Raw genomic sequence first — 57,671 nt, 5'->3', positions numbered from 1 at the left:
CGGCGTGGGACCACGGGCCGCTCTGGCGGTTTTATCTCATCTAACGCCCCAGGGGTTGGCCCGGGCTGTGACGCTGGGTGATTTAACCGCTCTCACTAAAGTGCCGGGGGTGGGCAAAAAAATTGCCCAGCGCATTGTGCTGGAGTTAAAGGATAAATTTAAAAAGTTAGCTGTTAAAGACGCTGCAGTTCCACCGCAGCCCGGTGAAACAGCGGTGACCGGTGCAGCCGGTGATGCCCTGGCCGGTCTTATGGCACTGGGCTACGGGGCGGGCGAGGCCAGGGCTGCCGTGCACCGGGCAATGAATCTGGCGGTGGGTAACAATCCTGGTGTGGCGGAGCTAATCAAGCTGTCCCTGCGTTTTTTGGATAAATCCAAATAAACCGGTTTGTATGGCATTACTTATGAGGGTCTAGCTGTGTTCAGCGAAAAAATACATTTAACGGCCGGGGTGTGTAATGGAGAATTTGAATCGAGAAAGAATAATAACTGCTGCCCTGAGGGAAGAAGATACAGATACCGAAGTTAGCTTGCGGCCTCGCAAGCTGAGTGAATATATCGGGCAGGATAAAGTGAAGGAAACTATTGGCATATTTATTCAGGCTGCACTGCAGCGGGGAGAAACGCTGGATCATGTGCTTCTGTTCGGGCCGCCCGGTTTGGGTAAAACTACACTGGCCAATATTATTTCCAATGAACTGGGGGTCAACATTCGCACAACTTCAGGACCGGCCATTGAAAGGGCCGGAGATTTGGCGGCTATTTTAACCAACCTGCAGCAAGGCGATGTCCTATTTATCGACGAAGTGCACCGCCTTAGCCGCACGGTTGAGGAGATATTGTATCCGGCCATGGAGGACTTCTCTCTGGATATTATTATTGGCAAGGGGCCCGGGGCCCGTTCCATAAGAATTGATTTACCACGTTTTACTCTGATCGGCGCCACCACCAGGGCAGGTTTGATGACTTCCCCCCTGCGAGACCGGTTTGGTGTCATCAGCAGGCTGGATTATTATCACCCTGCTGATTTGGTTACCATAATCACCAGGGCGGCCAAAATTTTAGGCGTGGTTATTGATGAAGAGGGTGCGGGAGAAATCGCCCGCCGTTCCCGGGGCACTCCCCGCATAGCCAATCGTTTACTGAAAAGGGTGCGTGATTATGCCCAGGTCAAAGCGGACGGGATTATTAACCGGGGGGTGGCTACCGAAGCGCTGGAATTTTTTGAGGTGGACCCCCTGGGGTTGGACCAGGCCGACCGTCGCGTATTATCCGCTGTCATAACCAAATTTGCCGGCGGACCCGTGGGGGTGGAAACCATTGCGGCGGCTACAGGTGAGGAAGCCGGGACTATAGAGGACGTGTATGAACCATACCTGCTACAGTTGGGGCTGTTAGCCCGCACCCCGCGCGGTAGGGTGGCCACGCCTGCTGCTTATCAACACCTTGGCCTGGAAATGCCCGGAGCAAAACAGCCCACATTGTGGTAAACGGGAAGGAGAAAGTAATGAAAATTTTATTGCATACCTGTTGCGGTCCCTGTACTATATACCCGCTGAAACAATTAAGGTCCGAAAATCATGAGGTGTATGGTTATTTCTGTAATCCCAACATCCATCCCTATACCGAGTGGCAGAGAAGGAAAGAAACCCTGCTGGATTATGCCCGGAGCAACAATTTGCAGGTAATTGTAAACGACGACTACGATTTGGAAGGTTATTTAAGGGAGGTGGTGCACAGGGAAAGCGTGCGCTGCCGGTACTGTTATATCATGCGCCTGCGTCAGACGGCCCAGGTAGCACGGCATGGCAAGTTTGATGCTTTCAGCACCACTTTACTGGTCAGCCCTTTTCAAAAACATGATTTAATTGCCGAAATTGGCCGGGCAGTGGGTGAGGAAGCAGGGGTACCTTTTTATTATCATGATTTCAGGTCGGGGTTCCGGGAGGCCACGGAGTTGTCCCGCTCCCTTAACATGTACAGGCAGCAGTATTGCGGCTGCATTTACAGCGAAAGGGAACGTTATGACAAACAGTATAGAAGTAAAAAAGGTTCAGGGGGGAAAAGCTGATGAATTCCCTGGCAGGTATGGGTAAAATTATAATAATGATAGGCATATTTATGGTGATAACAGGTGGTCTTTTACTGCTGGCGGGCAAAATTCCCGGTTTAGGCCGGCTGCCCGGCGATATATTTGTACAAAGAGGTAATTTTACCTTTTATTTTCCCGTGGTTACCATGATCATTGTCAGTATTGTCTTAACGCTACTGGTAAACCTGTTATTCAGAAGGTAGCGGTTTACTATAGATTTGTCCTATTAACACCCGGTACCTACGCGCGCACCGCAAAAGCCGGCTAATGCAGTATAAATAGGACTGGCACGGGCTATTCAAGCAGGCTCTTAAAATATGCCTGCTGATGTATGTTTGCCGGCAGGAATAATTTACTTTTTGTCGAACTTTCCACGATATGGTTTTGCGGGGGAGGTTCTTTTTTTATGACTTCAGGTGTTGTTATTAAACACTGTCGCCCGGGTTTGTTGGTGGGGATGGCGATATTGCTGCTGGTTGTGTTTTGGCCCGGGGGTACGGCCCGGGGGGATGTGCAGGTGGTTCCCCATACCGTGCGGGTTGGACTGGCGCAAAATATGCCGCAGGTATCCTTTGTGCTGCAAGGTGATTACAAGTTGGTCAATATTCATACCGGTCAGGTAATTGCAGGGGATGGGGAAGGACGCTGGACGGTGGAGTATGCCGGTGGCCTGTGCCGGGTGCTCAGGAATGGGGAACATGTGGGACTATACAACGGCCCCATTAAAGCCGAAAGCCTGGATGCCGCCACAAGAGCTGTATTATCCGGTGATGGTACTTTAATATATAAGGATTCCCTGGCGGGCCTGGTTGTACAGGGTTACGGTGCTAGCGCAGCAAACCTGTATGACGGCAAGGCAGGCCTGTATGCCCTTGACGCAAGCGGTCAGGCCAAACAACTTTCCCGGGGTGGATTGAATATTGCTGCTGTAGAAAAGGGCGGGCAATTAAAACATTACCGGGGCAATATAGAAATCAGGCCGTCTGAAAGCGGCCTGACCGTAATCAATGAGTTGCCCATTGAACAGTACCTGTATGGTGTGCTGCCGGGGGAAATGCCCGTGTCCTTCCCCGCGGAAGCGCTTAAAGCTCAAGCGGTGGCGGCACGCAGTTATTTAATTACCCAGCTGGGCAGTTACACCAGTTATGGCTTTGATGTGCTGGACAACCAGTCCAACCAGGTATACCTGGGATATGACGGGGAAAACCCGGCCACTAACCTAGCTGTTGATGCCACCAGTGGCATGGTGCTGGTTCATCGCGGCCGGCCGGTGGCGGCATTTTTCCATGCTTCCAGCGGCGGTTGTACAGAAAACAGCGAAGATGTCTGGTTTGATTCTTTAAGTTATATCAGGGGTCAGGATGATCCCCTGGATTACAATATTAAACATTATGACTGGTCACTTAGTTATTCGGGTGATGAACTGGTTGCGCTGGTCAACCGGCAATTGAAGAAATATATCAATGAATTTACAGAGCTTAGTGCTATAACGGATTTAAGGGCAGTGGAATATACGGCTTCCGGGCAAAGGGTTAAAAAGCTGTTAATTGAGGGTTTGGATGCTGGTGGCGGGCTGCAGGTGTATACTGTTGCCAATGCCGACCGGGTGCGCAGCGTGCTGGGTTTGAACAGTGCACTATTTACTATGCAAAAGGAAACGGGTGCCGGTGATATAATCAGCAGGGTAACCTTTACCGGCAACGGCCTGGGGCACGGACTCGGTATGTCGCAATACGGTGCAGCTGGTTGGGCGTCTCAAGGTTATAGTTTCCAGGATATTTTGCAATACTATTATACAAATGTTAAATTGGTAGAAAATTACGGGGCGTAAATTAAAAAGAGGTAATACATGAAGGTAACCGATTTTGAATATTATTTGCCCGATGAATTAATAGCCCAGGAGCCTGCCCCTGTGCGGGATGAATCCAGGCTCATGGTGCTGCGTAAAAACGGTGGGGAGCCGGAGCACAGGCTGTTTAAGGATATTGTTGAGTATATTAAACCGCAGGATGTGCTGGTGATCAATGATACCAGGGTAATTCCGGCACGACTTTGGGGTAAAAAAGAAGGTACGGGAACAACCATAGAAGTGCTGCTGTTGACCCGCCGGGATGAGCACACATGGGAGACACTGGTACGTCCCGGGAGGCGTGTTCCTCCCGGCACCAATATTATATTTGACGCTGAACTCACCGGTACCGTGGAAGCTGTGGTGGGTGAGGGCTGCCGCCTGATCAAGTTTCAATATCAGGGCGTATTCGAGCAGCTGCTGGACAAATTGGGGGTTATGCCCCTGCCGCCGTATATCAGGAAGCAGCCTGCCGACCCTAAGCGTTATCAGACGGTCTATGCCCGTGAGCCCGGCTCAGCCGCCGCACCCACCGCCGGCCTGCATTTTACACCTGAGCTGCTGCAGAGGATCAGAGATCAGGGTACATCCATTGTACCCGTGCTGCTGCATGTGGGACTGGGCACCTTTAGGCCGGTTAAAGTGGACGAGGTAGCCAGGCACAGAATGCATGCCGAGTATTATTCTGTGTCCGTAGAAACCGCCCGGGTGATTAATGAAGCCAGAGCCCGGGGCGGCCGGGTAATTGCGGTGGGCACCACCACCACCCGGTGCCTGGAAACTGCCGCCCGGGAAAAAGGTGCAGTCAAACCGGGGGCGGGGTGGACCGAAATATTTATTTATCCCGGCTATCATTTTCAAGCGGTGGATGGATTGGTAACAAATTTTCATTTACCCCGCAGCACGTTGCTCATGATGGTAAGTGCACTGGTGGGGCGGGAGAGATTGCTGGACGCCTATGCCCGGGCGGTGCAGTTGCGCTACCGGTTTTTCAGCTTTGGCGATGCTATGCTTATCATATGATTGGGCTAAGGAGTATTATATGGCTATCAGTTTTACGATTACCAAAGAGGATCAACAGTCAAGGGCCAGGTTGGGTTTACTCGCTACTCCCCACGGTACGGTGCAGACGCCTATTTTTATGCCGGTGGGCACCCAGGCCACTGTAAAAACCATGACCCCCGATGAAGTACGTGCTTGTGGCGGGGCATTGGTACTGAGCAACACCTATCACCTGTATTTACGGCCGGGCCATGATTTGGTGGCCAAGGCCGGTGGATTGCATAAATTTATGCGCTGGGACGGTCCCATTTTAACGGACAGCGGTGGTTTTCAGGTATTTAGCCTGGGACCGTTACGTAAAGTCACCGATCAGGGCGTAAACTTCCGCAGTCATATTGATGGCTCGGAACATTCCTTTACCCCGGAGAAATCCATGGAGATCCAAATGGCCCTTGGTGCGGATGTGGCCATGGCCTTTGACGAGTGTGCCCCCTACCCCAGCAGCTATGAACAAACGCGGGCAGCCATGGAACGTACCACCCGATGGGCCGAGCGTTGCCGCTTGCGCCATGACCGGGATGACCAGGCGCTGTTCGGCATTATTCAAGGGGGCATGTACCGCGATTTGCGTTTACAAAGCGCAGCTGAGCTTGCTGCATTGGATTTTCCCGGTTACGGTATCGGCGGGTTGAGCGTGGGGGAACCGAAACCGCTGATGTATGAGGTGCTGGACTACCTGGTGCCCGCCATGCCCCGGGAAAAACCCCGGTATTTAATGGGGGTGGGTTCACCGGATTGCCTGCTGGAAGGAGTTCACCGGGGTGTGGATATGTTTGACTGTGTACTGCCCACCCGGATTGCCCGCAATGGTACGGTTTTTACCCGGGATGGTAAACTGGTGGTGCGCAATGCCGAGTATGCCCGGGATTTTGAGCCGCTGGATCCCGAGTGCGATTGTTATGCCTGCCGCAATTTTTCACGGGCGTATATAAGGCACTTGATCAAAGCCAATGAGGTGCTGGGTATAAGGTTAACCACTTTACATAATTTGCGCTTTGTGTTGCGGCTGATGGAAGATATCCGGGCTGCCATAGCCGGAGATTACTTTGTTGCTTACAAGGATGATTTTCTAAAACGGTTTAAAATGGATTAGATAAACTGTTTTACATTAAATTACAACATGAAATTAAAAAAAGGGAAATGAATAATAATAAAGAATTAGTATATGTTTTGATTTATATGGGGAAAGGGGGGGTAACAAAGTGAATGAAACCACCATCGGTATTTTATATATTGTCGGTTTATTTGCATTGCTATGGTTTTTAATGATCAGGCCCCAACAGCAGCGCCAAAAAAAGCATATGCAAATGGTGGCCAATATCAAAGTAAATGATCGTATTGTCACAGTGGGTGGCATTTATGGAACTGTGATCAAGGTTAAAGAAGACACCTTCATTATAAAAATAGCCGAAAACGTGCGCATTGAAATATTGAGAAACGCTGTGGCACAAGTCCTTTCAAGCAGCAGTGAAAGTGTTGATCTGAAGAAAGATTAAAATTGGGAGTAGACCCGGTCTACTCTTTTTATTGATTATTTTTGGCGGCATAGGGAGGCATTTGTATTTGGTTACCATCGATGATGTTAAAAATAATCCCGTGTTGGACAGTTTTATCCGCAAAGGTAACGAATTTTTGGGAGCCATGGGTTATACGGAACACAGCTACCGGCACATCAACCTGGTATCAAGCATAGCCAAAAATATACTGGACAAGCTGGGTTATGGTAAGCGGGAGGCTGAACTGGCGGCCATTGCCGGTTATTTGCATGACATAGGTAATGTGGTCAGCCGTAACGATCATGGTATATCGGGTGCTACCATTTGCGCGCCCATATTGCTGCAAATGGGCATGGATCCCGATGAAGTGGCCACCGTTATATCGGCCATTGCCAACCACGAGGAGCAGTACGGCCAGCCCGTTAATACCGTGGCGGCGGCGTTGATACTGGCGGATAAGTCGGACGTGCACCGCTCCCGGGTGCGCAACCGGGAATTCGCTACCTTTGACATTCATGACCGGGTTAACTATGCCGTGGAAAATTCCCTGGTTTGGGTGGACGAGAAGAAACGAACTATTACTATGGAGTTGACCATTAATATTGAAATAACACCTGTAATGGAGTATTTTGAAATTTTTCTGACCAGAATGATATTGTGCAGAAGGGCGGCGTTATTTTTAAACTGTGTTTTTGAGTTGGTGGTCAACGGAGCCAAGTTACTGTAATTGAACGAAAGGGGAGAGGTAAAATGAGATGGAGTAAGCTATTGACCATGGCCGCCATTATACTGGTCATTGCAGCCCTGGGCATAACAGCGGCGGTGCCGCTGCCGGTCTTCAAAGATATAGCGTGGCTGCCCTGGGGTAAAGAAATTATCCTTGGCCTGGATTTGCAGGGCGGTGTGCATGTGGTGCTGGAGGCCAGGGATACGCCTGAAAACAAAGTAAACGATGAAACCATGAAAAGAGCCCAGGCCGTGCTGGAAAGAAGGATTAATGAAACCGGGGTGGCCGAACCCGTTGTCCAGCGCCAGGGCGAGCGGCGAATTATTGTAGAGTTGGCGGGTATAGATGATCCCGAGCAGGCCGTTATTGATTTGATCCAGCCTGCTTACCTGGAGTTTAAAAATGAGCTGGGCCAGACCATTATAACGGGCGCCGACTTAAAGGACGCTATGGAGGCCCGGGACCCCAACACCGGACAGGTGGAGGTGGATCTTACCTTTACACCGGAAGGCACCAAAAAGTTTGCCCAGGCCACCACAGCTAATGTGGGCAAACCCATCGGTATTTACCTGGACGGCCAGTTATTGCAAAACCCGGTGGTGCAGGAACCCATCACCAACGGCCAGGCCAGAATCACGGGTTATGAAAACCTGGATGAGGCCCATACCATTGCCATACTGTTGCGTTCCGGCGCGTTGCCCGTGCAGCTTGAGGTAATGGAAAAACGAACCGTGGGGCCGCAATTGGGCCAGGATTCCCTGGACAGGTCCATTAATGCCGGCATTGTCGGCCTGGTGGCCATATTGGTGTTTATGGTGGTTTATTACCGTATCCCCGGGCTGATTGCCGATTTGGCGTTGGCTTTTTACGCGCTGATTGTACTGGCCATTTTTATCGGCATCCATGCCACCATGACGTTGCCCGGTATCGCCGGTTTTCTGCTGTCCCTGGGCATTGCCGTGGACGCCAACGTAATTATATTCGAGCGGGTCAAAGAGGAATTGCGTACCGGTAAGAGTATTCGTTCCGCCATTGACGCCGGTTTTAAACGGGGGTTTGTGGCCGTGTTCGACGCCAACGTCACCACGCTGATTGGTGCTGCTGTGCTGTATTTTTTCGGTACCAGTGTAATTCGCGGGTTTGCCGTGACGCTCAGCATAGGTATTCTGGTCAGCATGTTTACAGCCATCACCTTGACCAGGTGGTTTCTGCACCTGACCGCGGCCACCAATGCGGTTAAAGATCCGCGCTATTATGGCGCTTAAGGGGGCGGAGCACATGTTTAACTTTATGAAAAACAGAAAAATTTGGTATATCATTTCACTGCTGGTTATATTGCCGGGCCTGTTTTCCATGGTAACCAGGGGTTTTAACCTGGGTATAGACTTCACCGGCGGCAATCTTGTGGAGGTTCGGCTGGATCGGGACGTCAAGATTGAACAGGTGCGCACAGTGGTGGAAGAGTTGGGGTATGCGGCCGCCCGTAACATCCAAAAAAGCGGCACCAGCGATTATATGATCAGAACACGGGAGCTCACCGAGGAAGAAAGCGCAACATTAATTTCCACCCTGGAGCAAAAGGTGGGCGAGGTCAACCTGTTGCGCAATGAACGGGTGGGGCCGGTGATCGGCAGGGAATTAACCATGAATGCCATTTGGGCTTTGCTGATTGCAGCGGCGCTTATGATTGTATATATGACTTTCCGCTTTGAGTTTAAGCAGGGCGTGGCGGCGGTTACCGGGCTGCTCCATGATGTACTGGTTGTCATGGGTATATTCTCCATATTGCAAATTGAAATTGACAGCGCCTTTGTGGCGGCGGTATTAACCATCGTCGGTTATTCCATTAATAACACCATCGTTATATTTGACCGGGTCAGGGAAAATCTGCGGACGCGCAAAAAGGGAGAGGCTCTGGAGGATTTGGTTAATGTCAGCTTATGGCAAACCATGGCCCGTTCCATCAATACCGTGCTGGCGGTGTTATTCGTGTTGTTGGCTTTGTATTTACTGGGCGGCACCACCATTAAGAATTTTGTTTTAGCCCTGATCATCGGTGTAACCAGCGGCTTCTATTCGTCCATGCTTACCGCCAGCCCGCTGTGGGTTGATTTAAAACTGATGGAAAAAAAGGATAATAAACACCGCGAAGCTTATTCAGCCAAGTAAGCACTCCATGGTTATCGGCAATTTATGCTATTTGGATAATGAGGTAAATTGAATATTAAATGAGAAAACGCCTGGAACGGTTATAAATTTTTCCAAGGCGTTTTTTTATTTCTATTGCTGGTGTGTGTTGGCGGTATGAGTGTTTGTCAAGCGCTACCATTAATTTTTTTGTTTTGGCCGGGGCAAATTAAAACAAGATTTGGAGGGTCGCTGTCTATGGATAAACAAAGAATTAAATCACGTAAATATTTTTTGGGTCCGGGGGAAACCGGTCACTGGGAAACAAGCCGGCAGAATAAGGTTTTGCTGGCTCTGGAAAACAAGGTCAGGGAACTGGCTATAAACATGGAAAAGATGAAGCTGGCCGAGTATGTGGACCTGCTGGGAAAACCCTATAAACTTATGTACATTAATTTCATCAGCGGCATTGCCCGGGGCCTGGGTATTGCCATCGGATTTGCTATTCTGGGGGCGATAATAGTTTTAATTTTGCAAAGGTTGGTGTCTTTAAACCTGCCCGTCATTGGTGATTTCATTGCCGATTTGGTTAGAATAGTGCAACTGCAGCTAGGCAGAAAATAACAGGGGGTACACGATGGAACAGGGATTATTAAATGATTTCAAGCGACAATTGGAACAGGAAAAAAACAATTTAATGCAAACCATAAACCATATTGATGACGGGGGGCTTGGCGTTTCATTATCCGACTCGGTGGAAGAGTTGTCCACCTATGATCAACACCCGGCTGACGTGGGCACCGAAGTTTTTGAGCGCAGTAAAGACTTTGCTCTGCGCGAGGATGCCATGATTAAAGTACAGGCCATTGATCACGCCAGGCAAAGAATGGAAAATGGCACCTATGGTATTTGTGAAGTATGTGGAAAAGAAATACCGCTGGAACGCCTGCGGGCGGTTCCCTATACTACCCAGTGCGTTCATTGCCGGTCCCGGATGGAGGAACCTGCATATAGGAAAAATATTCGTCCGGTGGAAGAGGATGTGTTGGAGCCGCCCTTTGCCCGTACTTTTAACGATACCACGGATGTAAATGAGTACGACGGCGAGGATGCCTGGCAAGATGTGGCCAGGTGGCAGGAGCATTCTCCGCTTTCCGGAGCCGGTGCTTACTATGGTAGCGGTGAGCCGAGCGGGGAGCCAATTGATGATACGGACCTGATCGATCACATACCCTATGTGGTGGGCAGTGACGGTAATTTCTATGAAAGTACCCGGGATATGGATGATGAAAGCGCCCCCGTGGAAACAATTGATGTCGGCCTGGACTATAAAGAATAATTTCAACTTTTTCCCATGATCATTGAATTGAAGCTTTGCATATGATATATTAAGATAACCATAAAGTCAGGCTGTGAAGATTTTTACAGACCGGGCCTTAAGGCAGCGGATATACCCGCGGGACTTCATCTTGGCTCTTAAGATGAGGGGCCCCGGGTATTATTTTTTGCGGGTGCATAAAGCGGGGGTGCCGGGATGTCCATAGAGGGGAAGGATAATATGTATACAAAAGAGAAATTAAAGGTAGCTCGCCTTTCCATTATATCCAATTCCATATTGACAGCCGGCAAATTAGGCGTTGGATTTTCCATGCATTCCATCAGTATTATTTCCGAGGCTATCCATTCGGGTTTAGATTTAGTTGCAGCTTTAATTGCATTCGTATCAGTGCGGGAATCCAATAAACCGGCTGACGACCGGCACAGGTACGGGCATGGTAAATTTGAAAACCTGGCGGCCATAATTGAAGCGATTTTGATATTGCTGGCTGCGGGCCTGATTATTAAAGAAGCCATACCCAAATTATATGAAGTCACTGAAGTTAAATCGCTGGGGTTGGGGGCAATGGTGATGGTTCTATCAGCTGCTGTGAACTTATTTGTTTCTACAAAGCTGATGAAAGTGGCCAAAAAGACTGACTCCCCGGCTCTGGCCGCTGACGCCTGGCACTTGCGCACTGATGTTCTAACGTCCCTTGGCGTTCTGGCTGGCATTGTGATTATTAAATTTACCGGTTGGTATATAGTAGACCCCCTTATTGCCATAGGCGTAGCGCTATTAATCATAAAAGCTGCTTATGACTTGTTGAAGGAATCACTGGGTAATATGCTGGACGTTCGACTGCCAGACGGTGAAGAACAGGCGATTAAGGAAATTCTACATTCTTATGCTGATCGATTTGTTGATTACCGAAATTTACGTACCCGCAAAGCCGGGCCACAGCGCTACATGGATTTTAATTTAATTGTGCCCCGGGGGAAAAAAATCAGCACTACCCATGCTTTGTGTGACAATATTGAACGGGATTTGCGTCGGCGCTTGCCTGAGGTGGAGGTAATCATTCATGTTGAGCCTTGTGAGCCCGAGGCGGGGGACTGTGCTGTTTGCAAGGCCAGCACAAAATTTAAAAGGGGAGATAACCACTGTACCTGTGTAGTATGTGAAAATTGTCGGAATAAGCATGATTGACCCGGGTTACCCCGTAAAAAACTGTGGTGATTTCCGTATAGTAAAGAAAGATTTACTATGGGAAGGAGCGATGGAGTAGCACCAGAGGGAGTGTGGCAGTGTGCTATTTGGGGATGAAGTGGAAGTATGTCTGCAAAAAATCAGGGAAGGTGACGAATCATCCAGGGAAAAGTTGATTGCGGAAGCAAAGCCCTTTATCGCCGGGGTGGTGGGTCGCCTGTGCGGTCGCAGTTTGAGCTGGGACCATGATGACGAGCTGAGCATCGGCCTGATAGCTTTTAATGAAGCCATAGAGCGATTTAAAGAAAAAATGGGAGTACCTTTTACCGCCTTTGCCCGCATGGTGATCAGGAGTCGGGTGACCGACTATTTGCGCAAAGAATCAAGATGGAACCGGGTGGATCTGCATATGTCCAATACTCCCCTCGAAGGTGCCGCCAACCAGGCGGAAAATGATGCTTCCTGGGAGCAGTATATTGAACAAACTGCCCAAAGAGAAAGGATAGAGGAAATTAACAATTATAATGAAAAAATAAGCAATCTGGGTATCACATTTAAAGATCTTGTAAAATCCTCGCCCAAGCACCGGGACACCAGGCAAACATTAATTCGGGCGGCTTACTATATTGTTGAGCATGGCTCCTTATATGAAACTTTGCGGGCCAGCAAAAGGTTGCCCCTGCGGGAATTGGAGATGGGTACAGGGATAAGCCGCAAGGTACTGGAACGGGGGCGTAAATATATAATAGGAATAGCCACATTATTATATTACCGTGAAGAGTTTATTTATTTGAATTCATATGTTAGGTTACCGCAAGGGGAGTGTTGATTGATGGGACCGAACCGGGGATTGGTGATGGAAGTTAAAAAAAGAAGCTGTATTGTGTTAACCGGTGACGGTCAGTTTCTCGAGGTGTCCAAGCCTCGTAAAGGTGCTGAGGTGGGGCAGGAAATATCAATATCCCGACCGGTTTTTTACCGGTTTAAGGCTTCCTATTGGGCGGTGGCTTCTTTTTTAGTGGTGGCGTTGGCCTGGTTGGCCTTTAATTCCATGCTACCTCGAGCAGTGGCTTATGTGGCCTTGGATATTAACCCCAGCGTGGAACTGGGGATTAACGGTGATAATATAATTGTTTCCGCCCGGGGCGTGGATGATGATGGCAAAGAACTGTTACAACGGGTAAATGTTATGCATGACCCGCTGGCCGATGGAGTGCAGAAGATCATAGCCGGCTGTATTGAATATCAATACTTGAACCCGGAAAAAGAAAATCTTGTGCTGGCCACGGTCACTAAAACCAAAGGGAAAGCAGCAAATAAAAATAGTGATAAAGTCAAGGACGTTAAAGAGCAAAAAGACACAAAAGATGTCCATGATTACATATATAATTCCATCAGCAACTCCATAAACAAGTCCGGTATTAAGGCCGAAATAATCATGGCTGATACTGATTTGGACACTATGAAAAAAGCCCGTGAGCACGGCGTTAGCCCTGGTCGTTACCTGTTACAGCAGGAAGCGCAAAAAAAAGGTGTGCAAATAACCAACCAGGAATTGAAGGAAGGAAACATTCGTGTACTGGAAGCGAATAAAAACATTCGGGTTGGCGATTTGATCACAAAACAATCCCGGGCCGGCTCTGCTTTTGGATCCGGTGATATGGATGAAGCTGGCAAGAGAGATAAAATTAATAAGCCCGGTCAGTCTGGAGATAAACCCGGTAAGCCCGGTAAGTCCGGTGATAAGACCGATAAGCATGATAAGCGTGATAACCCCGGTCAAACAATCAAAAAAAATCTGCAAGGTAAAAATAATCAATACGATGGATATAATAATTTAAACCGGCCAGTATCTTGGTCCCCCGGGAAGGACGATGCAGTTAAGAATAATCGAGGGAAAATTAATGATAATAAAAGTAATCAAGATAAGGCCCGCGGAAAGAATTCCAGCCCGCGGGATATTACTGGTTATTCCGGAAAAACAAATTCTACCAAACGGAATGATTACCAAACTAAAAAAGATCATGCTAGACAAAAAAAGGTTGAACGGGATGAATGGAATAAAACGGACCGGGAAGATAATGATAAAAAGAACAAAGGGAATTAATTCTGCCATAGAATCAACAGGTTGATTTTTTCACCAGTATTAAGTATAATTTTCCAAAGGCCCATCAAGGTTCGGATTTTGCCAATAAGGCTTTGTTTATATACTGTTATATACTGTGCGTACGGTATATCTAAATACCCAACTATGCCATGAAGGTATCCGGTCTTTGAAAAGACGGTATTCATGGTTTTTTTTCTAACAAGATAAATAAGGAAGGTGGTAAAACAGATGACAGAAAAACCAGCGGTTCGGCAGGCCCTTTGGCTGGAACCAACCCACCTGCATTTCCATCACGGAGATAATATTGAGGTTAAAATATTACGGGGCCGGGCTATGAAAAGGGATGGTGCCGGTGACTCCGCCCTTTGGAAAGGATATGTGATGGATCCCGGTGGTGCCGAGATACCGGCCCAAATAACCCCTGCCCGGGATGGCTCACCGCCTGTACTTGTTTTTAACTGCGACCACGAAGGTATTTATACTGTACAGGTGGAAAGTGAAGAAGTCGCTAACGCCAAGCTTTGGGCGCGGGTGCTGGTGCCTGTGGGGCATCACGTGCACGGGCACGGAGCGGTCCTTAACCGTGGCCTGGAAATCATTCCCGAGAATTACACTGAGTTTCACCCAGGCGATACCATTAACTTGACTGTGCTGGATGACGGGGTTCCGCTGGCCGGTGCCAGGTTGCAGGCAACTTATCATTTTTATGAGGGGACCGGATTTGCACATAATTTAACTGCTGATGAGCAAGGAAAAGTGCAGTTTGTGTTTGATGCCATGGGTCACTGGTTGTTCCAGGTGGACAAGGCTACGGGTGACCATTATGGTATTGCAACGCTGGTGATACCCGGGGTTAGGAGGTAATTGGCAAATGGGTGATGTGGTAATTTACACCAAGACAGGTTGTCCCTATTGCCAAAAAGCAATGGAGGACTACAGGGCCAGGGGGATAAAATTCAAAGAGATAAATACCAGTTTGGATGCCGGGGCGAAACAAATGGTTAAAGAGAAGTATGGCGCCGGTAAGGTGCCGGTGATTGTGGAAGATGGCAAATTGGTCAGTACCGGGTATAACGGTGGCGGGTGAGGGATTTAACCGTCCCGGTGTTGCCGGGCTTAAATGCCACGCCGTATGGCGTGGTTTATTGTTTTGCATTGGAACGAGTGATATACTTTAAAATTGGAGGTGCGAAAATATTGCTGCCTGTATATCAACTGGTTATTCCCACGCCTTATCCAGTGGGGCCGGTAAATGCGTATTTAATTAAAAATGATCCGGTAACTATAATTGATCCCGGCCCCGATACGCCGCAGGCCGGTAAGTTTTTACGCGAGATGCTGGCATCTTTGGACTGCCGGATTGAGGATATTAAAAGAATTGTGATTACCCATGCCCATCCCGATCATTGCGGCTTGATGGCACAAATTGCCGGTGCCGCCGACGCGGATGTTTTAATTCATCATTTGGAGGAAGACAAGTTAATTTTAAAACCGGATTATTATAAGGAATGGCTACCCTTTGTAGTGGAAACCGGTGTTCCGGCCGACGTACTGCGGGAAGTAGAGGATATAAAGGACAAGCTGCCTCATCCCTCGGTCCGGGGTTTGCGTACCAGGCAAATGAGCGGGGGGGAAAGTATAACCTTTGACAGGGGCGAGCTCAAAATTATGCATTTCCCCGGACATAGCCCCGGGCATCTGTGCTTGTATGATCCAGACCAAAAGTTTTTTTTCTCGGGGGACTTTTTGCTACCTCATATTACGCCCAACCCGCTGATGGAGCCGGACCGGGAAAAACCGGGCAGGCGTTTGCCGTCATTGAGGCAATACTTATCCGGGCTGGATGAGCTGGAAAAGCTGAATGTAACTATGGTGTTTCCCGGCCACGGCGGTACCTTTAATGATTACAACAGTGTCATTAACGTGGGACGCAGGCACCACCAGTCTCAATTTACGCGCATTAAAGATAAGCTGCAGGCGGGGGAACTAAATGCTTTTCAAATAAGCAGGGCCATGTATCCGGATCTGAAGGGGTGGGATATATTCCTGGGACTGTCGGAAGTGGTGGCTCACCTGGATTTACTGGTGGAAAAGGGCCAGATCAACTGTTCTCCGAAACAGGGGGTAAATTACTACAGTAATGTGTAGTTAACACAAATACAAATATTTATTTATGAGGTAAAGTATGATTGTACGGTTAATTTTGGCTTTGGCGGCGGCTAAACTGGCTATGTACTTGAGCCGGCTGACAGGACGGGGGCGCGGTTCGTCCCTCCCCGGCATGCTGGCATTGCGTATTTATCCCGGTTTATTGAAGCATTACCGGGGCCAGCCCCGCAGGGGTGTAATTATGACCACCGGTACCAACGGAAAAACCACCACCAGTAATATGCTGGCCGATATCCTGGAACACGCCGGACTGCGGGTAGTATCCAATCGTGAAGGGGCTAACTTAATAACCGGAGTGGCAGCTGCATTTATTAAGTCCGGTACTCTGACGGCCCGTTTGAATTGCGATTATGCCGTTCTGGAAGTTGACGAGGCTTCTTTCCCGGTGGTGACGCGGTGGATTAAGCCTGACCGGGTGATTGTTACTAATTTCTTTCGGGACCAGTTGGATCGCTATGGGGAACTGGATACTACTATTTGCAAAGTACAAGACGCCTTAAAGAAACTACCCGGGGGTACTGTATTGGTTTTAAATGCGGACGATCCACTGGTGGCCCGCCTGGCCCGGGAGACGGGTAAATCTGCTTTGTTCTACGGGGTGCGCCCCGATGCCGTATTGGCCGGTGCGGCAGCTTACAGCCGGGAGGCCAAATTCTGTCCATTTTGCGGTGACACGCTTGTTTATAGCGTTTATTTATACAGCCAGTTAGGCGACTTTAGGTGCCCGCAATGCGGATTTGCCCGGCCGCTGCCAGACATGGAAGCGATAAACGTCAACATCGATACAACCGGAACCAGGGCCATCGTCCGTGGTAACGGGTCAAACAAGGGCATATGGCCGGTATCCCTACCGGTTCAAGGTATCTACAATATCTATAACGGGCTGGGTGCCTTTACCACGGCTTTGTCACTGGGGGTGGCACCGGAAAAAGCTCTCGACAGCTTGGCAAAATATACTCCGGCCACAGGTCGTATGGAGTTATTTTATTATGACCAAAAGCCGGTCACCTTGACCCTGGTTAAAAACCCCACCGGGTTCAACCAGGCTCTAACAGGTTTGTTATCCCAGAGGGTAAGGCAGGATGTTATGATCGCCATTAACGATAATGATGCCGACGGCCGGGATATATCCTGGCTCTGGGATGTTGATTTTGAAGTGCTGGTAAAGCATTTGGAGCAGTTTAACCGGTTTATTTGTTCCGGCCAGCGGGCTGAGGAGATGGCTTTGCGTTTGAAATACGCCGGTGTGCCGCCTGCGCTGATGACAGTGGAAAAAGATTACCGGCGGGCCGTGGATATGGCTTTGCACGAAGAAGGTGCGGCGGTGGGCATGCTGGTCACTTATACAGCACTGTGGCCGGTGGAGAAAATTTTGGGTCAAAGGGCCGAAAGGGTGAGTAGCCATGCTGACCGTGTGCCATCTGTATCCTGATTTGCTTAATTTATACGGCGACCGCGGCAATGTTCTGGCTTTTGTTCGCCGCTGCGCCTGGCGGGGAATACCGGTACAGGTGAAGGAGGTTAACCTGGGTGAACCGTTGAACTTTGCCGATTACGACTTTTTATTCATCGGTGGTGGCTCGGACCGGGAGCAGGCATTAATGGCTGCAGACCTGAAAACCCGTGTCGGTGCTTTGCGCGAGGCTGTGGACAACGGTTTGGTGGTGCTGGCCATTTGCGGTGGCTACCAGTTATTGGGACGTTATTATCGTACACCCGAAGGCCGGGAAATTTCCGGGTTGGGTATGCTAGACTTTTATACTGAGGCCGGTGATAACAGACTGATCGGTAATGTAGTACTGGAGGCTGAACTGGCGGGCAAGAAAACCAAACTGGTGGGTTTTGAAAACCACGGCGGTAAAACTTATTTAAACGGCCTTAGACCTTTGGGTAGGGTTTTATATGGCCAGGGCAATAACGGGCGGGACGGTTTGGAAGGAGCCCGTTACAAAAACGTTTTCTGTTCTTATTTGCACGGCCCCCTGTTGCCCAAAAACCCGATGTTGACTGACCATTTAATTTCTCTGGCCCTGGAAAGGAAAGGAAAAGATTTTACACTGGCCAAGTTAGATGACAGTATAGAAAACATGGCCAATGAGGCAATGGTAAAAAGATTATTAGGTTAGGAATAAAAGGTTGCCGGCAGGCTTGCGTTTTGTTAAAATAATGTTAATAAGAATTTTGTATACAATATGCGGCCCTGGAGGTGAGGGCATGACCTACTTGGCGACCTGGACAGAAGGAAAGGAAGTATTTTACCGGTTTGTTAACGAACAAGAACTGCAGGAGTTATGGGAACCGGAAAAAAACTTTATCGTGGTTAAGCTTGCCAATTGAAAGCTTGTATATTGTTTATTTGGAAGAACCCGGTACAGGTTTGGAATACTTGTAAAACAAACCTACCGGTTTTTTTATGGGGAGGAAAGAGGTATTGTGCAATGCCTTTTTCCTCCCCTGTTTTTTTACATTCTTTTTGTACTAGCAATTTGAAAGTTGCTGCCAAAAAAAATATAAACATCCGAATAACAGTAAAAAATACTGCCAGTTGTCGATTTCAGGCAGCAGTGGGCCTTTATGACACTTCAGCCGGATACTCATTTTAACATTCCTGCATATAAATATAGTACTTGTTTGTTTGATGTGGAGTAGTTGGTTGCATAACCATATGATAGTTGAGGGCCCGGTCCAATAATTAATATTAGCAGTAGGGGAGTGTGAAAAGGTGAATTTTGTTAAGAGATTGGAAGAATTCCGCTCTTTGGAAAAACAGTATAAATGGGAAGGTACATTTTACGATTATCTGGAGGTTGTTAAAGAAAATCCCGCGGTATGCCAACTGGCACATGCCAGAATATACCACATGATACGCGACGCTGGAGTTGAAGAGTTGGAATATGGCGGTAAACGTTACAAGTTTTTCAGCCAGGAAATTTTCGGGCTTGATAACACGTTGGAAAAACTGGTGGAGGAGTATTTTCATCCTGCAGCCCGGCGCCTTGATGTGCGTAAACGTATTTTACTGTTAATGGGACCGGTGAGCGGCGGTAAATCCACTTTGGTGGCCATGTTGAAAAGGGGTTTGGAACAGTACAGCAAGACAGACTGCGGTGCAGTTTACGCCATCAAAAACTGCCCCATGCACGAGGAACCGCTACACCTTATACCCAGAGAATTACGGGCTGATTTTGAAAAAGAGTATGGGATTTATATTGAAGGGGAGTTATGTCCCTCTTGCCGGATGATGTTGGAAACAGAATACGGCGGTAATATAGAAAACGTATTAGTGGAAAGGATTATACTTTCTGAAGACCACCGTGTGGGTATAGGCACATTCACTCCATCCGACCCCAAATCCCAGGATATCGCTGATCTCACGGGCAGCATTGACTTCAGCACCATCGGTGAATATGGTTCCGAATCCGACCCCCGGGCCTACCGGTTTGACGGGGAATTGAATATAGCCAACCGGGGGATCATGGAGTTTCAAGAAATGTTGAAGTGTGACGAGAAATTTCTCTGGAATTTGCTCAGCCTTTCCCAGGAGGGCAATTTCAAGGCGGGGCGCTTTGCTCTAATTTATGCCGATGAAATGATTGTAGCACATACCAACGAAAACGAGTATAAGGCCTTTATCAGTAATAAGAAAAATGAGGCGCTACAGTCCAGAATTATAGTGATGAAGATACCCTATAACTTAAAAGTCAGTGAAGAGGTCAAAATTTATGACAAATTGATAAAACAAAGTGATCTTAAGGATATTCACATTGCGCCCCACGCATTAAAGGTGGCCAGTATTTTCTCGGTGCTCAGCCGGTTAAAGGAAAGCAAAAAGCAGGGCATGGATTTGGTTAAAAAAATGAAGCTGTATGACGGTGAAGATGTGGAGGGTTTCAAACAAAAGGATTTAACTGAATTGCAAAATGAACATACCGATGAAGGTATGAGCGGAGTGGACCCGCGTTATGTAATCAACCGTCTCAGCTCGGCATTAATTCGCACCTCCACCCGCTGTATCAACCCGCTGGATGTACTGCGGGCATTAAAGGATGGACTTGACCAGCATCCTTCTATTTCCAAGGAGGAAAAGGAACGTTTATTAAACTTTATATCGGTGGCCCGCAAGGAATATGATGAACTGGCTAAAAAAGAGGTTCAAAAAGCATTTGTTTATTCTTATGAAGAATCGGCCCGGGTGTTGTTTGACAATTATTTGGATAACGTGGAGGCGTATTGTAACGGTGTGAAAATAAAGGATCCCATCACTGACGAAGAAATTGATCCTGATGAGAAATTAATGCGTTCTATAGAAGAACAAATTGGCGTTTCGGAAAGTGCCAAAAAAAGTTTCCGCGAAGAAATTTTAATCAGGCTGTCTAGTTATGCCCGTAAAGGCAAGCGTTTCGATTACAAATCCCATGAAAGATTAAGGGAAGCTGTGGAGAAAAAATTGTTTGCCGATTTAAAGGATGTGGTAAAAATAACTACCTCCACCAAGACACCCGATGCGGAGCAGCTTAGACGTATAAACGAAGTTAGTGCCAAATTAATTGACGAATACGGGTACTGCAGCATATGTGCCAATGAATTGTTAAAATACGTAGGCAGCTTGCTAAACAGGTAGGTGGTGTTTAAAAATGTCAGGTGAATATACAGTTTCCCGGGAAGACTGGTCGCTGCACCGCAAGGGTGAAATTGACCGGGAACGCCACCGGGAAAAGGTCAGAGAAGCCATCAAAAAAAATCTGGCGGATGTGGTTAGTGAGGAAAGTATTATTTTATCGGATGGCCGCAAGGTAGTTAAAGTGCCCATCCGGTCCCTGGACGAATACCACTTTCGCTTTGATACCGGTAAACAAAAACATGGCGGTCAAGGCCAGGGTAATACCAAAAAAGGGGATGTGTTGGGCAGCGACCAGAAGCATTTTGCCGGACCCGGCAAGGGTAAAGGTGCCGGAGAAGAACCGGGTGTAGATTATTATGAAGCGGAAATCACCATTGATGAATTAGCCCAGTTAATTTTTGAAGACCTGGGTTTACCTAATTTACAGCAAAAGAAAAAACCCGAGCTGGCCTCCGAAGCCTTTGAATTTAAAGATATTCGAAAAAAGGGCATATCCAGCAATATAGACCGCAAAAGGACCATTTTAGAGGCCCTTAAACGAAATGCGAGACAGGGCAAGCCGGGTTTTGGTAAGATAACCAAAGAGGATTTACGCTATAAAACCTGGGATATCACACATAAATATGAAAGTAATGCGGTAGTTCTGGCCATGATGGACACTTCGGGTTCTATGGGGCCATATGAGAAATATATCGCCCGTAGTTTTTTCTTTTGGATGGTACGATTCTTGCGCACTAAATATCAAAATGTGCAAATAGTCTTTTTGGCGCACCATGTGGAAGCCAAAGAAACCACAGAGGAGGAGTTTTTCACCAAGGGGGCCAGCGGGGGCACCCGCTGCTCGTCGGTATATAAATTAGCCTTGGAAATAATAAATAGCCGGTATAATCCCCAGGATTATAATATTTATGCCTTTCATTTTTCAGATGGAGATAACTTGACCTCCGATAATGAAAAATGCGTCAAATATGTCAAAGAGCTGGTAGAAATGTGTAATCTGGTCGGTTACGGAGAAATTGAAGGGCCGTATTACCATACCAGTACGCTGCGCACGGCCTTTAAAAAAATAGTGGATCCTAAGTTCACCAGCATTGGTATCAAGGGTAAAGGCGATGTTTATCCTGCTTTGAAAACTTTTTTCAATCCCCACCCGGAAAACAAAGTGCAGTAGGGGGAGGTGTTGGTTTTGCATCCACAGGAAGAGATTAAGGTACTGGAGAAGTCTATTGAGGAAATAACCACCATTGCGAAAAAGTTTAACCTTGATTTTTACAACATGTACTTTGAAATATGCCCGGCGGATATTATCTATTCCTTTGGCTCGTACGGTATGCCCACCCGTTTTTCCCACTGGACATTCGGCAAGGCATACCACAAAATGAAAACCCAATATGATTATAACCTCAGCCGTATTTATGAAATGGTTATCAACACTGATCCCTGCTATGCTTTTTTGCTGGAGGGTAATTCGCTGGTACAGAATAAAATGGTTATTGCCCATGTTCTGGCGCACTGTGATTTTTTTAAAAATAATTATTATTTTAGCCGGACATCCAGAAAGATGGTGGAAAGTATGTCCGTGGCTGCTGATCGTATCAGGAGCTATGAGTTTAAATATGGTCGGGATAAGGTGGAAAGTTTTTTGGATGCTGTAATTTCATTGCAGCAAAATGTAGACCCCGAGCGCCACATCAACCCGGGCGGGGGCAAACATAGCGGGCGTAGAACCAGTGAACAATCATGTCAGGGACACTCCTGTACAGGGGGTAAATGCTGCCAGGATGGATGTCGCCAGGATGGCCGCGGGCAAAATGATTCCGGGCGGACCACCCCTTATGATGATCTGTGGGACCTGGATAAACGTGAATGCAAAGGTAAATACGAGGAAACCGGTGAAGAGGCAATAAAAATACCTGAACATCCTGAAAAGGACCTACTGTTTTTTATGATGAATTACGGGCGAGATTTACAGGAATGGCAAAGGGATATTATATCCATTGTAAGGGAAGAAATGTTGTATTTTTGGCCTCAGATGCAGACTAAAATTATGAATGAGGGTTGGGCCACATACTGGCATATGCGCATTATGCGGGAAATGGATTTAAACGAGGATGAAGCGTTGGAGTTTGCCAAGACCCACGCTGGGGTCATTCAACCGTCTAAGTACCATATTAACCCTTATTTTTTGGGCCTAAAAATATTTGAAGATATTGAGAAAAGGTGGGATAATCCCACCGCTGAAGAAAAAGAACGGTACGACCGCCCGGGCGGTGAGGGTAAACAAAAAATCTTCGAGGTTCGGGAAACAGAAAATGATATATCCTTTATACGCAATTATTTGACTAGGGACATAGTTGAAGAATATGACTTGTATTTATATAAAAAGGTAGGCTATGATTGGAAGGTAACTGATAAAGAATGGGAAAGCGTGCGGGATGGATTGGTAGCAAACCTTTACAATTGCGGTTTTCCGTATATTGTGGTGGAAGATGGTGATTTCGGCAAGAGAGGGGAAATCTACCTGAAGCATGTACATGAGGGAACGGATTTGGATATTTACTACCTGGAAAGAACACTGCCCCATGTATATAAGGTTTGGGGGCGGGCGGTGCACCTTGAAACAGTGGTGGATGGTAAAAGGGTTGTGTTTACCTATAACGGTGAGAAAACAAGTAAAAAATTCATTTAAGATAGTTTAGAGTTTGTTTGGGAAAAATAGGCTTTGATGGCAGGTGTTGAAAGGTTGAAAGATTAAATCTTTCAACCTTTCAACACCTGGTACCTGCAATAACACCACAATAACAGGCCAACGCAGAGATTATAAATCTCGCACGAATTTGTCGGACAGCTTATTTTGAACTCTGTCCGGTATTGCAGTTTTTTAGCGTGAATAACAGTCAAAGAATTAACTTTTTAAAGTTTTAATAAATTCTTTTAAACAATCCTTTTAATATTACTTCCTATACTAAAGTACACTTTTAATATTTTCCAACATTGTTAGAGTATTGACTTCAATTCTTTAGTTGGTTAAACTATTGTGGAAGATTATATTTTGTCGAAGGAGATGAACACAATTGCGTAGAATCAAGTATCTATGGCTGCTGGTTCTGGTGCTGGGACTGGTGCTGGTGGTGGCGGGTTGCGGCGGCGAGCCGGCGGACAACTCGGGTGGACAAGCTGCAAATGACACCGAAAAGACCAGTTGGGAATTGATCCAGGAAAAGGGCGTTATGACCGTTGGATTGGATGATACCTTTAGACCCATGGGCTTCCGGGATGAACAGGGTAACCTGGTAGGATTTGATATTGACATGGGCAAAGAATTTGAAAAACGCCTTGGTATTACTCTAGAGTGGATTCCCACCGATTGGAGCGGAGTTACAGGCGCACTGAACGCAAAGAAATTTGATGTGGTTATTAACGGCATGAGTATTACCGATGAGCGTAAAAAAGTTATCGATTTTTCCATACCGTATGTTAATGCCAGCATCGGCATGGCGGTGCTGAAGGAAAACACCGACATCAACACCAAAGATGATTTACAGGGCAAAATAATAGGCACCCAGGCCGGTAGTTCCGGTTATGAAGCCTGCAAAAAATTGGTGGAAGAGGGTATTATTACAGAGGGCAACCTCAAGCAGTACAACCAGTATCCTGAGGCTTTCCAGGATCTGTCCCTTGGAAGGGTTGACGTGGTGGTGGTTGATGTGACCACGGCTGAGGATTATATCAATCAAAAGCCGGATACTTACAAAATCGTAGAGGAGCCCCTGGTAGAGGATATGTACGCCATTGGTCTGCGGAAGGAAGATAAGGATTTGAAAGAGGTACTGGATAATACGCTCATTGAAATGATGGAAGATGGCACATTGTCCGAGATCTCGAAAAAGTGGTTTGATGGCAAGGACATGATTGCCATGCCGAAATAATATGACAGGGCGCGATTCATCGCGCCCTATCAATCGTTAAGATAGCTGATAACGGGGTGTTTAATATTGCGCATCGGGCCAATTGACGTGGAATTTTTACTGGCTATAGCGCCGCTACTTTTTAAAGGCGCGTTAATGACCATCGAGCTTACTGTACTGGCCATTTTTTTTGGCACCATAATCGGTTTATTTGTTGCTTTGATGAAAGTTTCCCGTTTTAAAATACTTGCGGTGATTGGCGGTTTTTATACCTGGGTAATTCGCGGCATACCGCTGTTGGTGCAATTATTTATACTATATTATGGCCTGGCACAGTATTTTGACATCCAATTAAGCCCGAAGGCCGCGGCGGTACTGGGACTTAGCATTTGTGGCGGGGCGTATATAGCTGAAATTATAAGAGCGGGCATTCAATCTATAGACAAAGGCCAGATGGAAGCGGCCTTGTCTCTGGGCATGTCCACCGCCCAGGCTATGCGGCGGGTAATTTTACCCCAAGCTTACCGGCGCCTGCTGCCCCCCATGGGCAATGAATTTATTGCCCTGATGAAGGATACCTCGCTGGTGTCGGTCATTACCATGGTGGAACTGATGCGCACGGGTATACTGCTTAATACAACATATTTTCGCTCCATGGAAATATATTTAACCGTAGGTATTATTTATTTAATCATGACGACATTTTTTATCTATATCATCAGTCGCTTGGAAAAACGACTGGCCATATCCGACGGCGACTAACGGAAGGTGATATACTTGTGATCGTAGCGGAACACATTAATAAATATTTTGGAAAACTGCATGTGTTAAAAGATGTCAGCCTTACCGTCGCCAGGGGTGAGGTGGTGGTCATTATTGGTCCCAGCGGTTCCGGCAAAAGCACCTTCTTACGCTGTCTCAATTACCTGGAGACCATTGATGACGGGTATATCACCATGGAAGGACAGCCCATTGGTAAAAAGAAGTTGCCCAATGGCCGTTTGGTGGATGACAGCAGAAAGAATATTTATCGTTTGCGAAGTCGTATGGGGATGGTTTTTCAGCGCTTTAATTTGTTTCCGCACCAGACGGCGTTGCAAAATATAATGGAAGGACCCATTACAGTATCCAAGACACCGGTGGCTGAAGCAAAATCCCGGGCTTTGGAACTGTTGGCCAAGGTGGGTTTGGCGGATAAAGCCGATGCTTACCCTGTACAGCTTTCCGGCGGTCAGCAGCAGCGGGTGGCCATTGCCAGGGCGCTGGCTATGCAACCCCGGGTAATGCTGTTTGATGAACCCACCAGCGCCCTGGATCCTGAACTGGTGGGAGAAGTGCTGGAGGTGATTAAGGATTTGGCCCGGGACGGGATGACCATGATTGTCGTCACACATGAAATGGGTTTTGCCCGGGAAGTGGCCGATCGAGTTGTTTTCATGGATGACGGCAGGATCCTGGAAGATGCCGACCCGCAAAAAATTTTCTCTAATCCCGAACACCCCCGTACCAGGGAATTTTTGAGCAAGATATTATAACCTGCGCACACTAAGTTATGACATTGTAAAGTTAATATTAACAGGAACTATTTACCCCCTAAATGCGGGGTTATTTTTTTTGGTGTCAAACAATAATAAAATTACGATTTAACTACATGCATGCTTTATTTGCCAGGGAAGGTGAAAGAATGCGGGCCCTTTGGAAAGGTGCCATTACCTTTGGATTAATATACGTTCCCGTGAAAATGTATGCTGCCACCGAAAAAAAAGATGTCAAGTTTAACTATTTACATGCCCCGTGTCATACCCCGCTGCGTTATGTACGCTATTGCCCTCATTGTGCCGCGGAAGTAAAAACAGATGAAATAGTGCGTGGCTATGAGTATGAAAAGGGTCAATACATAACCGTTACGGAAGATGAGCTGGCCGGCTTATCAGGAGATAAGAACCGTAGTGTGGATATTATTGATTTTGTAGATTTACAACAAATTGACCCTGTATATTTTGATCGCTCTTATTATTTAGGTCCGGGGGAGGGTGGTAAAAAGGTCTACGAATTGTTGAGACAGGCTATGCAGCAGACATCCCGGGCGGCTATTGCGCTAATAACCATAAGAAACAGGGAATCACTGGCTGTAATTCGTCCCACTGGACAGGCGTTGGTTATGGAAACCATGTTTTATGCCGACGAAGTGCGTGCTGTTGAGCAAGTAGAGAATATCGGCGGCCAGGTGAACCTGCATGAAAATGAAGTTAAGATGGCAGTAAACTTGATTGATAATCTGTCCACAGACTTCGAACCCGTCAAATACACCAGTACTTATCGCGAAAAGCTGCATGAAATGATCCGGGCCAAGATTGCTGGTGAAGCGGTGTTGGAAAAACCGGCCGCCCCTGCAACGGAAAATGTTGTTGACCTGATGGCTGCGTTAAAAGCCAGTATTGAAATGGCCAAGGAAGAACGTGGTAACCGGAAAAAACGCCAGGTAGTTGGAAAAGGTTCATGAGCATCATGGCTGCGAAGGCACTTCCTCTGGTTAAACCAATGCTGGCTGTTCCCGCCCAACCCTTTGATGACCCAAACTACTATTATGAGATTAAATGGGACGGGTATCGCTGCCTGGCCTACCTAAACGGTGAGACCACACTGCTTTCTAGAAACTTAAAGGATATAACCGGCACCTTTCCCGATTTGGGTGACCTGTGCCAAAAGGTAAAGCATGGTCCCCTGGTGCTGGACGGTGAGATTATAGTACTAAAGAACGGTAAACCTTCGTTTGATGCATTGCAATCCCGGGCCAAGCTGGTTGATGAACAGCGAGTTCACCGGGCGGCGCTCAATCTACCGGCTATTTATATGGCTTTTGACATTTTATATCACCGGGGTGAGTCGATTATGCAGTCTCCTTTAAGCCGGCGCTTGGAATGTCTGCAGGATGTTGTAACCGCCAGCGATAATTTTTTAATCTCCGAGCCCGTGATTGGGGAAGGGGTTGTGTTTTACCGGGCCTGTGTTGCCCGGGGACTGGAAGGGGCGGTTGCTAAGCGGAAGGATAGTAAATACATACCCGGTACCCGTTCCGTGTACTGGAAAAAACTACGCCATACCAGGGAGGCTGATTTGGTTATATGTGGATACCGGGTGGGGCGAGGTAGTAGATTGCTGGGGTCGCTGGTGTTGGCCGCCTGGGATGGAACAGGTTTTATTTACCAGGGAATGGTAGGCAGCGGGTTAAGCCACAGCGAAGAAGTTCATTTATTAAAAAAAATGGCTGTTCTTGTTACAAGCAGTCCATCCATTAAAGACAGTCCCCCACCGGTGCGGGATGTACAATGGGTACAGCCCCTGCTGGTCTGCCGGGTGGAATATTTAACCCTCACCAGGGAAGGTTTTTTGCGTCATCCGGTATATAAAGGGCTTCGAACGGATAAAGTTCCCGGGGAGTGCGAGCCGGTCTTGCGGTAGGGCTAAACAGGGGCGGTATAAATATTGAAAACTTTTTAGTGGTGTATCTACAAGGCGTTGGAAAGAGGTGGAGGCTGGTGTCCGGTATAAAACGGGAAATAGTGGAAATCCAGGGCAAGGTATTGACCTTAACCAATCTTGATAAGCTCTTTTGGCCGGAAGCCGGTATTACCAAGGCACATTTAATAAAATACTATCTGAATATGGCGCCCTACATATTGCCATATATATATAACCGGCCGCTGGTGATGAAAAGATATCCCGATGGTATCAAGGGCGATTATTTTTATCAAAAGGAATGTCCCTCCTACGCACCCCGGTGGGTGGAAACATATCCGGTCAAGCATACCGGTAAAATTATCAATTATATTATATGTAATGATCTTCCGACCCTAATTTGGCTGGCTAACCAGGGTTGTTTGGAAATTCACGCCTGGCTAAGCCGGGTGGAGGACATCGATTACCCGGATCTCGCGGTATTTGATTTGGATCCCGGCGAGGGGGTTGCATTTGACGAGGTGCTCAAAGTGGCTTTGCTGGTAAGGAATATGCTTGAGGAATTTGGCATCACCGGATTTCCCAAAACTTCGGGGTCTAGTGGAATGCATATCTTTATTCCTTTGGCTGCAAAACACACCTTTGCCGAGGTTACCGAAGCTATGAAAAGACTGGCGGAAATTATTGTCAGAGCTTACCCCGGTGGAGTTACTTTAGAAAGAAGTATTGCCAGGCGCAAGGGAAAAGTCTACCTTGATTACCTGCAGAACGGGCGGGGTAAAACAATGGCCTTTACCTACAGCCCCAGACCGCTGGCGGGGGCTCCCGTGTCCGCCCCGTTAACCTGGACAGAGGTGGAGGGAAATTTAGTCAGGCCAGATAGCTTCAACATAATGAATATTATTGACCGGGTTGAAAAAATTGGTGATTTATTCGCCAAGCTGCCGGCTTCAAAAAATAGAATTGATCTGTTTATTAAGAATAACCGATTACAAATACTCGGAGCCAATACTATTAATTCAGAACTTATTTAAAGTATAATTGATATTACAATTTTTTGGAACAAGCAGGAAAATCCTCTTTGATATTGAACATGTTGCTGTATGGCCTTATGTCCCGTTCAGTTCAATAAATGGCCCGGTGGTGATTTGTATGGATGAAAAAATATACTGGCTTGCTTGGCATATTGTTCTGGCCGGGCAGGCCCGTAAGTTTTGGGCAATCATGAAATATTTCGGTACCCCCAAAACAGCATGGCTGGCCCCGGACAGTGAGTTTGATTCGTTGACGGGCTCGCATCATAATAAGGCGGGAAAAATGCTGGAGCGCCGAAAAAATTGTGATTTGTTCACAGTGGCTAGCTACCTGAATAACAATAAAATGTCCGTGCTTTTTTATACAGACAATCGTTATCCAGAGCAGTTGAAAAATATTTATGACCCTCCGCCGGTATTATTTGTATCCGGGCGAGCAGATTGTTTGAATGATACCACCGTGGCCTTGGTTGGCGCTAGGAAAGCTACTCCTTACGGGCTCAGTGTTGCGGAAAATCTAGCCCGGGAATTGGCCGGTGCCGGTGTGACCGTGGTCAGCGGCATGGCCAGGGGAATAGATGCTGCTGCCCACCGTGGTGCGCTGGACGCTGGTGGTAAGACCATAGCCGTGCTGGGCTGCGGGGTTGATGTGGTTTATCCCAGGGAAAACGGCAGGTTAATGGGTAATATTATGCAAAACGGCGCGGTGATCAGTGAATTTCCACCGGGTACCCCGCCGGATGCCTGGCATTTTCCGGTGCGTAACAGGATAATCAGCGGTCTTAGCAAGGCGGTGGTGGTGGTGGAGGCCGCCCGGCGGAGCGGTGCTTTAATAACAGCCCATGTGGCTCTGGACCAGGGCCGGGATGTAATGGCAGTGCCGGGGAATATTACATCCAAACTGAGCCGTGGTCCCAATGAGCTTATTAAACAGGGCGCGGCACCGGTGCTGGATGCCGGAGATATAATAGAAGAACTGGGACTTGTGACCACAATGAAACCGGTAATGCCCGGGGAGTCCGCCGGGGGTTTAAAATTAAACGATAATGAAAAACTATTGCTTAAATTATTAAACTTTGAAGCTGTTTCCCTGGAAAACATAGTTCAAAAGTCGGGCCTTGGCGCCGGGGAAGTGATGTCGGCATTAATGTTCCTTGAAGTAAAGGGACTGGTCAGGCAGTTGCCCGGCAGGCAGTATGTCCTTATGAGGTAAATAATGTTCTAAAAAACAGTGCTAATGGATAGATTTTATAAAGCGGTACCCGGTATGGATTTTATTGATCGGTTATCGAACCTAAACTTGAGGTGAACCGTGTGGCAAAAACTTTGGTAATTGTAGAATCACCGGCTAAGGCGAAAAGCCTGAGCAAATTTCTCGGCAAAAAATATACTGTCAAGGCGTCAATGGGACATGTGCGGGATTTGCCCAAAAGTCAGTTCGGGGTTGATATACAGGAGGGTTTTAAACCCAAGTATATAACCATCAGGGGTAAAGGGGATATCATTAAAGAGTTGAAGGCCGCCACCAAAAAGGCTGATAAGGTGCTTTTAGCCTCTGACCCCGATCGGGAGGGGGAAGCTATTGCCTGGCACTTGGCTCATGTGTTGAATATTGATGAACGAGATCCATGTCGGATCGCCTTTAATGAAATCACCAAACAGGCGGTGCAACAAGCAGTAAAACACCCGCGTCCCGTTGACCGGCGCAAGGTGGATGCCCAGCAGGCCAGGCGTATTCTGGACAGGTTGGTGGGTTATAATCTGAGCCCGCTGCTATGGCGCAAGGTTAAAAAAGGTTTAAGCGCCGGTCGTGTGCAATCGGTAGCCATGCGGCTGATTTGTGAACGCGAGGAGGAAATACAGGCCTTTGAACCGGAAGAATACTGGTCTCTGGTTGCAAAGCTGGTCAAAGGCAGAACGGGCAGCCTGGAGGTAAAATTACATAAAATTGACGGGCAAAAGGCCCATATTCCCAATGAAGCCCGGGTCAATGAAATTAGAGATGATCTGCAAAACGAAACCTTTGAAGTGGCAAAGATTTCACGGAGGGAGAAAAAGAGACAACCCGCTTTACCATTTACCACCAGCAGCATGCAGCAAGAAGCCTATCGCAAATTAAACTTCACCGCCCGAAAAACCATGATGGTGGCCCAGCAGCTTTATGAAGGATTGGATCTGGGTAAGGAAGGCCCGGTGGGTTTGGTTACTTATATTCGTACCGATTCCACCCGGATATCTGAAACTGCGGAACAGGAAGCGGATGCCTTTATTATCGAACGTTTCGGTGCCCAGTATGTGCCGGGTGAAAAAAGACGCGCGGCACCAAAGGGAAGGGCCCAGGATGCCCACGAAGCTATAAGACCGACTTCGGTGCAGCGGGAACCGGAAGGCATTAAGCAATTTTTAACCCGTGACCAGTATAGATTGTACAAGTTGATTTGGGAAAGATTTGTGGCCAGCCAGATGAGTCCGGCCATCATCGAAACCACCGGAGTGGATGTACAGGCGGGGAAATATGTTTTCCGTGCCACAGGCTCTATTGTTAAATTTGACGGCTTTATGCGGGTTTACATTGAAGGGCGCGATGATGAGGAAGAGGCCGGCGAAATTAAAACACTGCCGGAGCTTAAGGAAGGCGAACAATTAAAATTGCGGGCGTTGGTGCCTAAACAGCACTTTACTCAACCGCCGCCCCGGTTTACTGATGCCACCTTGATAAAGACCTTGGAGGAAAAGGGTATTGGCAGGCCCAGTACTTACGCACCCATTGTGGATACCATCCTCAAAAGAGGTTATGTTGTACGGGAAAAGAAAAATTTTTACCCCACCGAACTTGGTTTGGTGGTGGTAGATCTATTGAAAAAATATTTTTATGATATTATCGATGTGGAATTCACTGCTGAAATGGAACAAAAATTAGACGATGTTGAGGAAGGGGATGCTAATTGGGTAAACATTATAGAAGACTTTTATATCCCCTTCAAGGAGCTTCTGGAAGTTGCGGATCAGGAAATCGAGCAGATTCAGGTGGAGGACGAGGTAACTGACGAAGTATGTGAGTTTTGTGGCAGGAATATGGTGATCAAGATGGGTCGTTACGGTAAGTTTTTAGCATGTCCGGGGTTCCCGGAATGTAGAAACGCCAAGCCGTTATTGGAACCCACAGGTATATCTTGCCCTAATTGCCAGGGTGAGCTAGTCTTAAGACGTAGCAAAAAGGGAAGAAAATTTTATGGGTGCAGTAATTATCCCGAGTGCGAATTTGTGGTCTGGGATAAGCCAACTAAACGTAAATGCTCCCTGTGCAACAGTATGATGGTGCTAAAGGAAAATAAAAAAGGCCGGCTCTATCAATGTATTAATAAAGAATGTGGTAATAAGCTAGAAGCCGCCGATGATGAAATGGATAACCATGAAGTTACCGTAAACGAATCGAATGATACTGCAAGTGCCTACTAAACTTGGATTTTGCCTTACAGAGGTGGCAGGAGTGCAAAAACCGTTAATTGTTATCGGAGCCGGCTTGGCCGGTTCCGAGGCCGCCTGGCAGGCGGCCTGCAGGGGGGTACCCGTACGGCTTTATGAAATGCGGCCTGAAAAAAATACACCGGCGCATCAAACCGGCTATTTTGCCGAACTGGTTTGCAGTAACTCCCTTAGAGCCCGGGCGCTGGAGAACGCTGTGGGTTTGTTAAAGGAGGAAATGCGCAGGGTTGGTTCCATTATTATGCGGTGTGCCGATCGTAACAGCGTACCGGCCGGGGGGGCACTGGCTGTGGACCGGGAGAGTTTTGCCCGGGACGTTACCAGTATGCTGGAGCGGCACCCGCAAATTACGGTATGTAGAGAAGAATGTACTGATATAACCAATGGGGTGGTTTTGGTTGCCTCGGGTCCATTGACCTCGGATCTGTTGGCGGACAAAATAAGAGAGTTCACGGGACACGAATATTTATATTTTCATGATGCCGTAGCTCCTATTGTCAGCCTGGAATCCATCAATATGGATAAAGTTTTTTGGGCATCTCGTTATGATAAGGGTGAGGATGATTATTTGAACTGCCCTATGAATGAAGATGAATACACAGACTTCCAACAGGCTTTGGCTGCCGCAGAGCGGGCGCCTCGTAAAGATTTTGAGCAAGAAATTAATTTCGAAGGCTGCATGCCCATCGAAGTGCTGGCCCGGAGGGGGCGTGATACTATGCGCTACGGACCGCTAAAACCTGTGGGACTGACCGACCCGCGCACGGGTAAAAGACCTTATGCCGTGGTACAGTTGCGCAGGGATAATGCGGCTGGTACAATGCTTAATATAGTCGGCTTCCAGACCCATCTCAAATGGAGCGAACAAAAACGGGTATTCAGCATGATACCAGGTTTGGAGCAGGCCGAGTTTGTGCGTTATGGAGTTATGCATCGAAATACATATATCAATTCCCCCGTGCTATTAAAACCCACTTACCAATGCAAACTAAAGGAGGATTTGTTTTTTGCCGGGCAACTGACGGGAGTGGAAGGGTATGTGGAATCGGCAGCTTCGGGGTTGGTGGCCGGTATCAATGCAGCTATGCTATTAAAGGGACTAAAGCCACTGGTTTGGCCTCACCAAACAGCCCACGGCGCTTTGGCGCGTTACATTACATCGGCGGATGCCCGCCATTTCCAACCTATGAACATTACTTTCGGTCTTTTCCCGCCCCTGGAGGAGAAAATCCGGGACAAAAAGAAACGCTATGCTATGTATGCCGCCCGGGCGTTGGAAAACTTGAAGCAATTCAAAGAAGAATTGTTACATTGTCATAAGTACTGTGAGGATTAAAAATGTACGGGTATATGGATGGCTTTTTTGTATATTTACAAACCGAAAAAAATGCTTCCCCCCATACCGTTAAGAGTTATGATGATGATTTATATGATGGACTTACTTTTTTCGCCCGGTTCATGGGCCGGGAAGACTATAATATCCACCCGGGCCAGATTACCAAAGAATTATTTCGGAGTTACCTGGCGGATATGCGTGCGCGCCGGAAATCAGGCGCCACCATAGCCAGGCGGGTATCCACCTGGCGGTCTTTTTTCAAATACTTGTGCCGGGAAGGAGTTTTGGAAGATAACCCCCTTTCTGGAATAAGTATTCCCAAGCGTGATAGGAAATTGCCTCTCTTTTTGGCGGAAGCCGATATGGCACGGTTGGTGGAATGTCCCCAGCGGCAAAAATTGTTAGGTGCACGGGACCGGGCTGTCCTGGAAACTTTATACGGTGCCGGTATCCGGGTGAGTGAACTGGTGGGTATTAATATCGGTGATGTGGACCTGAGCAGGGGAACAGTAAAGATTACCGCCAAAGGAGATCGGGAACGTTTGGCCCCACTGGGCGGCTTTGCATTGGATGCGTTGCGTTATTATATGCACCAGGTGCGCCCGCTATTAATAGCAAGGAAAAAGGGTCGGCAGGAGGCCCTTTTTGTTAATAGCAAAGGTGGCCGGTTAACAGATAGAGGTGTACGCTGGCTGGTTAAGCAATATGTACAACAGTTGCAGCTGCAGGCAAAAATCAGCCCGCATACTTTTCGCCATTCATACGCTACCCATCTACTGGATCGTGGTGCTGATTTGCGGTCGGTGCAGGAGCTTTTGGGGCATGCACGGCTATCCACCACCCAAATTTATACCCATTTAAGCAAGGAACGTATCAAACGAGTTTATGATCAATGCCATCCCAGATCTTGACTGTATAATTGACCTTAAAGGAGAATTGAGATTATGTTTCATGCCACCACCATAGTGGCCGTAAAACAAGGCAATGAGGTAGCCATGGCCGGCGACGGTCAGGTGACCCTGGGTGAAAACACCATATTAAAACACAATGCCCGCAAATTGCGCCGTTTGCATGGCGGGGAGGTGTTAGCCGGTTTTGCCGGTTCGGTGGCTGATGCCATTACTTTATTTGAAAAGTTCGAGGGCAAACTTGAATCATATCAAGGTAATATGAAAAGGGCGGCGGTGGAACTGGCCAAAGAATGGCGCACTGATAAATACCTGCGCCGTTTGGAGGCACTGCTGATTGTAGCTGATAAAGAATGTATTTTGGTCATCAGCGGTAATGGTGAAATTATTGAGCCTGATGATGGAGTGGTGGCTATTGGTTCCGGCGGCTCGTACGCCATAGCGGCCGCCCGGGCGCTGGTCAAACATACCGGCATGAATGCCGCCGAAATAGCCAGGGAGGCGTTATCCATTGCTTCTGAAATCTGTGTTTATACCAATGATCATATCATAGTTGAGACATTAAAAAATGGAGGTTAAAAGTATGAATTCGCTGACGCCCAGGCAAATCGTTGCTGAACTGGACAAATACGTTGTTGGCCAAAAGCAAGCGAAAAAAGCGGTGGCCGTTGCTTTGCGTAACCGGTACCGGAGAAGCAAGTTGCCTGAAGACTTACGTGATGAAGTGATGCCCAAAAATATATTGATGATCGGTCCCACGGGTGTGGGTAAAACTGAAATTGCCCGCCGTCTGGCTAAACTTGTCAAAGCACCACTGATCAAGGTGGAAGCCACAAAGTTTACTGAAGTGGGCTATGTGGGAAGAGATGTTGAGTCGATGGTGCGGGATTTAGTGGAGACGGCCATTCGCATGGTGCGCAGCGAAAGAATGGCCCAGGTGGAGGAAAAGGCTAAAATAATGGCCGAAGAGCGAATTGTCGAGCTGCTGGCTCCCATGCCCAGGGAAGATAAAACCGTGCGTAATCCCCTGGAAATGTTGTTCGGTGCCGGTCGCCAGCCGGACCAGGCTGATAAGAATTACCAGTACCAACAGCAAATGGCCAGCCGGATTAAATTCGAAAGGGAAACCTTGCGGGAAAAATTATCCAGGGGGGAACTTGAAGAAGAGCATGTGGAAATTGAAGTAGAGGATAACCGGCCACCTGTGATGGAAGTTATTACGGGTTCGGGTGTGGAGGAAATGGGCGTTAATATCAGTGACATGCTGGGTAACATTTTCCCCAAGAAAAAACGCTTGCGCCGGTTAACCGTTGCCGAAGCACGCAAGGTTCTAACCCAGCAGGAGGCCCAAAAGCTTATTGACATGGACGAAGTAATCTCCTCCGCCGTACAGTTGGCAGAAAACGACGGTATTATATTTTTGGACGAAATCGACAAAATTGCCATGCGTGAGGGCGGTGCCGGACCTGATGTCTCCCGGGGTGGTGTGCAGAGGGACATCCTACCTATAGTGGAGGGTTCCACCGTCATGACTAAATATGGGCCGGTCAAAACGGATCACATATTATTCATTGCCGCCGGAGCTTTCCACATGTCCAAACCGTCCGATTTGATTCCCGAGTTGCAGGGCCGCTTTCCCATCAGGGTGGAATTAACCAGCCTGACCAAGGAAGATTTTTGGCATATTTTAGTCGAACCCCAAAATTCCTTAATCAGGCAATACATAGAATTATTGCGTACGGAAGGGGTAGAGATTACTTTTTCACCAAATTCCCTTGTGAAAATTGCAGAAATCGCTTATACTGTTAATGAACAAACAGAGAATATCGGTGCCAGAAGACTGCATACCATCATGGAGAAATTGCTGGAGGATATTTCTTTTGAGGCCCCCGAGCTTGAAAGCGGGTTATTTAATATTGATGAACAATATGTTGCCGAAAAATTGAGCGGAATAGTGAGTGATTTAGATTTGAGCCGGTATATATTGTAAAAAATTATAGATAAATGCATGCATGCATTTAACCTGTTGTTACTAAAGCTATGCGCTTTAGGCAGTAAAACATGCTACAATGTTTATAGGCGGTTAATACAGTTTACCAATTGAATTAGTATATAGGAAAGAGGCGATGTAGCTTGCGTGACTTGCTAGCTAAAACCCGTTCGATTAATAAAGTTTTACAAAAATCCGCGGGTTATCCGGTTGATTTCAAAGAGATTTCAACAAACTTGAGTGAAAACATCGAGTGTAGTATTTATATCTTGGATCGCCGGGGAAAGGTACTGGGTTACAGCTACCTAAAAGGTTTTGTCTGTGATGTAATGGACGATATTGTTGAGTCGCCGGCTGGTTTTCCCCGTGATTATAATGAAAACCTGTTGCGTATTAATGAAACACATGCTAACATATGTCAAACTGTCAATGCTTGTGCTTTCCATCACGATAAGAAATGTGAATATAGTAAAATTACCACTGTTGTGCCTATCGTAGGTGCCGGGACCAGGTTGGGAACGCTGGTGCTGGCTAAGTATGATAATAATTTTACAGATGAGGATTTGATTTTGGCCGAGCTCGGTGCCACTGTGGTCGGTATGGAAATTCTGCGGGCCCGTCAGGATCGCATGGAAGAAGAGGCCAGAAAACGCGCTGCGGTCCAAATTGCCATCGGCACCTTATCCTACTCCGAACTTGATGCGGTGCACCACATATTCAAACAACTGGACGGAGATGAAGGTTTATTGGTGGCAAGTAAAATAGCGGACCGGGTTGGTATAACCAGATCCGTGATTGTAAACGCTTTGCGTAAATTTGAAAGTGCCGGTGTTATTGAATCCAAATCCCTGGGTATGAAAGGTACCTTTATTAAAGTTTTAAACGACCGCCTATTAGAAGAACTGGATCGGATTAAAGAACATTAAAATATTTAGGTAACATGAAGTCAGCTACAAATAAAAGGCTGACTTTTTTTGTTCTATTTAACAAGCAGCCTTGTCATGGGGTAAACTTTGTGTTAGAATACATCTTGGTGTTAAATACACACGCTGCCGGATTTTGCGCAGGTGGTTCCCCATGGGGGCCCTGGGAAAGATGATGGCGGCGGAGGAAAAAAAACCGGCGGGGAGGAGGTGTTTTACCGGTGGCCGTAATTTCAATGAAGCAATTGCTTGAGGCAGGTGTTCATTTTGGACACCAGACCCGCAGATGGAATCCTAAAATGGCTCCTTACATTTTTACGGATCGTAACGGTATTTACATTATTGACTTGCAAAAAACCGTAAAAAAGGTTGAGGAAGCCTATAATTTTATTAAGTCAACCGTTCAGGAAGGCGGCAGCGTGTTATTTGTCGGTACAAAAAAACAAGCCCAGGAATCTGTTCGTGAAGAAGCAGAACGCTGTGGCATGTTTTATGTTAACCAGCGTTGGCTTGGTGGCATGCTGACTAACTTCCAGACCATCCGCAAGCGTATCGAGAGGTTACATGCATTGGAGAAGATGGAACAGGATGGTACAATGGATAAGCTGCCCAAAAAAGAAGTTGCTGAATTGCTGCATGAGAAAGAAAGGTTGTCCAAGTTTTTGGGCGGAATTAAGGATATGCGTCGTTTGCCCCAGGCTTTGTTTGTAATTGATCCACGTAAAGAACGCATTGCTGTTGCCGAGGGACGCAAATTGGGCATCCCCATTGTTGCTATTGTGGATACCAATTGTGATCCCGATGAAGTTGATTATATTATACCCGGTAATGATGATGCCATCAGGGCGGTCAGGCTTTTAACAGCAAAAATTGCTGATGCCGTGATTGAAGGCAACCAGGGTGAACAAACTGCTGAATAACTCGTTGGCGGGGGATTAGCCTGGGAAGGTAACCCCTGCCTTTTTCTCTATTATCATGAATTTTTGGTTATAATAGTATATTACAGAAAAAACATTTTTAATAGGGGGTTTATTATATGGCTGAAATAACTGCGGCAATGGTAAAAGAACTGAGGGAAAAATCCGGTGCTGGCATGATGGATTGTAAAAAGGCACTTTTAGCAACCGAAGGCGACATGGATAAGGCCATAGATTTTTTACGTGAAAAGGGACTGGCTTCCGCAGCTAAGAAATCCGGCAGGATTACAGCCGAGGGTTTAGTGGAGTCCTATATTCATGCCGGCGGTAAGATAGGCGTGCTGCTGGAAGTAAACTGTGAAACGGATTTTGTAGCCAAAACCGATGAGTTTAAAGCGCTGGTTAGGGATATCGCCATGCAGGTTGCTGCTGCACGTCCACAATACGTTGCCCGGGAAGAAGTGCCCGCGGACATCGTGGCCAAGGAAAAGGCGATTTTGGCTGCCCAGGCCGCCAATGAAGGAAAACCGGAAAAAATTATTCAGAAGATGGTTGAAGGTAGGATTGAAAAATTTTATAAAGAGGTTTGCCTGTTGGAACAACCGTTTATCAAAGATCCTGATAAAACCATCAAAGATCTGGTAACTGAAAAAATTTCAAAAATAGGTGAAAATATTTCTGTGCGCCGGTTCGTGCGCTACGAGCTTGGTGAGGGTCTGGAAAAGAGGAAAGATGATTTTGCTGCTGAAGTAATGGCCCAGGCAGGAAAATAATATAGCATAAAAAGGAATTTAAATATTAATGTAGAAGAAGTAATTATAGTGACGGGAGGTTGTGTTGCCCCAATGGATACGCCCAGGTATAAGAGGGTTGTATTAAAATTAAGCGGTGAGGCATTGGCTGGAACCAGGGGATATGGCATAGATCCCGAAGTCGTATATTCCATAGCGGTACAGATAAAAGAAGTGGTTCAGTTGGGTGTTGAAGTGGCGGCAGTCATCGGCGGCGGCAATATATGGCGGGGTGTAGCCGGGAGCACCAAAGGGATGGACAGGGCCACTGCCGATTATATGGGTATGCTGGCTACGGTAATTAACTCCCTGGCCTTGCAGGATGCCTTAGCTAAACATGGCGTTGACACCAGGGTGCAAACCGCCATTGAGATGCGCGAAGTGGCTGAACCGTATATTCGGCGACGGGCTATCAGGCACCTGGAAAAGGGCCGGGTGGTTATTTTTGCCGCAGGCACTGGTAACCCCTATTTCTCCACAGATACCACCGCCGCTTTAAGGGCGGCGGAAATAGAGGCCGAGGTAATTTTAATGGCCAAGCGGGTTGACGGTGTTTATGATTCCGATCCGCTTTGCAATAAAGACGCTGTAAAATTTGGTCAGCTAACCTACATCGATCTGCTAAACAAAGGGCTTGGGGTAATGGATTCAACAGCTACCTCCTTGTGCATGGATAACCGTATTCCACTGTTTGTTTTCGGCCTTAATGAACCGGGTAACATTAAACGAGCTGTTTTAGGTGAAAATGTTGGGACGTATGTTGGAGGTGATTTGAGTGACGCTTCTGTCTGATATTGAAAAGAATATGCAGAAATCAGTGGAAGTAGTAAAGAAAGAGTTTGCCTCGTTGCGTGCTGGCAGGGCTACTCCTGCTTTGTTGGATAAGATTATGGTGCAATACTACGGTACCCCTACACCTGTAAATCAGCTGGCAAATATTAATATTCCGGAGGCGCGATTGCTGGTTATTCAGCCTTGGGATAAAAATGCACTGCCGGATATCGAAAAGGCAATATTAAAATCGGATTTAGGAATTACCCCGGCCAGTGACGGTAATGTAATTAGGTTGACAGTGCCGCAATTGACCAAGGAGAGAAGAGCTGAGCTGGTAAAGGTCATCAAGAAGAAGGCTGAAGATGGCCGGGTTGCCATACGTAACTTACGCCGGGAGGCTAACGATGGATTAAAGAGTCAGCAAAAGAACGGGGATATCTCTGAAGATGAGTTGCGGCGTTTACAAGATGAAGTACAAAAGTTAACGGACAAATACATAAAGGAAATTGATGCATTGTTTGCCGCTAAGGAAAAGGAGATTCTGACGATCTAGCTATTCTTACAACGACGGTGATTAAATTGCAAATAGATAACCTCTTGACTGTGGAACTGGATACAGCTTTGGAATTATGCCGTTTAGCGGGTTGGCAAGTCAAGGTGGAAGTCACCTCGCCACCCCGTGGGGAATCGACGGGGCGATACAGAGTACTTCGTGGTCGTGAGCTTGCCGGCGGCGGTATTCTGCTGACGGTGGCCAGAGATGTTCCAGGGAAGGAGGTGTAAGAATTGGCATACAGAATTACCGATGAATGTTTGGCATGTGGAACTTGCTTGGAATCCTGCCCCAGTGAAGCAATTATAGAAGGCGATATATATAAGATTGACGCGGATAAATGTGAAAATTGCGGAACCTGCATTGAAGAATGCCCCACCGGAGCCATTATTGAAGAATAATGGAACAACCCCCTCGTATCCGGAGGGGGTTGTTTTATAAAGAAAGGGGAGCCCGGAATGTTGAAACGGCTGTTGGGCGGACGTCATAAATCTACACTAAGTGAAGAAGAATTGATGAAACAGCTGGACATTTCCAAGTTGCCGGTACATGTTGCCATTATCATGGACGGCAACGGGCGGTGGGCTACCAGGCGGGGAGCGCCCAGGTCGTTTGGACACAGGGCTGGCGTCAACGCTTTACGTGAAGTTGTAAAATTAAGCGTGGAGCTTAAATTAAAGTATTTGACGGTATATGCCTTTTCTACCGAGAATTGGAAAAGGCCGCGTGAGGAAGTAAACATATTAATGAACTTGTTGGTGGAGTACCTGTACAAAGAAATTGACGAGCTGTGTGCCAATAATGTTCATATTAATCCAATGGGTATATTGTCCGAGTTGCCCCCTAAGCCCCGGGAAGCGGTGGATATGGCCATCCGGCGCAGCAAAAATAATACCGGCCTGGTTTTTAATGTGGCCTTAAATTACGGCGGTAGGTCCGAACTACTGAAAGCTGTGCGGGAAATCGGACAAAAAATTAATAGCGGTGAAATAAAAGTTGAGGAAATAAATGAACAAGTTATAGCCGATCATTTATTTACTAAGGGCCAACCCGACCCGGACCTGCTAATCAGGCCGTCGGGCGATTGCCGGGTTAGTAACTTTCTCTTGTGGCAACTGGCTTATACAGAATTTTGGCTTACAGATGTTATGTGGCCGGATTTTGGCAGGAGGGAATTTTTACAGGCATTATTAGATTTTCAAAAAAGGGAGAGGCGTTTTGGCGGTCTCATTACATAACTGATTGTATTTTCGACAATGCTTTATTTGAAAGACACGGATAATAATTTATCCCGGGCTGGTGATTAATTGTTTAGACAGAGGTTGTTAAGTTCAATTATTGGAGGTTCCATATTAATTGCTGCGGTATGGTATGGTGAAATTTTATTGTTGGCCGTAACCGCAGCATTGATGTTACTGGGCGCCCGGGAAATGATTTTAATATTTTCCAAGCTTGATTTGAAAGTGCCCCCAATTATGATCTTCCCGGGTTGTCTATTTTTAGTCATTGCCGCATATCAATATAAAGGTGGTTTTCCGGGTGAAGTACTCATACTGATACTGGTGTTTTACTTGATCATTATGACAATATTTTACCCACGATTTACCCCCTTTGATGCAATGGTATCCTTTTTCAGCACTGTATATACCGGTTTGCTTATTTTTCTTTATTTACTCAGTACGCTGCCAAACGGTTTCGTGTGGTTGGTATTAATGCTGGCTTGTACTTGGTCCAACGACACCATGGCTTATTTGGTTGGCCGCCGGTGGGGCAACCGGCGCATGGCACCCGAACTTAGCCCGGGCAAGACAAGGGAAGGGGCTTTGGGAGGTATATTGGGCAGTATTATAGCAGCCTGGGCAGTGGCTTTGTTCTTTGAGCAACCACTGTGGCCGGTATTGTTACTGGGCATGGTCACCGGTATGGCGGCTCAAGCCGGCGATTTGGTGGAATCCGCCATTAAACGTCAAGCCGGGGTTAAAGACGCCGGCAAGCTGATACCCGGCCACGGGGGTATCCTGGATCGATTCGACAGCATGCTCTTCACGGCTCCCCTGGTATATTATTACGTGTGCTTTATTTTAATAAGCTGAGGTGAATTAGTTGCCGCGGTCGATCATAAAAATATTGTACGTGCTGGCGGGTGCGGTGACACTGCTGGCTGTTTATCTGGTTATCAAGTATGTTGTGCCCGAAGCATTTTCCTTACTTTCTTATTTACTGGTTATATTGCTTCCGTTCCTATTGGCGGTGATTTTTAGTATTTTCATGGAGCCATTGGTAATTTTTTTGGGGCATAACGGCAGGGTGCCAAGGGCGGTTACCGTACCAATGGCTATGCTGGTTTTTTTTGGAGGCATCGGTACTGTACTTGCGCTGATTTTTTTGAGGTTGATTAAGGAATTAAGCGACCTATCCGCAACTATACCCCGGATGGCTGTTGAAGCCCAAAACTTTATCGATTTGTGGATAAAAAAAGGCGTTTTATTTTACGGTGCATTGCCAAAAAGTGTAACCTCTAGTTTTCAGGAATCTTTGAATGCCATCATTGGTACCGTAGAGCACTGGGCCGGAGAACTGGTGGTTATTTTATTAGCTGTTATCAGTGGTGTCCCCGGCGCTTTTATGGTCATACTTGTAAGCTTGATTGCTACCTTTTTTTTCAGCAGAGACAGGGAAAAAATAGCCAGGCTTTGGCTTGGAGTAGTTCCCCAGCCGTGGGGGATGCGCATTATGGAAATTAGCAAGCAAATTGCCGTGGCTTTTCAAGCATATGTTCGAGCACAAATTATTTTAGTTTCCATCACTGCATTTATCAGTATCATCGGTCTTTATTTAATAGGGGTCAAGTATGCTCTGACCGTGGGGTTACTGATCGGTTTTTTGGATATGATACCGGTATTGGGTCCGGGCACAATATACGTTCCCTGGGCTTTTCTAGCCTTCGTGACCGGTAATACAGTGCTGGGCATAGAGCTTACAGTGTTATATTTGATGGTAATGGTTATCAGGGCCATGCTGGAAGCCAAGGTTGTAGCCTCCAATTTGGGACTGCACCCTTTGGCGGTATTGGTGGCTATGTTCGTAGGGTTAAAAACCATTGGTGTGATCGGCCTTATACTAGGTCCTATTTTGATTGTTGCTATCATGGCAGCGTTTAAGGCGGGGAACTCCGTTAATAAATAAAAATGACTAATTGGAGAGTATAATGAAGCAATTAGCGATTTTAGGCAGCACCGGATCCATTGGTCGCCGGGCCTTGCAAGTGGTGGATAATTTTCCTGATGATATTAAACCTGTGGCGCTGGCCGCCGGAAAAAACAAACAGCTATTATTGGAACAGGTGAAAAAATACAGGCCCCGTCTGGTTTCGTTGCAAGGGGAAGAGGATGCCCGGTGGTTGCAGCGACAGGTTGGCAACAGAAAAACTGAAATATTTTACGGCCAGGAGGGGTTGCTGGCGGTGGCCACCTGTCCCGGCGTTGATACGGTGTTAACAGCAATTTCCGGTGCAGTGGGGCTTGGGCCCACTGTGGCGGCCATTAGGGCCGGTAAAAATATAGCCCTGGCCAATAAAGAAACGTTGGTGGCCGCTGGTGAGCTGGTTATGTGTCTGGCTCATGAATACCGTGTAAACATCAGACCGGTAGACAGCGAGCATTCGGCCATCTGGCAGTGTTTACACGGGGAAGATGGTAATAACGTAGCCAGAATTTTACTTACTGCCTCGGGGGGGCCATTTCGTCGTTACAATCCAGAGCAAATGGCCGGCATCACCCCTGCTATGGCCCTTAACCACCCCAACTGGGAGATGGGTGCCAAAATCACAGTGGATTCCGCTACTTTAATGAACAAAGGGCTTGAGGTTATAGAAGCAAGATGGTTGTTTGGCATTAATTATGATAATATAAAAGTGGTAATTCATCCCCAAAGCATTATCCATTCCATGGTGGAATTTAATGATGGTTCCGTTTTGGCTCAAATGGGTGTTCCGGATATGCGGTTACCTATACAATATGCTTTGTTTTACCCGCAGCGCCCTGCAGGGGACGTACCTAAGCTGCAGTGGCCGGTCACTGATTTAACCTTCGAAGAGCCCGATTTGGAAAAGTTCCCCTCCCTGGCCCTGGCTTACCGGGCGGGGCGGATAGGTAAAACTATGCCGGCAGTGCTTAACGCTGCTAACGAGGTGGCGGTACATGCCTTTTTAACTGGAAGGATTTCTTTTATGTCTATCCCTGAATTGGTAGCAGCTGTAATGGAGGAGCATATCCCCGTTACATATAACTCACTGGAAGATATACTTGAAGCGGACCTTTGGGCGCGCGGTAGGGCTGATGAAATTATTGTAGATAAATTTTAAATCCTGACGGTATACAAGTTTGTGTATAATACAGGTGAAATTCTTAAGTTGAGGCATTTTTCTACTCACTTTTATTTAGTACCAAGTGAAATTTTTTATAAAGGATGAAGTGTATGGCAACCTTTTGGGCTTCGGTTTTTGTTTTTGCTATATTGATATTTTTCCATGAGCTGGGGCATTTTGCCGTAGCTAAAGCGGTGGGTATAAAAGTGCATGAGTTTAGCCTGGGTTTTGGCCCCAAATTGTTTGGTCAGAATCGTGGAGGCACTGATTATAACATACGGTTATTACCGTTGGGCGGGTTTGTGCGTATGGCCGGGATGGACCCCGAAGAAGAAGACGTGGAGGAAGGCAAGGGGTTTAATGATAAAACTGTGCTACAACGCATGGCGGTGATCACAGCTGGTCCGCTGATGAACTTTTTTTTGGCCGCAGTGTTGATGGCAATTATATTCATGCTGCAGGGAATGCCTGTGCAGGGCACAACGGTGGCCAGTGTATTGCCCGGGCAACCGGCTGAACAGGCGGGTATCAAATCCGGTGACCAGATTTATTCCATTGACGGTAAAAAGGTGACTAACTGGGAAGAAATTATAACCGGTATAAGTAACCGGCCCGGTCAACCCACTGATGTGGTGATCATAAGAGATAATCAAAGAATAGAGCTAACGGTTACTCCGGTTATGGGCGAAGAGGGGAGGGCTATTATCGGTATCTCCCGGGTACAAAAATTGAATCCACTGGCCGCATTTGCCAGTGGTGTCGAGCTTACTTTTCAGGTGACGGTAATAATATTGGAGTTCGTTGGTAAAATGATTACCGGCCAGGCACCCGCGGATCTGGGGGGACCTGTTCGGATGGTTTGGGAAATTGACCGGGCGGTGGACACAGGTTTTTATTATTTGCTGCAGCTGGCTGCCTTTTTAAGTATTAACCTGGGTTTATTCAATTTGTTCCCCATTCCCGCATTGGACGGCAGCCGCATAATGTTTCTCGGTCTGGAAGGTCTGCGGGGACGCCCTGTGGACCCCGCCAAGGAGAATTTTATACACATGGTTGGGTTTGGTCTGCTGATAATGTTGATTGTGGTGATTACATATAACGATATTTTGCAGCTTTTTATGCAAGGGCCTCAGGGCTTCCAGTAAGTTGTTCCGGAAAATTAATAAATGGTTACCCCGGCGTAAACTATGGCTGCCGGGGTAATTATTTGGGGTTTGGGGCGGTAGCTTGGAAAAACTTACTCGTAAATGTTATAATGTATGTTGTTTGCAAGCGCTCCATTTTGAGCATATGTACAAGCTCAAATGGCGATACTTTTAGAGCTATTAGCTTGGAGGATAAAAAATGCAGCGTAGGAAAACCAGGCCGGTACGCCTGGGCGGTATTATTGTGGGTGGTGACGCGCCGGTTTCTGTGCAATCCATGACTAACACCGACACACGTGATGTTGCCGCCACCAGGGGGCAAATCGAACGGTTGATCAGAGCGGGTTGCGAGATTGTCCGGGTGGCGGTGCCGGACCGCCAGGCGGCGCTGGCATTGCCGGATATTATGCAGAATATGAACGTACCCCTGGTGGCGGACATTCATTTTGACTACCGTTTAGCCCTGGCGGCCATTGATGCCGGGGTGGATGGACTGCGCATCAACCCCGGTAATATCGGCGGCCGGGATAAAGTGGCGGCGGTGGTACGGGCGGCCAGGCAAAGGAGTATACCGATACGCATTGGCGTTAACGCAGGTTCACTGGAAAAGGATTTGCTCCGGGAAGGGGTGACTCCCGAGGCGATGGTACAGAGCGCGCTCAGGCACGTATCCATGCTGGAAGAGTTGGGTTTTTACGATATTAAAATTTCTTTGAAAGCCTCGGACGTGCCTGTGATGCTAAAGGCTTATCGTATGCTGGCCGACAAGGTTGATTACCCGTTTCACATCGGGGTTACCGAAGCCGGTACTGTGTTTACGGGAAGTATCAAGTCGGCGGTAGGCATTGGGGCGCTTTTGTGGGAGGGTATCGGTGATACCGTTAGGGTTTCATTAACGGGTGACCCGGTGCAGGAGGTGCGAGTGGCCTTTGAAATATTAAAGGCTCTTGGCATTAGACGCCGGGGGGCGGAGATGATATCGTGTCCCACCTGTGGCCGCACTCGCATTGATCTATTTAAAATTGCCGGAGAGGTGGAACAGCGTTTAGCTGCCATTGATCAGCCAATCAAAGTGGCGGTTATGGGCTGTGCCGTTAACGGTCCAGGGGAGGCCAGGCATGCCGATGTGGGCATTGCCGGCGGCGTAGGAGAAGGTATTATTTTCCGCAAAGGACGGGTGATCAGGAAAGTGCCGGAAAATTTGCTGGTAGAAGAGCTGATGAAAGAAATCGATATTATTATTCAAGGGAGGAACGGGGATGAGGGTTTCTAATTTACTGGTGCCCACCTTAAGGGAGGTGCCCGCAGAAGCCGAGGTGGTCAGTCACCAGTTACTGCTGCGGGCCGGCTTTATGCGTAAGGCGGCGGCCGGTATATATACATTGTTGCCACTGGCCTGGCGGGTGATTAGCAAAATTGAGCGTATAATCCGGGAGGAAATGGACAAACAGGGTGGCCAGGAGATATTAATGCCCATAATACAACCCGCCGAATTATGGCAGGCATCCGGCCGCTGGGATGTGTATGGTCCCGAGTTGTTCAGGCTAAAAGACAGGCATGGCCGTGACTTTTGCCTGGGACCGACCCATGAAGAAATTATCACCATGCTGGTCAAGGGTGAAATAAACTCATATAAACAACTGCCCTTGTTGTTGTATCAAATTCAAAACAAGTACCGGGACGAGCGCCGCCCCCGGTTCGGTTTAATGCGGGGCAGGGAATTTATTATGAAGGATTTGTATTCCTTTGATCGAGATGAAGCGGGACTGGATATTAGTTATCAAAAGATGTACGAAGCCTATACAAATGTTTTCAGCCGCTGTGGTTTGCGTTTCAGGCCGGTGGTTGCCGATTCCGGTGCCATTGGAGGCAGTGATACCCATGAATTCATGGTGCTTGCTGAATCAGGGGAAGCCACTGTTTTATACTGTGCTGACGAAAAGTGCGGTTATGCGGCTAACCAGGAACGGGCGGAGGCAGTATCGCAAAGAACCGGTTCAGGCGGCGGTGCACCCGGTGAACTCACCAAGGTACATACGCCGGGGTGTCGCAGCGTCGACGAAGTGACCAAATATTTGAATGTGCCGCCGGAAAAAATTATCAAAACTGTTATTTACACCACTGAAAAGGAAAACGTGGCGGCGATGGTCAGGGGCGACAGGGAAATAAATGAAATTAAGCTGTATAATGCCCTGGAATGTGTCAGGCTGGATCTGGCTGATGAACAGACGGTGCAAAGGGTAACCGGTGCCCCGGTGGGCTATGCCGGCCCCATAGGGCTGGAAGGGATTAAGCTGGTGGCTGACCATGAGGTTATGGCACTGGTAAATGCTGTCTGCGGTGCCAACGAAAGAGATATGCACATTATTAATGTAAATCCGGAACGGGATATCAAACCGCATTTGACCACGGACATACGTCTGGTAAAGGCCGGTGAGCCCTGCCCCAAATGCGGTGCAAATTTATTGGAGGCCCGTGGAATTGAGGTAGGTCAGGTTTTTAAGCTGGGTATTAAATACAGTAAAGCTCTCTCGGCTACTTTTTTAGACGAAAACGGAAAGGCAAAGCCTTTTGTTATGGGTTGTTATGGTATTGGTGTAACCAGAACGATGGCTGCTGCCGTGGAACAAAATTACGATGAGCGGGGTATAATCTGGCCCGTACAAATAGCACCTTATCATGTAATCGTGGTTCCGGTGAGTAATAAGGACCAGAATCTTATGCAGGTCGCTGAATCAATATATTGTGACCTCAATGAAGCAGGGGTGGAAACAATTATTGATGACCGGCCGGAGCGGGCAGGAGTTAAATTTAATGATGCGGATCTGGTAGGTTATCCCGTGCGCATTACCGTGGGATCAAAGGGACTGGCCGGCGGGCAAGTGGAACTTACCTTGCGCCGGGATGGTGAAACGGAAATGGTACCCCTAAACAACGTGGTGGATGCGGTAAAGGCCAAGTTGAAAGCCCTGGGGGAAGAAGGAATTTGATACCTGCATGATGTATGGTAGCCTTCACCTTGTCAAACGCTCCCTTTTATGATAATATAAATTTGCTTTTGTGCCTATTCGTTGATTTGGTGGTTCTCCTCGCTCTTAATAGCGGTGTGGGGGAGGTAAAATGCAGATTACCCCGGATGACCAGTATTGTGGTCAGTGATTGATAGCGACCACTAAAGACTATTTATTCCTGTTATTAAAGGAGTGGGTATTGCCCACTCTTTCGTATTATACTAAGGGAAACTGCGTCAATTTAATATTGGGGAGGATATTGCAATGGGCAATAATATAGTAGGCAATGTAGAACAAATCATTACCCCCAAGCTGGTTGAGTTGGGTATTGAGCTGGTGGATATACAATATACCCGGGAAGGGGGGCGCTGGTTTTTAAGAATTTTTATTGATAAGCCTACAGGTATAGGTCTCGATGATTGCCAGTTGGTCTCTGAGAGTATCGACCCGCTGTTGGATGAATATGACCCCATACCGCATGCATATACCCTGGAAGTTTCGTCACCAGGATTGGATAGACCGCTGAAAAAACCGGCCGATTTTGCAAGGTTTATCAATGAAAATATAAAATTGACTACTTATGTGCCGGTGGAGGGTAGACGCAGGTTTAAAGGTAGAATTATTGCTGCTGATGATAATTCAGTACATCTTGATGTACAAGGCTCGAATATTGTTCTAACCATGGAACAAATTGCTTCGGCCCGCCTGTCGCCGGAATTTTAAAGGCCCCGTGGTATTTGAGCCAGGCTTTAAATATCGTGTATGGAATAGTTTTTTTGGAGGGACACGGTAATGAATACCGAATTTTTGGAAGCCCTGAGGGATTTGGAAAGGGAAAAGGGGATTTCCGCCAGCGTGTTGCTGGAAGCCATAGAGGCTGCACTACTTTCGGCGTATAAAAGAAATTTTGGGTCATTACAAAACGCCAAAGTGCTTTTGGACAGGGAAACAGGCGATTGCAAAGTCTATGCCCAGAGAAATATTGTGGAAGAGGTAACAGATCCGCGCCTGGAAATTTCGCTTTCCGAAGCCCGGGCCATTGATCCCTTGTATAATTTGGGTGACGTGGTGGAAACCGAAGTTACACCGCGCAATTTTGGCCGGATAGCAGCCCAGACGGCCAAGCAAGTGGTGGTGCAGCGAATTCGTGAGGCTGAGCGTAATATTATATATGAGGAATTTGCTAACCGGGAAGGGGATATTATTAGCGGTGTGATTCAGCGGATAGAACAGAAGAACGCCTTTATTGAGCTGGGTAAAACAGAGGCCATATTAACATATGCAGAGCAAATACCGGGTGAAACTTATGCTCCCGGTGACCGGGTGAAGGCATATATTGTGGAGGTCAAAAAAACTACCAAGGGGCCGCAAATTTTTGTTTCCCGGACTCACCCGGGGCTTTTGAAAAGATTGCTTGAACTGGAGGTTCCAGAGCTTTCCGAAGGTATTGTGGAATTAAAGTCCGTGGCCCGGGAAGCCGGTTATCGTTCTAAAATTGCGGTTTACTCCAGGGATGAAAACGTGGACCCGGTGGGGGCGTGCGTCGGTCCCAAAGGGATGCGGGTGCAAACCATTGTTAATGAGTTGCACGGGGAAAAACTGGATATTATCAAGTGGGATCCGGAACCGTCCAAGTTTGTGGCCAGTTCACTTAGCCCGGCCAAGGTGGTGGCCGTTGAAATATGGGAGGATGAAAAGGTGGCCCGGGTTATTGTACCTGATTACCAACTTTCACTGGCTATTGGCAAGGAAGGGCAGAATGCACGCTTGGCTGCAAAATTGACGGGCTGGAAAATAGATATTAAAAGTGAAAGCCAGATGGCCGAGTTATATCCCGAATATAAGGACCTATTTGCCGAGGAATTTATCTAATTGCTGGCCGTCGTATCCGGAAGGTGTAAAACCCGCCTGAAATCAATAATTTGTTAATCGGATAGGGGGTCTTGTGCTTGCCCAGGGTAAAAAAAATACCGGAAAGAATGTGTATAGGCTGCCAGGAAATGAAGCCGAAAAAAATATTAATCAGGGTAGTGCGTACGCCCGAGGGAACTATAGAAATAGATTCCACCGGCAAGCGGTCCGGCAGAGGCGCTTACATTTGTCGGAGCAAAGATTGCCTGGATAAAGCACTGAAAGGAAAAAGACTGGATAAAGCACTAAAGCATGCCATTACACAGGATATTAAAGAGGGGTTGCTGGAGAGGGTGGATCAGCAATGACTGATGCAGCGGCTGGTTTACTTGGTTTATGCAGGCGGGCCGGAAAGGTGATTAGCGGTGAAACCGCAGTGCAAAGTGCTATTTTAAAAAATGAAGTCAAATTGTTAATTCTAGCATGTGATGCATCTAAACGCAGTCAGGAGAATCTTATGCAGTTGGCCAAAGATAATAATATTCCTGTTTTCCACTACTCTACCAAGAATGAACTGGGTTTGTTGCTGGGAAAGGCGCCCCGTGCAGCGGTGGCGATAACAGATGAACAGCTTGCCCGGGGTATAGCCGGAGCAATGGAAAGGGGAGAGGTTGACTTGTATACTTCTTAATCTTTCGGAGGTGATTGTATGGTAAAAAAACGTGTTCATGAACTTGCCAAGGAGCTTAATATAGAAAGCAAGGATATGCTACACAAGCTAAATCAAATGGGTATCACTGTAAAGTCTCATATGAGTACATTGGAGGATAGTGAGATAGTAAGAATAAGGAACCACTACCAAGGTGGCGGCGGCAAAGATACCGCCAATTCATCGCCAGCCAGAAAGGATAGGCGCGGAGGATATAAGACCACCGGTAGCCGGGACCGTCATGATCAAGGACCGGGTTTGGTGGACCGGGTTCCTGACCGGCCGCCCGATCGTGTATTTACTGATAAGGCCACCGGTCGTGGCGGTGAAGCAAAATACAAAAAACAGGATGCCCAACCCAGGGTTAACCAAAATAAGGGCAACCAACCCAAAAGCGGCCAACCTAAACAAGAAAACGGCCGACAGGGTAAGGCAATAAACGAACGTAATAAAGCGCCGGATGAGCCACGTGCCGCTCAAAATAAATACAATCAGAACAGAGGTCCGGCCCCCGCTTATCGCGACCGTAATAAACCGGGTGGCGATCATAACCGTACACCGGGTCAACAACGTCCTGCCAAATCCTTTGACCGGGGCGGTAAAGACTCCAGGGGAGGCCATGGGCTAAATACCCAAACCGGTGCCGGTCTGGCTAAATTAGCCCAAAAGGTTATGCCCGATCAAGTAAAAACAATGGAGAAAAACAAGGCTCAAGAGCGTTCCAAGCAGGTTGAGAAACATTCCTTTAAAGGGAAAACAGGCAAAGATAACAGGTTTGCCAAGGAAAGTTCTAAAAAGGAACGTGATTTCAAGCCCGGCTTAAACAAACGCTCTAATAAAGGCCAGCGTAAAAAAAGCCAGCCGGCTCCGCCTGTGGAAAAGAAACCCATCACCATTGGTGAAACCATTACTGTTAAAGCACTGGCCGAACGTATGTGTATCAATGCAGGCGAGGTAATCAAAAAGTTAATGGAACTGGGCACACTGGCTACCATTAACCAGGAAATTGATGCCGATACGGCAACCATTGTGGCCAATGAATTGGGTTTTGAAGTTAATATCAAGGTTGAGCTGGATAAAGAAACGCAGCTAATGATGGCCGAACCTGAAGATGAAGAAAAGGATCTAATAACGCGACCGCCGGTGGTTACCATTATGGGGCACGTGGACCACGGTAAAACGTCACTTTTGGATGCCATACGTCATGCTAATGTGACAGCCTCGGAGGCTGGCGGTATTACCCAACACATCGGAGCTTACCAGGTGGAGCACAAGGGCAAAAAAATTACCTTTGTGGATACACCCGGGCACGCGGCATTTACGGCCATGCGGGCCAGAGGTGCAAAGGTTACTGATATTGCCATACTGGTAATAGCTGCTGACGATGGCGTTATGCCCCAGACCGTTGAAGCAATTAACCACGCTCGTGCCGCCAAAGTGCCCATCATTGTGGCCATAAACAAGATTGATAAGCCCGACGCCAATCCGGAGAAGGTGAAACGTGAATTAACAGAGCACAATCTTATACCTGAAGAATGGGGCGGGGACACTATATTTGTCGAGGTTTCGGCCAAGCAAAAACAAAATCTTGGTGAGCTTTTGGAAATGATATTGTTAGTTGCTGAAATCGGCGAATATAAGGCCAATCCCAACCGGGCCGCCCGGGGGACAGTTATTGAAGCAGAACTGGACAAAGGCCGGGGACCTGTGGCTACTGTACTGGTGCAAACCGGTACCCTTAAAGTGGGTGACTTTATAATTGCCGGCGTGGCTTATGGTAAGGTCAGGGCGATGATGGATTATACCGGTCGACGGGTAAGTAAAGCAGGTCCGTCCATGCCGGTGGAAGTGCTTGGCTTTTCGGAAGTTCCTCCAGCCGGGGAGTTATTTTATACTGTGGAAGATGAAAAGTTTGGCAAGCAAATTATCGATGAACGATTTAAGAAAAAACGGGAAGAGGAGCTTAAACTTACAGCACCCAAGGTTTCCCTGGAAGATTTGTTTAACCAGATTCAAGAGGGCCAGGTAAAAGAGTTGGGTATAATAATTAAGGCGGATGTGCAGGGTTCGGTGGAAGCCGTGCGCCAGTCATTGGAACAAATCGGTACCGACGAAGTTAGGGTAAACGTTATCCATGGCGGTGTTGGTGCTATTACTGAATCCGACATTATGCTGGCTTCGGCCTCCAATGCCATCGTGATTGGATTTAATGTGCGGCCTGATGTAAATGCCCGTAACGCCATAGAAACCGAAAAGGTGGATATCCGGTTATACAGGATTATTTACGACGCCATTGAAGACATTAAGGCTGCCATGAGCGGTCTTTTGGAACCCGAGTATAAAGAAGTGGTGTTAGGCCGGGTTGAAGTGCGCAAGACTTTTAAAGTAACTAAAGTGGGCACCATAGCAGGTTGTTATGTCACCGAAGGGAAAATAACCAGGGATGCCGATGTCCGGGTAATCAGGGATGGCATAGTGATCCACGAGGGCCATTTGGATTCACTAAAAAGGTTTAAAGACGATGTCCGGGAAGTGATGCAGGGCTATGAGTGCGGTATTACCATAGAAAAGTTCAACGATATCAGGGAAGGAGACCAAATAGAGGCCTATACCATGGAAGCCGTTAAACGGGAATTGGCCTAATGATATTACTATAACCGTAAGGGGGGATGGTTATGTCCCACCGGCCGGAAAGGTTGGCCGAGGCCATAAAAAAAGAAATGTCCGACCTTTTATTGAATGAATTAAAGGACCCGCGGGTTGGTTTTGCCACCATAACCGGGGTTGATGTATCAAGGGACCTTAAGTATGCTAAAATTTATGTTAGCGTGTTAGGTAACCACGAGCAGAGGGGCGATACCATGGTAGCCCTAACAAAGGCGCAGGGGTTTATCCGTACCGAATTGGGACGTCGCATCAGGCTCAGACATGTACCGGAAATATCCTTTAAGCTTGATGAATCATTGGATCACGGAGTTCGGGTCATGGAACTCCTGGATGAGGTAAAAGGTAAAAATGTTTGATCACCGAGAAAAACATCTTTTTACCGCGTTGGTGGATGAGTTGTCCAGGGCTGGTAAGATCGCCCTTTGCGGTCATGTGATGCCCGATGGTGACTGTTTGGGGGCTATGCTGGCCCTTGGCCTGGCTCTGCGGCAAATGGGTAAAAGGGTTGTGTTTTACAGCCCCGACCCGGTGCCGGAGATGTACGGGTTTTTGCCCGGTGTGCATGAAGTGCAGGTGGAAATTAATGAACAACTACCTTTAGAATTGTTTATTTCGGTAGATTGCTCGGTGCCCGACCGGTTGGGTCATTTCAAGGAATTGCTCGACCGTGCGGGCCGGGTGGTCGTTATAGACCACCATGCCGGTTCGGTTGCCTTCGGTAATGTCTATCTAAACTGTCCCGCTTTCGCGGCCGCGGGGGAAATTGTTTACGAACTGTTAACCATGCTGCCGGTGGTTATTGATAAAGATATTGCCACCTGTTTATATGTGGCCATGGCCACAGATACTGGATCCTTCCGCTATGATAATACCAGTTACCGGACTCACCTTAGAGCAGCTGAGCTCTTGAAACTGGGATTTCCGGTGGCACGGATAAATAAACTGTTATATGAAGAAAAACCACTGATCAGCCTGCAAGTATTGGGGGCTGCTCTACAAACATTGGGTATAAGCAAATGTGGCCGGGTGGCGTGGATGTCTATGCAAAGAGCTACGCTACACAGTCTGAACGCAACCGATGAACATGTTGACGGAATTATCAATTACCCGCGCATGATTAGGGGTGTAGAGCTGGCTTTGTTTTTCCGCGAATTGGAAGATGAAAAATACAAGGTCAGCCTCAGGTCCAAGTATTACTTGGATGTTAATAAGCTGGCCGCTTGTTTCGGAGGGGGCGGGCACCCCCGGGCAGCCGGCTGCGTGGTAAATGGCAAGTTGGAGGATATAAAAAGCCGGTTTTTGGAGGCGGCCTTAAAAGAGTTAAAGGATGAATGAATATGGACGGTATAATAAACATCCTTAAACCGCCGGGCATGACCAGCCATGACGTGGTAAGCTTTGTTAGAAGAACCACCGGCCAAAAAAAAGCTGGCCACACGGGCACCCTTGATCCCGGGGCTGCCGGTGTGTTGCCCGTCTGCCTGGGTAAGGCCACCAAAATAATACAGTACCTGCCGGGCAACAAATGCTATCGTGCTGAGGTAACCTTTGGTAAATCAACCAATACCCAGGACTCCTTTGGTGAGGTTATAACTGACAGAGGTGCGGAGGGTATTGAGGTTGGGGATATAAAGCAAGCATTAGCTAGTTTCACAGGATGGATTGAGCAAGTGCCCCCAATGACATCGGCTATCAAATACAAGGGCAAAAAACTTTATGAGCTGGCCCGGGCAGGTATTGATGTGGAAAGAAAACCCCGTTCTGTTTACATATACGATATTGCGCTGGTAGCTTTTCATCACCACCCGGTATACCCCAGCGCTATTTTTCACCTTCATTGTTCTGCGGGTACATACGTGCGTACAATTTGTCATGATCTTGGCCAAAAATTGGGCTGTGGTGCTTTTATGTCCTTTTTATTGCGCACCCGGGCAGGGATGTTTGTCTTGGATGACGCCGTTACTCTGGAACAATTGTCTGAGCTGGCGGGGAGGGACATAAAAACACTGATGGTTTCCATGGGAAAGGCGCTGGAACACCTGCCCGCAGTAGCCATTGAAGGGGCGCAGGTAAAAGCCGTTAGCTGTGGCAATTGTATTAAGCGGCCAACCTTTGCCTTGGCGCAAAAGCTTACCGCCGGGCAGTTGGTCCGCCTGGAGAGTGCAGGCCGTTTAATCGCCCTGGCGGTTGTTAAGGAACCCCCCGGCACAGGGGAGCAATATATGCTTCAACCGGTTAAAGTATTGGCATAAACACCTGATGTGGAGGTTGTATCAGCAGTGTATATTTACAGTGACTTGACAGGGTTAAAGGATAAACACAAAGATATGATAGTCGTGCTGGGCAACTTTGACGGCATCCATTTGGGACACCGCAGGCTGATTGATAATTTGTTGGTCAAGTCCCGAGCAGTTGGCGGAACGCCCACTGTTTTTACATTTAATCCCCACCCTCTGGCGGTTTTGAAGCCCGAAGGTGGGCCCCCATTGATACTACCCCCCAATGTGAAAAGGGATATGTTTGCGGAACTGGGGGTTGAGGTGCTGCTGTGGATACCATTTACTTTGGAGTTCGCCCGCTTAAGCCCGGAGGATTTTATTGAGCAGGTATTATGTAAACAACTGGGGGTACGTGCTGTTTTGGTGGGTTATAATTATACCTTTGGTTATATGGGCAGGGGCAATCCGGAATTATTATCGGAGTACGGTAAGAAACTGGGTTTTGACGTGCAGGTTTTGCCACCGGTTACTATAGACGGCCAACCGGTGAGCAGTACATTAATAAGAAGCTTACTGGCCGACGGGGAAATATCCGAGGCTAAGAAATATCTGGGGTATAACCCGGTGATTGAGGGTACGGTTGTCTGTGGCGAAAGGCGCGGCAGAACCCTGGGCTTTCCAACAGCCAACCTGGCAGTAGATGATAATTTACTGGTACCTGCCAACGGAGTATATTCGGTGCAAGTCGATGTAGATGGTTATGCCTGGGGAGGAGTGGCCAATATAGGTGTCAAGCCTACTTTTCACGGTAACTCCTTTGTCAGAACCATTGAAGTGCATCTGTTGG

General features: G+C 47.4%; 60 protein-coding genes (2 of these 60 only partly in view). All 60 read left to right on the top strand.

Annotated elements, in window-relative coordinates; genetic code table 11:
* Positions 1 to 382 carry the 3' portion of a Holliday junction branch migration protein RuvA gene (gene ruvA / locus LX24_RS01140; RefSeq protein WP_166510297.1) on the top strand. The gene continues 239 nt to the left of window position 1, outside the view, so the window shows 382 of its 621 coding nt (coding positions 240-621); the start codon falls outside the window, past its left edge; it ends in the stop codon at positions 380 to 382.
* A 76-nt stretch (positions 383 to 458) separates the two neighbouring features.
* Positions 459 to 1,490 (top strand): Holliday junction branch migration DNA helicase RuvB, encoded by a 1,032-nt coding sequence (gene ruvB / locus LX24_RS01135; RefSeq protein ID WP_166510296.1) that lies wholly within the window; start codon positions 459 to 461, stop codon positions 1,488 to 1,490.
* Positions 1,491 to 1,507: 17 nt separating this feature from the next.
* Positions 1,508 to 2,071, top strand: a complete 564-nt coding sequence (locus tag LX24_RS01130) for an epoxyqueuosine reductase QueH (RefSeq protein ID WP_166510295.1) — start codon at positions 1,508 to 1,510, stop codon at positions 2,069 to 2,071.
* Complete coding sequence (locus LX24_RS01125) at positions 2,071 to 2,295, top strand: DUF2905 domain-containing protein (protein ID WP_166510294.1); 225 nt, start codon at positions 2,071 to 2,073, stop codon at positions 2,293 to 2,295. The genes LX24_RS01130 and LX24_RS01125 overlap by 1 nt, the downstream gene beginning before the upstream one ends.
* Before the next feature lie 203 nt (positions 2,296 to 2,498).
* Positions 2,499 to 3,923 (top strand): SpoIID/LytB domain-containing protein, encoded by a 1,425-nt coding sequence (locus LX24_RS01120; protein ID WP_166510293.1) that lies wholly within the window; start codon positions 2,499 to 2,501, stop codon positions 3,921 to 3,923.
* A gap of 18 nt (positions 3,924 to 3,941) precedes the next feature.
* On the top strand, positions 3,942 to 4,964 hold the full coding sequence (gene queA, locus LX24_RS01115) for a tRNA preQ1(34) S-adenosylmethionine ribosyltransferase-isomerase QueA (RefSeq protein ID WP_166510292.1): 1,023 nt from the start codon (positions 3,942 to 3,944) through the stop codon (positions 4,962 to 4,964).
* Positions 4,965 to 4,983: 19 nt separating this feature from the next.
* Complete coding sequence (gene tgt / locus LX24_RS01110) at positions 4,984 to 6,096, top strand: tRNA guanosine(34) transglycosylase Tgt (RefSeq protein ID WP_166510291.1); 1,113 nt, start codon at positions 4,984 to 4,986, stop codon at positions 6,094 to 6,096.
* 109 nt (positions 6,097 to 6,205) lie between these two features.
* Positions 6,206 to 6,499, top strand: coding sequence for a preprotein translocase subunit YajC (yajC, locus tag LX24_RS01105; protein WP_166510290.1), 294 nt, complete (start codon positions 6,206 to 6,208; stop codon positions 6,497 to 6,499).
* 67 nt (positions 6,500 to 6,566) lie between these two features.
* A complete protein-coding gene (locus LX24_RS01100) occupies positions 6,567 to 7,226 on the top strand; it encodes an HD domain-containing protein (RefSeq protein WP_166510289.1) in 660 nt (219 codons plus the stop codon).
* A 23-nt stretch (positions 7,227 to 7,249) separates the two neighbouring features.
* Positions 7,250 to 8,491 (top strand): protein translocase subunit SecD, encoded by a 1,242-nt coding sequence (secD, locus tag LX24_RS01095; protein ID WP_166510288.1) that lies wholly within the window; start codon positions 7,250 to 7,252, stop codon positions 8,489 to 8,491.
* A gap of 13 nt (positions 8,492 to 8,504) precedes the next feature.
* Complete coding sequence (gene secF / locus LX24_RS01090) at positions 8,505 to 9,395, top strand: protein translocase subunit SecF (protein ID WP_166510287.1); 891 nt, start codon at positions 8,505 to 8,507, stop codon at positions 9,393 to 9,395.
* A 216-nt stretch (positions 9,396 to 9,611) separates the two neighbouring features.
* Entirely contained in the window at positions 9,612 to 9,977 is a 366-nt protein-coding gene (locus LX24_RS01085) for a DUF5665 domain-containing protein (protein ID WP_243131558.1), read from the top strand.
* Between the two features lie 13 nt (positions 9,978 to 9,990).
* Positions 9,991 to 10,692, top strand: coding sequence for a TraR/DksA C4-type zinc finger protein (locus LX24_RS01080; RefSeq protein WP_166510286.1), 702 nt, complete (start codon positions 9,991 to 9,993; stop codon positions 10,690 to 10,692).
* A gap of 195 nt (positions 10,693 to 10,887) precedes the next feature.
* Complete coding sequence (locus tag LX24_RS01075; protein ID WP_243131557.1) at positions 10,888 to 11,880, top strand: cation diffusion facilitator family transporter; 993 nt, start codon at positions 10,888 to 10,890, stop codon at positions 11,878 to 11,880.
* A gap of 100 nt (positions 11,881 to 11,980) precedes the next feature.
* Positions 11,981 to 12,709, top strand: a complete 729-nt coding sequence (gene sigI, locus LX24_RS01070; protein ID WP_166510285.1) for an RNA polymerase sigma-I factor — start codon at positions 11,981 to 11,983, stop codon at positions 12,707 to 12,709.
* A gap of 3 nt (positions 12,710 to 12,712) precedes the next feature.
* On the top strand, positions 12,713 to 13,987 hold the full coding sequence (locus tag LX24_RS01065; RefSeq protein ID WP_166510284.1) for an anti-sigma factor domain-containing protein: 1,275 nt from the start codon (positions 12,713 to 12,715) through the stop codon (positions 13,985 to 13,987).
* A gap of 228 nt (positions 13,988 to 14,215) precedes the next feature.
* On the top strand, positions 14,216 to 14,851 hold the full coding sequence (locus LX24_RS01060; protein ID WP_166510283.1) for a DUF4198 domain-containing protein: 636 nt from the start codon (positions 14,216 to 14,218) through the stop codon (positions 14,849 to 14,851).
* A gap of 7 nt (positions 14,852 to 14,858) precedes the next feature.
* Positions 14,859 to 15,074 (top strand): glutaredoxin, encoded by a 216-nt coding sequence (locus LX24_RS01055; RefSeq protein WP_166510282.1) that lies wholly within the window; start codon positions 14,859 to 14,861, stop codon positions 15,072 to 15,074.
* Between the two features lie 110 nt (positions 15,075 to 15,184).
* Positions 15,185 to 16,135, top strand: coding sequence for an MBL fold metallo-hydrolase (locus LX24_RS01050; protein ID WP_166510281.1), 951 nt, complete (start codon positions 15,185 to 15,187; stop codon positions 16,133 to 16,135).
* Positions 16,136 to 16,172: 37 nt separating this feature from the next.
* Positions 16,173 to 17,588 carry a MurT ligase domain-containing protein gene (locus tag LX24_RS01045; RefSeq protein WP_166510280.1) on the top strand — a complete coding sequence of 472 codons (1,416 nt, stop codon included), beginning with the start codon at positions 16,173 to 16,175 and terminating at the stop codon, positions 17,586 to 17,588.
* Positions 17,560 to 18,282 carry a type 1 glutamine amidotransferase gene (locus LX24_RS01040; RefSeq protein WP_166510279.1) on the top strand — a complete coding sequence of 241 codons (723 nt, stop codon included), beginning with the start codon at positions 17,560 to 17,562 and terminating at the stop codon, positions 18,280 to 18,282. The genes LX24_RS01045 and LX24_RS01040 overlap by 29 nt, the downstream gene beginning before the upstream one ends.
* Before the next feature lie 88 nt (positions 18,283 to 18,370).
* The gene (locus tag LX24_RS15090; RefSeq protein ID WP_279233162.1) at positions 18,371 to 18,493 is read left to right on the top strand and encodes a hypothetical protein; all 123 of its coding nucleotides are present in this window, start codon (positions 18,371 to 18,373) and stop codon (positions 18,491 to 18,493) included.
* Between the two features lie 385 nt (positions 18,494 to 18,878).
* Complete coding sequence (locus tag LX24_RS01035; protein ID WP_166510278.1) at positions 18,879 to 20,777, top strand: PrkA family serine protein kinase; 1,899 nt, start codon at positions 18,879 to 18,881, stop codon at positions 20,775 to 20,777.
* Positions 20,778 to 20,790: 13 nt separating this feature from the next.
* Positions 20,791 to 21,948 (top strand): sporulation protein YhbH, encoded by a 1,158-nt coding sequence (yhbH, locus tag LX24_RS01030; protein ID WP_166510277.1) that lies wholly within the window; start codon positions 20,791 to 20,793, stop codon positions 21,946 to 21,948.
* Positions 21,949 to 21,963: 15 nt separating this feature from the next.
* Positions 21,964 to 23,466, top strand: a complete 1,503-nt coding sequence (locus LX24_RS01025) for a SpoVR family protein (RefSeq protein WP_166510276.1) — start codon at positions 21,964 to 21,966, stop codon at positions 23,464 to 23,466.
* A gap of 385 nt (positions 23,467 to 23,851) precedes the next feature.
* Positions 23,852 to 24,706 (top strand): amino acid ABC transporter substrate-binding protein, encoded by an 855-nt coding sequence (locus LX24_RS01020; RefSeq protein WP_166510275.1) that lies wholly within the window; start codon positions 23,852 to 23,854, stop codon positions 24,704 to 24,706.
* A 66-nt stretch (positions 24,707 to 24,772) separates the two neighbouring features.
* A complete protein-coding gene (locus tag LX24_RS01015; protein WP_166510274.1) occupies positions 24,773 to 25,447 on the top strand; it encodes an amino acid ABC transporter permease in 675 nt (224 codons plus the stop codon).
* Between the two features lie 17 nt (positions 25,448 to 25,464).
* The gene (gene ehuA / locus LX24_RS01010; RefSeq protein WP_166510273.1) at positions 25,465 to 26,220 is read left to right on the top strand and encodes an ectoine/hydroxyectoine ABC transporter ATP-binding protein EhuA; all 756 of its coding nucleotides are present in this window, start codon (positions 25,465 to 25,467) and stop codon (positions 26,218 to 26,220) included.
* 116 nt (positions 26,221 to 26,336) lie between these two features.
* The gene (gene ku, locus LX24_RS01005; protein ID WP_243131556.1) at positions 26,337 to 27,188 is read left to right on the top strand and encodes a non-homologous end joining protein Ku; all 852 of its coding nucleotides are present in this window, start codon (positions 26,337 to 26,339) and stop codon (positions 27,186 to 27,188) included.
* The gene (ligD, locus tag LX24_RS01000; protein ID WP_243131554.1) at positions 27,185 to 28,147 is read left to right on the top strand and encodes a non-homologous end-joining DNA ligase; all 963 of its coding nucleotides are present in this window, start codon (positions 27,185 to 27,187) and stop codon (positions 28,145 to 28,147) included. Before ku ends, ligD (LX24_RS01000) begins: the two co-directional genes overlap by 4 nt.
* A gap of 77 nt (positions 28,148 to 28,224) precedes the next feature.
* Positions 28,225 to 29,178 (top strand): non-homologous end-joining DNA ligase, encoded by a 954-nt coding sequence (ligD, locus tag LX24_RS00995; protein WP_166510271.1) that lies wholly within the window; start codon positions 28,225 to 28,227, stop codon positions 29,176 to 29,178.
* Between the two features lie 118 nt (positions 29,179 to 29,296).
* Positions 29,297 to 30,391 (top strand): DNA-processing protein DprA, encoded by a 1,095-nt coding sequence (dprA, locus tag LX24_RS00990; RefSeq protein ID WP_166510270.1) that lies wholly within the window; start codon positions 29,297 to 29,299, stop codon positions 30,389 to 30,391.
* Positions 30,392 to 30,492: 101 nt separating this feature from the next.
* Complete coding sequence (gene topA, locus LX24_RS00985) at positions 30,493 to 32,637, top strand: type I DNA topoisomerase (protein WP_166510269.1); 2,145 nt, start codon at positions 30,493 to 30,495, stop codon at positions 32,635 to 32,637.
* A gap of 31 nt (positions 32,638 to 32,668) precedes the next feature.
* Positions 32,669 to 34,000 carry a methylenetetrahydrofolate--tRNA-(uracil(54)-C(5))-methyltransferase (FADH(2)-oxidizing) TrmFO gene (gene trmFO / locus LX24_RS00980; RefSeq protein ID WP_166510268.1) on the top strand — a complete coding sequence of 444 codons (1,332 nt, stop codon included), beginning with the start codon at positions 32,669 to 32,671 and terminating at the stop codon, positions 33,998 to 34,000.
* Between the two features lie 2 nt (positions 34,001 to 34,002).
* The gene (locus tag LX24_RS00975) at positions 34,003 to 34,911 is read left to right on the top strand and encodes a tyrosine recombinase XerC (RefSeq protein WP_166510267.1); all 909 of its coding nucleotides are present in this window, start codon (positions 34,003 to 34,005) and stop codon (positions 34,909 to 34,911) included.
* 33 nt (positions 34,912 to 34,944) lie between these two features.
* Entirely contained in the window at positions 34,945 to 35,487 is a 543-nt protein-coding gene (hslV, locus tag LX24_RS00970; protein WP_166510266.1) for an ATP-dependent protease subunit HslV, read from the top strand.
* Positions 35,488 to 35,491: 4 nt separating this feature from the next.
* Complete coding sequence (gene hslU / locus LX24_RS00965) at positions 35,492 to 36,898, top strand: ATP-dependent protease ATPase subunit HslU (RefSeq protein ID WP_166510265.1); 1,407 nt, start codon at positions 35,492 to 35,494, stop codon at positions 36,896 to 36,898.
* 143 nt (positions 36,899 to 37,041) lie between these two features.
* The gene (gene codY, locus LX24_RS00960; RefSeq protein WP_166510264.1) at positions 37,042 to 37,824 is read left to right on the top strand and encodes a GTP-sensing pleiotropic transcriptional regulator CodY; all 783 of its coding nucleotides are present in this window, start codon (positions 37,042 to 37,044) and stop codon (positions 37,822 to 37,824) included.
* Between the two features lie 218 nt (positions 37,825 to 38,042).
* On the top strand, positions 38,043 to 38,741 hold the full coding sequence (gene rpsB / locus LX24_RS00955; RefSeq protein ID WP_166510263.1) for a 30S ribosomal protein S2: 699 nt from the start codon (positions 38,043 to 38,045) through the stop codon (positions 38,739 to 38,741).
* Positions 38,742 to 38,857: 116 nt separating this feature from the next.
* Positions 38,858 to 39,511, top strand: coding sequence for a translation elongation factor Ts (tsf, locus tag LX24_RS00950; RefSeq protein ID WP_166510262.1), 654 nt, complete (start codon positions 38,858 to 38,860; stop codon positions 39,509 to 39,511).
* Between the two features lie 72 nt (positions 39,512 to 39,583).
* Positions 39,584 to 40,321 (top strand): UMP kinase, encoded by a 738-nt coding sequence (gene pyrH, locus LX24_RS00945; protein ID WP_166510261.1) that lies wholly within the window; start codon positions 39,584 to 39,586, stop codon positions 40,319 to 40,321.
* 13 nt (positions 40,322 to 40,334) lie between these two features.
* Positions 40,335 to 40,856, top strand: a complete 522-nt coding sequence (gene frr / locus LX24_RS00940; protein ID WP_243131572.1) for a ribosome recycling factor — start codon at positions 40,335 to 40,337, stop codon at positions 40,854 to 40,856.
* 26 nt (positions 40,857 to 40,882) lie between these two features.
* A complete protein-coding gene (locus tag LX24_RS00935) occupies positions 40,883 to 41,086 on the top strand; it encodes a hypothetical protein (protein ID WP_166510259.1) in 204 nt (67 codons plus the stop codon).
* A 3-nt stretch (positions 41,087 to 41,089) separates the two neighbouring features.
* Positions 41,090 to 41,257, top strand: a complete 168-nt coding sequence (locus LX24_RS00930; protein WP_166510258.1) for a DUF362 domain-containing protein — start codon at positions 41,090 to 41,092, stop codon at positions 41,255 to 41,257.
* Between the two features lie 57 nt (positions 41,258 to 41,314).
* A complete protein-coding gene (locus LX24_RS00925) occupies positions 41,315 to 42,094 on the top strand; it encodes an isoprenyl transferase (RefSeq protein WP_166510257.1) in 780 nt (259 codons plus the stop codon).
* A gap of 69 nt (positions 42,095 to 42,163) precedes the next feature.
* On the top strand, positions 42,164 to 42,949 hold the full coding sequence (locus LX24_RS00920) for a phosphatidate cytidylyltransferase (protein ID WP_166510256.1): 786 nt from the start codon (positions 42,164 to 42,166) through the stop codon (positions 42,947 to 42,949).
* Positions 42,950 to 42,959: 10 nt separating this feature from the next.
* Positions 42,960 to 44,042 (top strand): sporulation integral membrane protein YtvI, encoded by a 1,083-nt coding sequence (gene ytvI, locus LX24_RS00915; RefSeq protein WP_166510255.1) that lies wholly within the window; start codon positions 42,960 to 42,962, stop codon positions 44,040 to 44,042.
* 22 nt (positions 44,043 to 44,064) lie between these two features.
* Positions 44,065 to 45,219 (top strand): 1-deoxy-D-xylulose-5-phosphate reductoisomerase, encoded by a 1,155-nt coding sequence (locus tag LX24_RS00910; protein WP_166510254.1) that lies wholly within the window; start codon positions 44,065 to 44,067, stop codon positions 45,217 to 45,219.
* A gap of 113 nt (positions 45,220 to 45,332) precedes the next feature.
* Positions 45,333 to 46,367, top strand: coding sequence for an RIP metalloprotease RseP (gene rseP, locus LX24_RS00905; RefSeq protein WP_166510253.1), 1,035 nt, complete (start codon positions 45,333 to 45,335; stop codon positions 46,365 to 46,367).
* A gap of 199 nt (positions 46,368 to 46,566) precedes the next feature.
* Positions 46,567 to 47,640, top strand: coding sequence for a flavodoxin-dependent (E)-4-hydroxy-3-methylbut-2-enyl-diphosphate synthase (gene ispG / locus LX24_RS00900; protein ID WP_166510252.1), 1,074 nt, complete (start codon positions 46,567 to 46,569; stop codon positions 47,638 to 47,640).
* Positions 47,627 to 49,357, top strand: a complete 1,731-nt coding sequence (locus tag LX24_RS00895; RefSeq protein ID WP_166510251.1) for a proline--tRNA ligase — start codon at positions 47,627 to 47,629, stop codon at positions 49,355 to 49,357. Before ispG ends, LX24_RS00895 begins: the two co-directional genes overlap by 14 nt.
* A gap of 285 nt (positions 49,358 to 49,642) precedes the next feature.
* Positions 49,643 to 50,101, top strand: coding sequence for a ribosome maturation factor RimP (locus LX24_RS00890; protein ID WP_166510250.1), 459 nt, complete (start codon positions 49,643 to 49,645; stop codon positions 50,099 to 50,101).
* 69 nt (positions 50,102 to 50,170) lie between these two features.
* The gene (gene nusA, locus LX24_RS00885) at positions 50,171 to 51,250 is read left to right on the top strand and encodes a transcription termination factor NusA (protein WP_166510249.1); all 1,080 of its coding nucleotides are present in this window, start codon (positions 50,171 to 50,173) and stop codon (positions 51,248 to 51,250) included.
* A gap of 77 nt (positions 51,251 to 51,327) precedes the next feature.
* Positions 51,328 to 51,597, top strand: a complete 270-nt coding sequence (gene rnpM, locus LX24_RS00880) for an RNase P modulator RnpM (RefSeq protein WP_166510248.1) — start codon at positions 51,328 to 51,330, stop codon at positions 51,595 to 51,597.
* Positions 51,594 to 51,920, top strand: a complete 327-nt coding sequence (locus tag LX24_RS00875; protein WP_166510247.1) for a L7Ae/L30e/S12e/Gadd45 family ribosomal protein — start codon at positions 51,594 to 51,596, stop codon at positions 51,918 to 51,920. Before rnpM ends, LX24_RS00875 begins: the two co-directional genes overlap by 4 nt.
* A gap of 18 nt (positions 51,921 to 51,938) precedes the next feature.
* Positions 51,939 to 54,581 (top strand): translation initiation factor IF-2, encoded by a 2,643-nt coding sequence (gene infB / locus LX24_RS00870; RefSeq protein WP_166510246.1) that lies wholly within the window; start codon positions 51,939 to 51,941, stop codon positions 54,579 to 54,581.
* 32 nt (positions 54,582 to 54,613) lie between these two features.
* The gene (gene rbfA, locus LX24_RS00865; RefSeq protein WP_166510245.1) at positions 54,614 to 54,961 is read left to right on the top strand and encodes a 30S ribosome-binding factor RbfA; all 348 of its coding nucleotides are present in this window, start codon (positions 54,614 to 54,616) and stop codon (positions 54,959 to 54,961) included.
* Complete coding sequence (locus tag LX24_RS00860) at positions 54,954 to 55,940, top strand: DHH family phosphoesterase (protein ID WP_166510244.1); 987 nt, start codon at positions 54,954 to 54,956, stop codon at positions 55,938 to 55,940. The genes rbfA and LX24_RS00860 overlap by 8 nt, the downstream gene beginning before the upstream one ends.
* A 2-nt stretch (positions 55,941 to 55,942) precedes the next feature.
* Positions 55,943 to 56,857 carry a tRNA pseudouridine(55) synthase TruB gene (gene truB / locus LX24_RS00855; protein ID WP_243131552.1) on the top strand — a complete coding sequence of 305 codons (915 nt, stop codon included), beginning with the start codon at positions 55,943 to 55,945 and terminating at the stop codon, positions 56,855 to 56,857.
* Positions 56,858 to 56,884: 27 nt separating this feature from the next.
* On the top strand, positions 56,885 to 57,671 hold the 5' portion of the coding sequence (locus LX24_RS00850) for a bifunctional riboflavin kinase/FAD synthetase (protein WP_166510242.1). Its footprint extends 176 nt past the window's final position; only the first 787 of its 963 coding nucleotides appear in the window; it begins with the start codon at positions 56,885 to 56,887; the stop codon falls past the right edge of the window.

The organism is Desulfallas thermosapovorans DSM 6562 (assembly GCF_008124625.1).
In the GTDB taxonomy this organism is placed as follows: Bacteria; Bacillota; Desulfotomaculia; order Desulfotomaculales; family Desulfallaceae; genus Sporotomaculum; species Sporotomaculum thermosapovorans.
Note: the sequence above shows the minus strand (reverse complement) of the source record. Positions and strands in the feature narration are given on the sequence as shown.

Bases quoted from the DNA above. Each gene is read 5' to 3' on its own strand.
- ruvB (WP_166510296.1), top strand. From the start codon at position 459: ATGGAGAATTTGAATCGAGAAAGAATAATAACTGCTGCCCTGAGGGAA.
- LX24_RS01130 (WP_166510295.1), top strand. From the start codon at position 1,508: ATGAAAATTTTATTGCATACCTGTTGCGGTCCCTGTACTATATACCCG.
- LX24_RS01125 (WP_166510294.1), top strand. From the start codon at position 2,071: ATGAATTCCCTGGCAGGTATGGGTAAAATTATAATAATGATAGGCATA.
- LX24_RS01120 (WP_166510293.1), top strand. From the start codon at position 2,499: ATGACTTCAGGTGTTGTTATTAAACACTGTCGCCCGGGTTTGTTGGTG.
- queA (WP_166510292.1), top strand. From the start codon at position 3,942: ATGAAGGTAACCGATTTTGAATATTATTTGCCCGATGAATTAATAGCC.
- tgt (WP_166510291.1), top strand. From the start codon at position 4,984: ATGGCTATCAGTTTTACGATTACCAAAGAGGATCAACAGTCAAGGGCC.
- secD (WP_166510288.1), top strand. From the start codon at position 7,250: ATGAGATGGAGTAAGCTATTGACCATGGCCGCCATTATACTGGTCATT.
- secF (WP_166510287.1), top strand. From the start codon at position 8,505: ATGTTTAACTTTATGAAAAACAGAAAAATTTGGTATATCATTTCACTG.
- LX24_RS01085 (WP_243131558.1), top strand. From the start codon at position 9,612: ATGGATAAACAAAGAATTAAATCACGTAAATATTTTTTGGGTCCGGGG.
- LX24_RS01080 (WP_166510286.1), top strand. From the start codon at position 9,991: ATGGAACAGGGATTATTAAATGATTTCAAGCGACAATTGGAACAGGAA.
- LX24_RS01075 (WP_243131557.1), top strand. From the start codon at position 10,888: ATGTCCATAGAGGGGAAGGATAATATGTATACAAAAGAGAAATTAAAG.
- LX24_RS01065 (WP_166510284.1), top strand. From the start codon at position 12,713: ATGGGACCGAACCGGGGATTGGTGATGGAAGTTAAAAAAAGAAGCTGT.
- LX24_RS01060 (WP_166510283.1), top strand. From the start codon at position 14,216: ATGACAGAAAAACCAGCGGTTCGGCAGGCCCTTTGGCTGGAACCAACC.
- LX24_RS01055 (WP_166510282.1), top strand. From the start codon at position 14,859: ATGGGTGATGTGGTAATTTACACCAAGACAGGTTGTCCCTATTGCCAA.
- LX24_RS01045 (WP_166510280.1), top strand. From the start codon at position 16,173: ATGATTGTACGGTTAATTTTGGCTTTGGCGGCGGCTAAACTGGCTATG.
- LX24_RS01040 (WP_166510279.1), top strand. From the start codon at position 17,560: ATGCTGACCGTGTGCCATCTGTATCCTGATTTGCTTAATTTATACGGC.
- LX24_RS15090 (WP_279233162.1), top strand. From the start codon at position 18,371: ATGACCTACTTGGCGACCTGGACAGAAGGAAAGGAAGTATTTTACCGG.
- yhbH (WP_166510277.1), top strand. From the start codon at position 20,791: ATGTCAGGTGAATATACAGTTTCCCGGGAAGACTGGTCGCTGCACCGC.
- ku (WP_243131556.1), top strand. From the start codon at position 26,337: ATGCATGCTTTATTTGCCAGGGAAGGTGAAAGAATGCGGGCCCTTTGG.
- ligD (WP_243131554.1), top strand. From the start codon at position 27,185: ATGAGCATCATGGCTGCGAAGGCACTTCCTCTGGTTAAACCAATGCTG.
- dprA (WP_166510270.1), top strand. From the start codon at position 29,297: ATGGATGAAAAAATATACTGGCTTGCTTGGCATATTGTTCTGGCCGGG.
- LX24_RS00975 (WP_166510267.1), top strand. From the start codon at position 34,003: ATGTACGGGTATATGGATGGCTTTTTTGTATATTTACAAACCGAAAAA.
- hslV (WP_166510266.1), top strand. From the start codon at position 34,945: ATGTTTCATGCCACCACCATAGTGGCCGTAAAACAAGGCAATGAGGTA.
- hslU (WP_166510265.1), top strand. From the start codon at position 35,492: ATGAATTCGCTGACGCCCAGGCAAATCGTTGCTGAACTGGACAAATAC.
- tsf (WP_166510262.1), top strand. From the start codon at position 38,858: ATGGCTGAAATAACTGCGGCAATGGTAAAAGAACTGAGGGAAAAATCC.
- pyrH (WP_166510261.1), top strand. From the start codon at position 39,584: ATGGATACGCCCAGGTATAAGAGGGTTGTATTAAAATTAAGCGGTGAG.
- frr (WP_243131572.1), top strand. From the start codon at position 40,335: ATGCAGAAATCAGTGGAAGTAGTAAAGAAAGAGTTTGCCTCGTTGCGT.
- LX24_RS00925 (WP_166510257.1), top strand. From the start codon at position 41,315: ATGTTGAAACGGCTGTTGGGCGGACGTCATAAATCTACACTAAGTGAA.
- LX24_RS00910 (WP_166510254.1), top strand. From the start codon at position 44,065: ATGAAGCAATTAGCGATTTTAGGCAGCACCGGATCCATTGGTCGCCGG.
- rseP (WP_166510253.1), top strand. From the start codon at position 45,333: ATGGCAACCTTTTGGGCTTCGGTTTTTGTTTTTGCTATATTGATATTT.
- ispG (WP_166510252.1), top strand. From the start codon at position 46,567: ATGCAGCGTAGGAAAACCAGGCCGGTACGCCTGGGCGGTATTATTGTG.
- LX24_RS00895 (WP_166510251.1), top strand. From the start codon at position 47,627: ATGAGGGTTTCTAATTTACTGGTGCCCACCTTAAGGGAGGTGCCCGCA.
- LX24_RS00890 (WP_166510250.1), top strand. From the start codon at position 49,643: ATGGGCAATAATATAGTAGGCAATGTAGAACAAATCATTACCCCCAAG.
- nusA (WP_166510249.1), top strand. From the start codon at position 50,171: ATGAATACCGAATTTTTGGAAGCCCTGAGGGATTTGGAAAGGGAAAAG.
- LX24_RS00875 (WP_166510247.1), top strand. From the start codon at position 51,594: ATGACTGATGCAGCGGCTGGTTTACTTGGTTTATGCAGGCGGGCCGGA.
- infB (WP_166510246.1), top strand. From the start codon at position 51,939: ATGGTAAAAAAACGTGTTCATGAACTTGCCAAGGAGCTTAATATAGAA.
- rbfA (WP_166510245.1), top strand. From the start codon at position 54,614: ATGTCCCACCGGCCGGAAAGGTTGGCCGAGGCCATAAAAAAAGAAATG.
- LX24_RS00860 (WP_166510244.1), top strand. From the start codon at position 54,954: ATGTTTGATCACCGAGAAAAACATCTTTTTACCGCGTTGGTGGATGAG.
- truB (WP_243131552.1), top strand. From the start codon at position 55,943: ATGGACGGTATAATAAACATCCTTAAACCGCCGGGCATGACCAGCCAT.